The following is a 56,221-nucleotide window of genomic DNA, read 5'->3' as shown; positions in this document are numbered from 1 at the left end:
CAAGCCGATACGGCGGGTGCCCAAACTCGGCTGGCTGGTGGCCGACCCGGAACTGGCACGCCAGATCCACAGCGACACCGAGCATTTCAGCATTATCGGCGTCGGCGCATCCGGGCACTGGTGGGGACAGATGCTCGGCGATTGGGTTTTCGAACTGTTCGAGGGCCGGCCGCATGTCGAATTCCGAGCGCAGGTTCGCGATCTGTTCACCCCCGAACGGTCCAGGGTGATTACCGAGCGGTCGGTGGGGCCGATGCTGCGCCAACTCACCGCAGACCTGTCCGCTGGGAAAACCGTTGATATGGCGCAGTTCTCGCGCGAGTTCACCGGACGCACCATGGCGGAACTGGTCGGCTTGCCGGTCGACGATTCACCCGCCGCGTATGAGGAACTCTTCGGCCTGGTCGAGGCCATGGCCAACCTCGGCAAGGGTAATTACGACACCACGGTTGTCTCGGAACGCAACGCCCGCAAGGGACGCGCTGTAGCCGACCGCATCGCCGCCTCCGTGCCCGCCGTCTACGAAACCGCCGATCCGAGCACCACCATCGGACGCAGCCGCGAACTCGGCCTCGGACCCGAAATCACCCGCCGCATGGCGGCCTTCCTGGTCGTCGCCGGAACCGCGACGCTGGCAAGCACTTTGGGCCGAATGATCGCTTTGCTGCACGATAGCGGGGCTCAGCACGAACTGATCGAGGACCGGAGCCTGATTCCGGACGCAGTGCGCGAGGCGCTGCGGGTAACCAGCTCGATGCCGATCGTCGGGCGCGGTGTCGTCTCGGATATCGAGTTGGCGGGCAGACGATTACGCGCGGGCGACCGCGTGAAGATCATGACCTGGTCGATCAACAATGCGGCAGGCGGCTACGACCTGCGGCTGGGCAAGGTGCACGAACTCCGGCAGCTGTGGTTCGGCGGCGGCCGCCATATCTGCCTCGGCGCGAGTCTGACCCATGTGGAGCTGGCCGCGGTGTTGGAGGCGATGACCGCGCCCGGCCGTCCGTGGACCATCACAAAGCGCCGCTACCGCACCAATGTGTTCGTCCCGCTCTACCAGCGCTTGGATATCGCCCTGACCTGATATCGGTCCGCTTGCCGCACAGTCGGATCTGGGAGAATGCTTGACAACTTAACTACGGTCCACAGTCCAAGGTGTGCTGCACAGAGCGTTGTAGTGACTCACGGTTGCGCACCAACGGTGATGCACGTTACTGTACCCACTCGATGATGGGAACGGGGTAGTTCCTCATTGCCGGGAGGGTTTGGCAAGCATGATCCGACGTCGACGTCCGATTAAGGCAGTGGCTGCTGCGATAGCCACCTTCACCGTGTTTGCCGGAGCCGTGGTCGCCGCCGCGCCGACCCAGGCCACGCTCGGCCTCGATGCGCAATTCACCGCGACTCATGCAGGGCCGCAACAGTATCCGAACGTCTACATCGACTGGGACATCCCGATCACCATGAGTGACGGCACGGTGCTGAAGGCGAATGTGTACCACCCGGCCGACGCCTCCGGCCAGCCGATCGTCGAGCCGACGCCGACCATCGTGAACCTCACGCCCTACACCAAGCTGATGGCGAATATCGCCGACTCCGTGCTGGCCATCCCCGGCCTGGCCGAGCCGCTGATGCAGGCGCTGCACGGCTTCGATCTCTCGGCCTACGGCCTGAGCGGGATCAGCGATCTGGCACAGGCATTGGCGGGCGGCACCGCGCGCACCTTCGCGGTGGATCGCAAACTGGTGCAGAGCGGCTACACCCAGGTGGTCGTCGACGTGCGCGGCACCGGCTTCTCCCAGGGCACCTGGCAGGTGTTCGGCGATCGCGAGCAGCAGGACGGCGTCGAGGTCGTCGATTGGGCGGCTGCGCAGCCGTGGTCCAACGGCAAGATCGGCATGAGCGGCATCTCCTATTCGGCCATCAACCAGCTGCAGACCGCGGAGCGCAGACCCGCTGCGCTGCAGGCGATCTTCCCGATCGTGCCGGGCAGCGATCTGATCCGTGACGTCGCCGCACCCGGTGGCGCACTCGGCATCGGGTTCATTCCGGAATGGCTGCTCGCCGTCGACGGCACGAAACTGATTCCCGACGTGGTGTCCATGTTCGCGGGCAAGTTCGACTGGACCTGGCTGGCGGACCGAGTCCGTGACCCGTTCACCTTCTTCAATATGATCATCATGGCGCTGGGCACCCAGAGCATGGATCAGATTCCGCCCGAAATGTATTCGGTGCTCGACGATCAAAGTCCGTTGCGCACCGCCTGGATCGGACATCCCGATCGCATCGATGTGCCGACCTTCGTCTACGGCGGCTGGCAGGACATCTTCGCCTACTCCTCGCCGCGGGTCTACAACGCGATCAATGTGCCCGACAGTCAGAAGAAGCTGGTGATGGACAACAACTATCACGTAACCACCGGCTCGGGCATGGGTGACACCGACGGACCGGCGGCCCTGGATGTATTGCAGCGCGCGTGGTTCGACAAGTGGCTCAAGGGCATCGACAACGGCATCGATGACTACGACCAGGTCACCCTGTGGCAGCAGGGCGGCGGCTGGACGCACACCTCGGCGTTTCCGCGGCCCGATATGGATTACCGACGTATGTATTTGAACGCGGCCGCCTCGGGCACCGCGCCGGGCAGCGCCTACGACGGCAGCCTCACCGGCGTGCCGGGCGGACCCGCACGGGTTTCGATCGCGCCCGGCCTGACCACGCTCTGCTCACGCGACGGTGCGCAGGGGACGGCGGGCATCCTGCCGCTCCCGGACATCTGCACGAAGGATTCTCGCATCGCGGAGACCAATGGACTGACCTTCACCAGTGCGGCGGTCGCCGTGCCGACGCAGATCTCCGGCCCGATCGCGATACACCTCAATACCGTCCTGGACGCCACCGACGGCTACTGGACGGTGACCCTGAACGACGTTGCGCCGGACGGACGTTCGACCCAGTGGACGCACGGCCAGCGCACCGCGTCCCTGCGCGCCGTCGACGAGAGCAAGGCCACCCGCTCGGCCAGCGGCGACTACACCGACCCCTACCCCTATCTGACCCTGGACACCCGCGAACCGATCGTGCCCGGCCAGCCGACGGTCATCGATATCGGCATGTTCGCCACCGACGGTGTGCTGCAACCGGGACACCGGCTGCGCGTCGACATCTTCGCCGGAAACTTCCCGAGCAGTCTTCCGTTGCGTCCCTTGCTGAATGAGAGCGGGTTGAAGCCCCAGCACATCGAGCTGGACCCGAATCAGCCGAGCTGGGTGAACATTCCGGTCGACCGCGAGCCGGGCTGGTGAATCAGGCCGGGCCGGAGCCGAGTAAGACCAGTGCGGCGCGAGTCAGTGTGGGCGCCAAGGCCGGTAGCTCCTGCGGCCCGGACTCGATCAGGGTGGCCCGGACTCGATCGTCGATGCCGCCGAGCAGCACATCGATCAGTCCGGGATCGGGTTCGGCGCGAACTTCGCCCGCCCGCACGCCGATTCGCGCCGCGGCCACCATCCGATAGCCGAACATGCGGTGCGTGCGGGCCCGGCGGGCGATGAGTCCCGGTCCGGCGGCGAGGGTTTCGATATGCAGCGCACGTGCTGCTGCCGGCTCGGCGGCCAGGAACTCCAGATACGTTTTCAGTGTCGTGCGCACCAGCTCGACGAAGGTGTCCGCACCCGATTCCGCGACGACCCGGTCGAGTTCACGGGTAATGACGTCGACCGCGAAATCGAAAGCGGCGGTGAAGCATTCCTCTTTGCTCTCGAACAGCCCGTAGAACGTGCGCCGGGCAACCCGGGCCCGACCGACGATATCGGTGATCGTGGTCGGGCCGTAGCCGAGTTCGGCGACCGCCTCCAATGCGGCGATATATAGCCGCTCGCGCTGTGACGTCACGACTTCGTCCCGGGTCAAGCGATGCGGCCCTCGGGGCAATCGGTCCGGAGAAGCGCTGGTCAAGACGGTCATAATGCCGACGATTCTGCCACACCTGGAACTTTCGCCCGGAAATTCTGTCCGGCCCACAAAGACTCAGTGCAGAGCGCTGCCCTGAACCCACTCGTCCCACGGCACGCCCCAGTCCCCGTTCTGCCAGACCTCGAGCGGTGCGCCGCCGGTATTGCGGACCTCGACCACATCGCCCGGAATCGCAAAATTGTAGAACCACTGGGCATTCGCGAGGCTCAGGTTCAGACAGCCGTGTGAGAGGTTCTGGCTGCCCTGCGCCCATACGGTGGAATCGAGCTGGTGCAGGTAAATGCCGTCGGTGCTGATGCGGGTGGCCCAGCCGATGGCCTCCTTGTAGCCGAGCCGGGAATTGACCGGCAGGCCGTAGGTGGAGGAGTCCATGATCACCGGATTGCCCTTGTCCATCACGGTGTAGATGCCCGGCTGGGTCCAGAAGCTCAGCGTCTTACCCGCGATGACCTCGCTCCCACCTCTACCCATCGAGGTGGGCATGGTGCGGATCAGATTGCCGTTCTCGAAGACCTGCACCTGTTTGGTGTTGTCATCGGCAATGGAGACGTGCGATGGGCCGATGGTGAAGGTGGTCTTGGTGTCCTCCTGGCCGTAGAGGCCGCCGCCGAGGTCCGCGCCGTAGATGTTGGCCGCGGCGGTCACCTTGGTGCCCGGTGCGAAGTACTGCTGCGGTCGCCAGTGCGCGTTGCGCTTGTCGAGCCAATACCAGGAACCCTCGACCGGCGGGTTGGTCGTCACCGAGAGCCGCTTCTCCGCAACGGCCTTATCCGGGACGTCCTCATCGAAATGCGCGACCACGACGGTGCCGACACCGAAGGTGCCGCCGTCCGCCAGCGGTGTGCCGCCGGTGGTGGTCATATAGACCTTGGTCTGGTTGTTCGGCGCCAGCGTGCTGAAGGTCGAGGTGGTCGGCCCGACACGGCCGGTGATGGTGAGGCTTTCGGCGCTGATCGTGTAGGTGTGCCCGTAGCCGAGCGGATCGACGGGCTTCCACGCGGTCTTGTCCGGGGTGTAGATGCCCTCGATCGAGCGGCCCGCCTCATTCGTCAGGTTTACCGAGGTGAGCATGCCGTCGTTCGCGGTCACCACGACCGGCGCGAGCGGATCGACATTGTTGCCACCGCCCGGAGTGATGACGATCGGGGGCGGTGGCGGTCCGGCCTGGGTGGTCGGCGCTTCCGACTTCGATGAACATCCGGCGACGAGCAACATCATCACCAATGCAAAACCCGCAGCGGCTCTCCACCGGAAGCGGCGACTCGACATGACTCTCCTGTGTTTCGCCGTGCGTTCCCTGCGGCGCACCTACGACGTACTGGCCCGTGCCGTAGTTTACCGGCCATTTCGGACGTGGTTTGCCGCCGCGGGTGTGACCTGCGCGTATATCCGGCGTCAGTTGACGCAGGGCACGCTGCTGCCGATCGTGGTCGCGACCGGCTTGCCCGCATCGGGTGCGGGTGCGGCGGTGGTGGTGGTCGCGGTCGCACTGGTGGTCGGCACGAGTTCGGCGGGCATGGTGAAATCGCTGCCGACGACCACGGTGATGTGACCGGGTTCGACATTCGGCGACGCGGTCGCGGTGAGGCCGAGGATGTCGCCCAGCTGCGCGGCATCGGCATCGGCGCCGGTGCCATAGGTGATGGTGGAGGTTGCGCCGGTGCGGGTGCTGGTGGCCACGGTGCCCGCCGTATAGCCGCGTTTGGTGAGTGCGGTCGACAGCTGAGCGGCCCGACCGGTGTATCCGCTCGCATTGTTGACATCGACGATGCTGGTCGGGGTGCGCACCGAGGTGGTCGGCGTGGTCTCGATGCCGAAGGCGGCGCGCACTTCCTTCTTGATGGCCGCCGGATCGACGATATTGACGTCCTGACCGTCGATAACGTCGTAGCGCAGCACCGGCAGCGTCCGGAATTCGACCGAGATCGAGCCAGCCGAACCTAGGTCGCGGGCGAAGTCGAGCAGGTTCCAGCCGTCGGACAGCACGATATCGCGGTGTGCCACGTCCATGAGCCCGGAGAGCTTGCTCAAGTTGGTCAGCGTCCCGGTGTCCTTCAGCGATTTGGCGACCGAGGTCAGGAAGGCCTGTTGGCGGTGGGTGCGGTCGAGGTCGCCGTTCTCCAATCCGTGGCGTTGGCGCACGAAGGACAGCGCATTGGCGGCATCGAGATGCTGCGGACCCGCGGGGAAGACCGCGCCGGAGTAGTAGCTGTCGTCGACCGCGTGGTTGAGGCAGACATCGACGCCGCCGAGCTTATCGGCCAGATCGTAGAAGCCGACGAGCGAGATTTCGGCGAAGCGGTCGATGGGGACGCCGACCAGATTGCGCACCGTCTGCACGATCGATGCCCGCCCCGCCTCGCGGCCCGCGCGTTCCAGGGCCACCTTGTCCTTCATGCCCGAGTTTTCCAGCTTGGTCTCGGTGGCGGCCTTCTTCAGCCCGTAGGCCTCCTTGATCTTGGCGTGGTCGTAGCCCGGAATGCCGGAGACCGCGACATAGTCGTCGCGCGGAATGGAGAACGCGACGATCTTGTGCATATCCGCAGGAATATGCAGCAGGATCAGCGAATTCGCGTTGTAGCCGCCGTTGTCGCCGTCGCCGGCGTGCAACTGGTCCAGGATCGCCTTCGGCAAGTCGTTGCCGTCGAGGTCCTTGCGGGTATCCAGGCCGATCAGCAGGATATTCAGATCGCCGCCGAGTGAGCGCGGTGCGTCCTTGCCGATCGCGTCGGTGTGGGTGAAGCCGTTATCGAATTCGGTCTTGGCCGACCAGGCGAAGCCGGTGCCGGACAGAACGGCGAGAGCGGCGATCGATGTCAGGACGCGCATTGCGATCTTTGCCGCTTTGCGGGCGCGATGGGGTTTCGGTTCCGCTCGTCGGTGCGCTGCTCGCCGGTGTCCGGTGCGGGGAGTCTCGGTGATTTTGGGAAGCTCGACGGTGTCGTCATCCATGGCGGCGGCCTAGGTCCCGGATCATTCTCGCCGCCTCAGCTTTCGTCTCGGGTCACGACACAGCGCATGTACGGGTCATACCCGCTAACGACTAGTCGCACCCGCTAGTGAATGCTCGCAGGTCACTCGAAACCGCCTGCTCAACCGTCCCAGTGTTACCGACAGCGCTCGGGGCAGGCAAGAATCGGACATTGTGATCTGCACAGATTGACGATCTAGTCTCGTATACATGGCTGCTCCTGTGTTGCTCGTCCTCGGTGCCGGTCCCGGCGTCGGGCTGTCCGTCGGCCGCCTTTTCGCACGCGACGGGTATGTAGTGGTGCTGGCCTGCCGGCTCGGCGCGGAGGCCGAGCCGTTGGCGAAGGAATTGCTGGGCGAAGGTTTCGATGCCGAAGGTGTCGGTGTGGATCTGGCCGATCCCGACGATGTCACTCGTATTGTGACCGAGGTGGGCGAGCGGCACGGGCGCATCGACGTGCTGCACTTCAACCCGAGCATCTTCCGGCAGTCGGATCCGCTGCGGTTGACGGTCGGGGAGTTGATCGAGGACTTCACGATCGGCGCGGCGGCGCTGCTGCCCGCGGTACAGGCCGCGCGGCCGTTCTTCGCCCCCGGTGCGCGCGTGCTCGTCACGGGGAGTGCGGCGGCGGATAAGCCGTGGCATGAGGCGGCATCGCTCGGTGTGCAGAAGGCGGCGGTGCGCAATCTCGTCACCAGCCTGGACACCACCCTGGCGCCTGACGGTTTCCGCGCCGTCGCGGTGCAGATCAATGGCGTGCTCGGCGAAGGCGCGTTTACCCGGGAGCGGGTCGCCGCGGCATTGCATGCCGCCGCCGTCCGCCCCCTCGACGACTGGACACCCCATGTGTCCTATAACGGCTGATCCGACAAGACATTCCGACCAACGACGCGCCAGCGCCGGATTCTCCTTCGACCCGAACGGGACCCGCGTGGGTGTCACCGTGCGCACCGAAGGACCGGCCGAGCGGGTCGCGACGAAGGAGGATGGATGCGGCGGTTCAAGGTAACGACGGCTTTGGTCGCCGCACTGGTGATTTCGGTGCTGCCGAATCTCGCGGCGTCCTCGGCCCAACCGGCCACAGTGCACCCCCAAGTGCTGCAAGCCAGGCTGGATGACCTGGTCCGTTCGGCTTTCGTGCCAGGGGCGCAGCTGGTCGTAACCGCCGACGGCGACGCGACTCAGATCAATAGCGGCGTCGGCGATCTCGCGACGGGCGCTCCGTTCCCGGATGACGCACAGGTTCGGATCGCCAGCAATACCAAGACATTCGTGGCGACCGTGGTGCTGCAGTTGGTCGGGGAGGGGCGAATCGAGCTCGATGCTCCGATCGAGCGTTATCTGCCCGGTGTGGTGCGTGGCCCCGGTGGCGATGGGAATCTGATCACCGTCCGAAATCTGTTGCAGCACACCAGCGGTATTCCGGACTATCTCCTTCGATTGGACTGGGGGTCCGTCGAGGCATTGCAGCGGTACCAAACCCCGGATCAGCTGATCCGACTCGGATTGGATATGCCCGCGCTGTTCGCGCCCGGTTCGCGTTTCAGCTACTCCAATACCAATTACCTGCTGGCCGGAAAGCTGATCGAGCAGGTCACGGGACGGCCGCTAGGCGCCGAGGTGACGAACCGGATCCTGATCCCGCTGGATCTCCGCGACACCTATTGGCCCGCATTCCCGCAGGAGAACGTGATTCGCGGTCCACACCCGCGCGCATATCAGATCTTCAACGGTGCCCAGGTCGACATCACCGATATCGACCCGGGCTGGGGCCTGGCCGATGGCGCGCTCGTCTCCACCGATGCCGACTTGAACCGCTTCTTCTCTGCCCTACTCTCCGGAAAACTGCTTCGACCAACCGAACTCGCCGAAATGCAGCACACCATCCACGGCGGCGACCCAGCTCTCCCCGACGATGTCGGCCTCGGCCTGTTCCACCGCACCAACGCCTGCGGCATCGATATCTGGAGCCACGGCGGCGCCATGGACGGGTTCTTCGTCTTCGGCGGCTACACCCCCGCCCGCGGGATAACCGTCAGCCTCAACCAAGTCCCACCCCTGTTCGGCCTCGGCTACAAGGGCGCCATGGACAACCTGGTAGACGCCGCCTTCTGCGGGTGACGGAGTCAGTTCTGCGGCACGGCCGGCCGAGCTCGACCGGATGGCCGGAGGTGGAACTACTTCGGTGCGGGCGGCGCGGGTTGGGTCGTCGTCTTGTCCGCGAACCGGGTGGTGCCGTCCGGAGACATCATCGTGTTGACGTAATCCACCCCGGAGGCGATCAGGACCGGTCCGCCGACGACGATCGTGCCGATGATCCCGCCGAGGGCGGCGCCGGTGGACAAGCCGAGGATGCAGCCGGCGGCAATGGTGGCGACACATCCGACGACCGCGCCGATGGCGGTGCCGACGAAGCCGCCGATCGCCGTGGCCAGTCCGAACTGCATGGCGAATTCATCGCGGGCACGGTTGTTTTCGGTCATCGATGCGACCGGCTTGACGGCCAGTGGCTGCGAGATGTCGAGTCCGGCGGGCTTCTGCGCCGCCAGTTCCAGTACCGTGCCGTCCTTTTCGACCACCGGCTTGACCGGTATGTCGGTATCGGCGGCCCGGAACCGCAGCGGCAGCGTAAGGACGACGCGACCGTCGGTGTCGGCCAGATCGACGACATCGACCACATCGGCGATATCGGCGTCCTTGCCGTCTTTATCGACCAGCGTGCCGTCCTTGTCGACCAGCCGCCCGTCGCCGCCGGTCGCGAGCTCGCTTTCCGCCGCCTTGGACAGGGTGAAGGTGCCGTTACGCACGCTGGCCACCACCGTCTTGTCGACTAGCTTGACCGAGTACGTGATGTCCTGCCGCGGGGGCGCGGCGTCCGGCTCGGCATGCGAAACTCCGGCGCCCAAGGTCACGGCACCGATGACAAGGATCGCCGCCGCAGTGCTATCGCAAAGCTTCATTCGGGTGTTCCGTTCCGTCATCAGATGATTCGCTCTTCGCAACGCCCCGTGCAGGCTCGACTCTCCTGCTCGAGAAACTCCCCGTGCAATGTACTCGTATGCGCGGCAAGGAGGTCGAGGGGAGCGTAGCCGAGCCTGCGGCGCGAAGCGACCGGATTCGGGACGAAAGATCGATGCCAGCTATGACACGGTTACTTCCTCCGGCGTGTCGACCTGCGGCGTGGGCCGTGTCCGCAGCAGTGCCAACCCGAGTAATGCGGCGGCGATGCTGAAGCCCGCACTGATCCAGGCGCCGGTCGACATGGCATCGGTGAACGCTTCCTTGGCCGGTTCGACATATCCGAGTTGGAATGCGGCGCCGATGGATTCACGTGCGGCGGCGGGTGCGTCATCGGGCATATGCGACGTGAACACACCGGCCAGTACGCTACCCAGGATCGCGATGCTGATCGCCATGCCGACCTGCTGCAACGTGTCGTTCATGGCCGAGCCGACGCCCGCATGCTCGAGCGGAATGGCGCTCATGATCGCGGCGTACGCGGCCGGACCTGCCAGACCGCCGCCGATCCCCATGACCAGCATGCTGGCCAGCACCGCGAAATATCCGGTACCGACGGCCAGGATCGCGAACGCCCCGCCCATGACGAGCAAACCGGCGACGATGAGCGTCTTATTGCTCAACTTCTTGCCCAGTGTCGCGCCGAGACCGTTGCACACCGCGGCGGCCACCGCATACGGCAGCAGGGCCAGACCCGCCTTCATCGGCCCGTAGCCGAGTACGAACTGCAGGTACTGGGTGAGCATCAGCATGATCGCGCCCATACCGAACACCATCAGCAGCAGCGTGCAGCAGGTGCCCGTGAAATCGCGATTGCGGAACACCGCCAGCGGCAGCATCGGATGCGCCGACCGGCTCTCCCAGACCACGAATGCCAGCCCCGTGACGACGGCGAGTCCGATCATCGGGAGATTCCACTCGCGCTCGATGATCACGTAGACCGTCGAGGTGAGCGCGACGATGGACAGCAGCACGCCGATCAGGTCGACCGGTCGCTGCTCACCGGTGGATTCCGGCATCAGAACCAAGGCGGCGACAATCGCGAGCACCGCGACCGGGATATTGAGCAGGAATACCGACCCCCACCAATAGTGCTGCAGCAGAAGGCCGCCCAGCGTCGGCCCGAGGACGATGCCGACCATCGACACGGTGGACCAGGCGGCCATCGCCTTGCGCCGCTCGTCCTCGGCGAAGGTGGTCATCAGAATGGACAGGGTCGACGGCATGAGCAGCGAACCGCCGACGCCCATCAGGGCGCGCGCACCGACCACCTGCCACGGCTCGGTCGCCAACACTGCCGCGAGCGATGCCGCGCCGAACAGTGCCAGCCCGAGCACCAGCATGCGCCGCCGCCCGAACCGGTCGGACAGGCTGCCCGCGGTGAGCAACAGTCCAGCGAAGACGAGGACGTAGGCATCGAGGATCCACTGGACGTCCGACGGCGTCGCGTCGAGTTCCCGGATCAACGACGGAATGGCGATATTGAGCACAGTGCCATCGATCATCAGCACCAGCAGAGACAGACAGAGGACCCCCAGAATCCACCAACGGCGAGGATCTCGTACAACGTTCGATTCCACTCGAACACCGTACGATAGAATCGCACAATGTGCGAGAGAATTATGCTGACCCTGTGACTGAGCGCAGCGAGGGAACCGAAGACACAGCACATCTTGTCGCAGCGGAGCCGAGCGCTAGCGAGGCGGAGCTGTGACAAAGCAGCAGTTCTCCTCGGTGTGGACCCGCGAGCCGCGCCAACCGAAGGCGGCCGGACTGCGCCGCGACCAGATCGTCGCCGCCGCAATCGAGGTATTGGACGCCGAAGGGCTCGGCGCGCTGAGCATGCGAAAGCTCGGCGCGAAGCTCGATGCGGGCGCGACCAGCCTCTACTGGCATGTCGCGAATAAGGATGAACTGCTCGAACTCGTCCTCGACGAGATCTGGGGGCTGGTGCGGATTCCGGATCCGGACCAGGCCTCGTGGCGTGAGGTCGTCACGACCTACGCCTACAACTTCCGGCTCACCATGCTCGACCACACCTGGGTGACCACCTTGATCGGCTCCCTGCCGAGCGTCGGCCCGAAGGCCTTCGAACTCAGTGATCGACTGCGCCGCAGCTTCATCAGCGCCGGATTCACCGGCGTCGATATCTACCTCGCGAGTGGCACCGTGACGAGTTATGTACTCGGGCAGGTCATCCCGGAGATCACCGCGGCGAAAGCATTCGGCGACAAGGGGCTCGACAAGGACATGGTGCTCGACGTCATGGATGAGCTCGCGTCCGACTATCCGGAGATGCTCGCCGACTACCGGAAGATGCAACCCGCCGATTATCAGACCGCCCGCGCGATGGCCTTCGATTTCGGTCTGCTCTGCGTCATGGACGGTCTGGAGTCGCGGCTGCGCAAGTGACCCCTCGGGAATAGATGGCGATACCGCCCTGTTGGTTGCCATATCCACCAAATAGGTGTCAGACTTTCCGAGAGGAGGCGTGGTGCAGTTCGGAATTTTCACGGTGGGCGATGTGACGGTCGACCCGACGACGGGTCGGGCACCGACCGAGCACGAGCGCATCAAGGCGATGGTCACGATCGCGCGCAAGGCCGAAGAGGTCGGCCTGGACGTATTCGCCACCGGCGAGCATCACAACCCGCCGTTCGTGCCGTCGTCGCCGACCACGATGCTCGGCTATATCGCGGCGCAGACCGAGCGGTTGCAGCTGTCCACGGCGACCACACTCATCACCACCAATGATCCGGTGAAAATCGCCGAGGACTTCGCCATGCTGCAGCATCTGGCCGACGGTCGCGTCGATCTGATGCTCGGACGCGGCAATACCGGTCCGGTCTACCCGTGGTTCGGCAAGGACATTCGCGAAGGCATCCCGCTGGCGATCGAGAACTACCATCTGCTGCACCGGCTGTGGCGCGAGGATGTGGTCGACTGGGAAGGCCGATTCCGTACTCCGTTGCAGGCGTTCACCGCAACGCCGCGACCGCTGGACGGCGTACCGCCGTTCGTCTGGCACGGGTCGATCCGCAGTCCGGAAATCGCCGAGCAGGCCGCCTATTACGGCGACGGCTTCTTCGCGAACAATATCTTCTGGCCGAAGGACCACTTCCAGCGCCTGATCGAGCTGTATCGGCGCCGCTTCGAGCACTACGGCCACGGCTCCGCCGACCAGGCCATTGTCGGCCTCGGCGGACAAGTGTTCATGCGCAGGAACTCTCAGGACGCGGTGCGCGAATTCCGGCCCTACTTCGACAACGCGCCGGTCTACGGCCACGGCCCCTCGCTCGAGGATTTCACCGAGCAGACGCCGTTGACCGTCGGCAGTCCACAGCAGGTAATCGAAAAGACCATGACGTTCCGGGAAAGCTTCGGCGACTATCAGCGACAGCTGTTCCTGATGGACCACGCGGGTCTACCGTTGAAAACGGTGCTGGAGCAACTCGATCTGCTCGGTGCGGAGGTAGTTCCGGTGCTGCGCAAGGAGTTCGACGCACTGCGTCCGGCCCGTGTCCCGGATGCGCCGACTCATGCGTCATTGGTCGCGGCTCGTGCCCAGGACCACGCCATGAAGGTCGCGCAGTGACTGTGATCTCGGAATTCGCCGATCCGACCTGATCCCCCGGTGCAACGGCGCACCGGTCTTGTAGTGCCAGAACTGAATACTCGTTCGATATAAAAGTAATTGAAAAATCAACCACATGAGGAGACCAACAATGTCGACCACCACCGCCAAGGATCTGACCGCAGGCACCTGGGTCATCGATCCCGCCCACTCCACCCTCGGCTTCACCGTGCGTCACCTGATGGTCAGCAAGGTCCGCGGTCGCTTCGCCGACTTCTCCGGCAAGCTGGTCATCAATGAAGACGGCACCGCCTCGGCCGAGGCCGAGATCCTGGTCGAGTCGGTGACCACCGACAACGAGCAGCGCGACGCGCACCTGCGCACCGCCGACTTCTTCCACGCCGCCGACTTCCCGGTGGCCACCTTCAAGTCGACCGGATTCCGCATCAATGGTGAGGATTTCGTCGTCGACGGTGAGTTCACCATCCGCGGCACCACCCGCCCGGTCTCCCTCGATGTCGAATTCCTGGGCGTCAACCCCGGTATGGGCCAGGGCCCGGTCGCCGGTTTCGAGGCCAAGACCGTCATCAACCGTCGCGACTTCGGCATCACCATCGATATGCCGCTGCCCGACGGCGGCGCGGTGATCGGCGACAAGATCACCCTCACCCTGGAGATCGAGCTCGGCCTCCAGGCCTGATCAGGACCGACGTAGTGTTTTCGCCGCCGCCCGGGGTCACCGACCGGGCGGCGGCGCTTACTCTGAATTCCATGTCCGGATTCGACGCACCCGCTATCGAGCGGTTGGGCGGGCTGCTGGCTGGGCGGCGGGTCGCGGTGCTCACGGGGGCCGGGGTGTCGACCGACAGTGGGATTCCGGACTATCGAGGGCCGGGGTCGCCGGTGCGGACTCCGATGACGTACCAGCAGTTCGTAGGGGATGCGGCGTTTCGGCAGCGGTATTGGGCGCGCAACCATATCGGGTGGCGGGCCATGGACGGGTCACGGCCGAATGCGGCGCACCGGGCTCTGGCGCGGTTGGAGCGGGCCGGCGTCGTCACCGGGTTGATTACGCAGAACGTCGATCTGCTGCATACGAAGGCGGGTCATCGGCGGGTCATCGATCTGCACGGGACCTATGCGCGGGTGCGGTGTCTCGGCTGCGAGGCGCTGATTTCGCGGATGACCTTGGCCGAGCGGTTGGAGGCGGCGAATCCGGGTTTCGCGGCCTCGGCGACGGCCACCGGGGTGGAGGTGGCCCCCGATGCCGATGCGGTGGTCGCCGATACCGCGAATTTTCGGATGGTGGACTGCGCGCGCTGCGGCGGCATGCTCAAGCCGGACATCGTGTACTTCGGCGAGAACGTCCCCAAGGAGCGCGTCGCCACCGCGTTCGAAATGGTCGAGGCGGCGGACGCGCTGCTGGTGGCGGGATCGTCGTTGACGGTGATGTCCGGGCTGCGGTTCGTGCGATATGCGGCGAAACAGGGCAAGCCGGTCGCCATCGTGAACCGCGGCCGGACCCGAGGTGATGAACTCGCCACGCTCACCGTCGATGCCGGGTGCGCGGATGTGCTGACCGCGCTGGCAGATTCCCTGGGTGCCGAGCGCGTTCCCGTCTGACCGGCTCAGCCGAAGTGGCAGACGTAATGCAGCGTCGTGAGCACCTCGATCTCGAATGAGCTGTCGCCCGGCACCGAGAACGATTCGCCGCCGCGGTAGGTCACGGCCTCGGTCTCGCCGGCCAGGGTGACCTTGCACTCGCCCTGGATCAGCTCCATGATCTCCGGCTCGACCGTATTGAACGTCAGGGTGGACGGCAGGATGACGCCGACCGACTTCGCGGTGCCATCGGCCAGCTCGATGCTGTGGCTGATGCATTTGCCGTCGAAGTACACATTGGCCTTCTTGGCCACACTGACGTTCTCGAACCGCGTCATGATCTCTTTCCCGAGGTGCTGGAGGTGGAGCCGTCAGCGTACGCGACGTGCGTTAGCGTCCCTGTCATGCGGCTTCACGTGGGATGTGCGATGTGGACGCACGCGGCATGGCAGGAATATCAACCGCTTCCGGCCGAGCGGTTGCGGCATTACGCCTCGTGGTGCACCGCGGTGGAAGGCAATACGACTTTCTACGCGACGCCGACACGCAACACGGTGGAGTCGTGGGCGAAGCAGACCGATCCCGACTTCCGCTTCGTCGTCAAACTGCCGAAGCCGATCACGCACGAGCGCAGGCTGCACGGTGCGGAGGCCGAACTGCGCGCCTTCCTGGATGCGATGGCACCGCTCGGCCCGCGCATCCATGCGCTGTGGGTGCAGTTGCCGGGATCGTTCGGTCCGACCGATCTCGGGACGCTGGCCGGATTCCTGCGCGCGCTGCCCGACTCGTACCGGCCCGCCGTCGAGGTCCGGCATCCCGCATTCTTCGAAAATGACAGTGCCGCACGTCAATTGGAGCAGGTGCTCGCGCGCGTCGGTGCCGAATGGGTGCCCTTCGACACCACTTTGCTTTTCGAAGGATCCGCCGAGAGCGCCGCGGAGGCCGAGGCGCGGTCGAAGAAACCGCGTGTGCCGCGCCGCACGCGAGCGCTCACCGAATTCCCGATCGTCCGCTATCACGGCCGCGATTCGGCCGATCGCACGGTTGCCGGCTGGCAGCCGTGGCTCGACATCGTCATCGCATGGCTGCGCGAGGGTCGCTCACCAACGGTTTTCATCCATACCCCGGACAATGCCTCCTCCCTGCACCTCGCTCGCCGCTTTCATGACGAGGTGCGTGCCCGCCTGCCCGAACTCGAGTCGCTGCCCGAACCCATTCCGACCGAGCCGATGACTTTATTCTGAAATATCTCGAATAAGTAACAATCCCGAATGTGCGCTCGGCTAGAATGGAGGTGTTGCCACACCAGTGCCGAGCACGATGGAGGAAACCGATGAGCCAGGCTACTGCGCAGTCCGCATCCTTCACCTTGCGCGGCGGGGCCGGCACCCTGGCCGCCTGGGAATCCGTGCCGCCGCCTGACGTCGAGATGCGCGGCACGGTGCTGTTGGTCCCCGGCTTCACCGGCTCCAAAGAGGACTTCGAGGCCATGCAGCCGATTCTGTCGGCAGCCGGATTCCGTTGTGTCGCTTACGATCAGCGCGGGCAGTGGCAGTCCGACGGTCCCGATGAGGCGTCGGGGTACACGATGGCCGATTTCGCCGACGATCTGCTTCTCGTCGCCGACCAGATCTCGGACGACACACCGATTCACCTGGTGGGCCACTCATTCGGCGGCTACGTCGCTCGCGCAGCGCTAGCCGCCCATCCGGACGGCTTTCGCAGCCTCACCCTGCTCGCCTCCGGCCCGTCCTCGACCTCCGATATCAATTTCGCGCCACCGCAATTGGTCGCCCAACTCATCGAAAGCGGTGGCCAGCAGGCACTGTGGGAGCAGATGAGTCAGGCCGTGGCGGCCCTGGTTCCGCCCGCGAAACTCGAATTCCTGCGCAACCGCATCTTCACGACCAAGAAGGCGAATCTGATCGGCATCATGCGGGCCATGGAAGGCCCGACCGAGTGCACCGCCGCCCTGCGCGCCACCGGCCTCCCGATCCTCATCGCCTACGGCAACTCCGGCGATCTCTGGCCGCCGAGCGTCCACGAACGCTATGCCGAGGAATTGGGCGCGTGTACCGCGGTTTACGACGGCGTCGGCCACCTACCGAACGAGGAGCGTCCGGCGCGCGTGTGCGCCGATCTGATCACCTTCTGGACCGGCATCAGTCCGGCCCGGTGAGACGTAGGCGATACCTGTCTGAGAAGGCGCCTGCTAGCGTGCAGGCATGCACGACAGCGTGACGGTTCGAATGGCAGCACCCGCCGACAAGATCTGGGGTTTGGTCAGCGATATCACGAATACCGGCAAGTTCTCACCGGAGACCTTCGACACCGAATGGCTCGGTGGGGCAACGGCACCCGCCGTCGGCGTCAAATTCCGCGGGCACGTCAACCGCAATGGCTGGGGGCTGAAGTATTGGACGGTCTGCCGGATCGTCGCGTGCGAGCCCGGACGTGAGTTCGCATTCACCGTGCTCGGTCCGGGCGGAATGTCCGTCAATACCTGGCGCTACCGTTTCGATCCCGTCGAAGGCGGCACCGACGTAACCGAATCCTTCCAACTGAACGAACAAAACCTCCCCCTGCGCCTCTACTGGCTCCTGGCCGGCCGCTCCCGCGGCAAAACCAACCGCAACGGCATGCGCGAAACCCTCGAACGCATCAAGGCCTACATCGAGGAGTAACCAAGATCAGGTGGAATCCATGGCGGCATCGGCCGAGAAGCCGCCGCCACCAGTGCCGCCTGATCTTGAATTCCGCTCAGTGGCCGCGGGCGATCCAGGTGGTGAGGGCGGGTTTTTCGGTGGCGATGGTGGTGCTGTCGCCGTGGCCGGTGTGGACTGTGGTTTCGGCTGGGAGGGTTAGTAGGCGGTTTCGGATGGAATCGATGATGGTGTCGAAGTCGGAGAAGGAGCGGCCGGTGGCGCCGGGGCCGCCGTTGAATAGGGTGTCGCCGGTGAAGAGGGCGGTGGCTTCGGGGAGGTGTAGGGAGACCGAGCCGGGGGAGTGGCCGGGGGTGTGCAGGACTTCGATATCGGTGCCTGCCACGGTGATTCGCTGTGTATCGGCCAGTGATTCGTAGTCGACGTCGGGGTGGGTCATGCGCCAGAGCGGATCGTCGCCCGGATGCAGCAGGATCGGGGTGTCGAGGCGTTTCGCGAGTTCCGGTGCGACGGTGACGTGGTCGTTGTGACCATGGGTACAGACGACTGCTCGGACATTGCGGTTGCCGACGGCTTCGATGATCGCGTCCGCATCATGCGCCGCGTCGACGATCACCACCTCGGCATCGTCGCCGATCAACCACACATTGTTGTCGACATCCCAGGTGCCGCCGTCGAGTGAGAAGGTGCCGGAGGTGACGACCCGATCGATGCGCAGGCTCACCAGACCACCACCGAACGCAGCACTTCACCCGCATGCATTGCGGAGAAGGCCTTTTCGACCTGGTCCAGGGCGATGCGCTCGGTGACGAAGCGCTCCAACGGAAGTCGGCCCTGCAGGTACAGGTCGACAAGCATCGGGAAATCGCGTTCGGGCAGGCTGTCGCCGTACCAGGAGGATTTCAGTGCGCCGCCGTGCGAGAACAGGTCGATCAGCGGCATATCGATGGTCATATCCGGGGTCGGGACGCCGACCAGCACGACGGTGCCCGCCAGGTCGCGTCCGTAGAAGGCCTGCTTCCAGGTTTCCGGGCGTCCGACCGCGTCGATGACCACATCCGCGCCGAAACCGTCGGTGTATTCCTGGATCTGCTCGACGACATCGGTTTTTGTCGCATCTATCGTGTGGGTTGCACCGAATTCCGTTGCCCAGCTGAGCTTCTGGGGATCGCGGTCGATCGCGATAATGGTCCGCGCGCCGGCCAGTCGCGCACCCGCGATGGCGGCATCGCCGACACCGCCGCAACCGATGACCGCGACCGTATCGCCGCGCGATACATTGCCGGTATTCATCGCCGCGCCGATACCCGCCATGACGCCGCAGCCGAGCAGTCCGGCGACGGCCGGGTCGGCATCGGGGGCGACCTTGGTGCACTGACCTTCGTGCACCAGCGTCTTATCCGCGAATGCGCCGATGCCGAGGGCGGGGCTGAGTTCGGTGCCGTCGGTGAGGGTCATCTTCTTGCTCGCATTGTGGCTGGCGAAGCAGTACCACGGGCGGCCGCGCTTACACGCGCGACATTCACCGCATACCGCGCGCCAGTTCAGGATGACGAAATCGCCCGCGGCGACATGCGTGACCGCATCCCCGACGGCCTCCACGATGCCCGCGGCCTCGTGCCCGAGCAGGAACGGGAATTCGTCGTTGATACCGCCCTCGCGGTAGTGCAGGTCGGTATGGCACACCCCGCAGGACTGGATGCGCACCACCACATCGTGCGGCCCGGGGTCCGGGATCACGATATCGACGAGTTCGACCGGTGCGCCCTTGCTACGGGCAACCACGCCACGAACGGTTTCGGACACGATTCCTCCTAGATGTCGCCGAGTGCTCGAGCCGCCACACATGCCGTTCCACTCATACCAAAGCCTAGGAGAGTGACCGTGGACTATTTCGACTTCGGGAAATACTCGCGTCCGGCCGTGACACGGAAGATCCATAACGCTCGGCATCTGTTGCGCGAATCCGAGCACAGCGGGCTCAGGTGCCCAGTCCGTTGGCGAGCACCGGCCAGGAGTCCTTCAGTGCGCGTTCCCAGTAACCCCAGGAGTGGGTGCCTGCGGGTTCGAGGTCGTAGGTGGCCGGAATGCCGAGCTGATTCAGCCTGCTCCGTAGGTTGCGGGTGCACCAGGCGGTCGACCCTTCGATCGCACCGCCCATCGTCACCTGCAGGGGCAGTCCACCCTCTGCCCAGCTCTGGGTATGCGGATCGGTGGGATTGTCGTACGGCCCGGGTAGTCCACTCCCCGCCGACAGGTACAAATTCAACCCGCGCAAGCCTTCGGCGTTGACATACGGATCATGCGCCGTCCACATCGGATCCTGTGGCGGCCCATACATATTCACCGGATCGCCGCCACCCTTGCGCACCGACAGCCCCACGAACGCCTGCCCAACCGGATCACTGATCTGCGCGCAACCACTGAATGCGCCGACGGACCGGTACAACCCCGGACTCGAGATCGCCAGCGAAAGCACCGACGTGCCGGAGGTGGAGATCCCCGCAATGGCATTGCGCTCATTGGTGCCCAGCGCGGCATCGATCAGCGGCGGCAATTCCCGAGTCAAATACGTCTGCCACTTGTTGACCCCCAACACCGGATCCGCCGCCCGCCAATCGGCGTAATAGCTGTACGCCCCACCGAGTGGCTGCACCACATTGACGTTCTTATCCCCGAAAAACCCCATGACATCGGTCTTCGAGCCCCACGTTGCCCCGTCCACCCCACCATCGACCCCCGCCAACAGATACAACGTCGGCCGCGGCACTCCGACATCCACGGGCCGCTGTACCTCCACCGAAAGCTCCCGCCCCATCGCCTCCGAATACACCGTCAATGTGAGATGCCGATCATCCCGAACCTGAATCCCGGTAATCCTCGATCCATCCGTGCTCACCACCGATCCCGGATCGTCCGGTGCCCCGTGCGAACGAGCTCCGGCCATAACGGATCCACTCCCGAGCACAATGGCGGCCGCGACAATCGAGGCAAATCGAAGACCACCAACACCCATCAGCTACCAACCTCTCGCGGCTCGGCCTTTCCGAAGTCTCACGCCCATCTGCGACAGTAGCCGGGTGGCGGTAGGGCGAGTGACGCGTCAGCCGGTGAACTACAACCCGGAGAAATCGCGCAGGACAACATGGTTGCGGTCGGCGCAGCTGCCGAGGGCGTGGTCCGGATGCAGGCCGAGGTATTGGCGGCGGGTGCGGGTGCTCCAACGGCGGGCCGACTCGGTGCGGGTCTTGTAGAAGTTGACCGTGTAGCCGCCCTCGTAGACTCGCAGCAGACTGTAGCCACCCGGATATTCCTTGGTGGCAGCGACTTCCAGGAATTCCACATCGACACCGGAGTCCGGGCGGTTGCGCCGGTTGCGATGGGTGTGGCCGCAGTGGTGCAGGAATACGCCGGGGGCGTCGCGATAGAGCGCGCCCAGCGCGGCGGCATTCGTGCGATCGAGAACGAACCCCGGGCCGCCCGGATTGCTCACCGCCGCATGGGAAGTCACTGGATGGTGCCCGAAAACAAGGGTCGGCCGATCCGGATCGGCCGCCAGTAGTTCGCGCAGATGCGCCAATTGCGGTGCCACGATGGTGCCACCGGATCCACGCAGTCGGGTGGTGTCGAGGCCGATCATGCGCAGCTCGCCGACGCGATATTCGACCAGGCGCTGACGGGCGTGAAATACCGTGCCCCAGTGGTCGATTCGGTGCTCGTCGGGCTTGTCGTGGTTACCGCGGCAGACGAAGTAATCGCGGCCGAGTACGCCCCACTCGTCCAATCGAGCCCGCACACCCAGGCATTGTTCGAGGGTGCCGGTATCGGTGAGATCGCCCGCGACGATCAGTTGATCCGCCGCGCGGTCCGGTCGGCGCAGATCATCGAGCAATGCGGTCAGCATGAAGTCCGGATAGTGCTCGGTCTCGTGACGCAGCCCGGTGGGAAGTCCGGCCACGATCAGTCCGCTGGTGTGCTCGCCGAAGTGCACGTCATTGGCGAGTGCGATGGTGTGCAGCAGTCGTCCCGGCGGTGGATCGGCGGTCGTGAATGTGCCGGTGGATTCCGGTGTTCCGCAGCGGCGGGTCACCAGGGTGCGGGCGGGGACGGCGCGGTGGCCGTCCGAGTAGGCCTCGAATCGGTACGTACGGCCGGGTTCGAGGCCGTCGAGCTCCGCATAGTGGTAGGCGGTCGGCCTGGAGTCCAGGTAGCGCGGCCGCGCCGCCGACCGACCGTCGACCGGTGCGATCCGGACCTCGGTATCGGCCGGGACCGGACGGGTGCGGCCATAGCGGTCGCGGTCGCGCGTGGTCCAGGTCAGGATTGCCGAGCGGTCGGTCACCGTGACGACCTCGAGGTCCGTGGCCAGCATCGAATCCCGTTGCGCACGAACGGAATGGGTGGTTCTGGGTCGAACGTAGAGTGGGGTTCGCACGGTCACGGCGGCGGCGGCCACATTCGCCAGCCATAGGGTTCGAAGTCGCGGCTCCAGCATGGGAATCTCCGTTCGCCTCTGCCTCGAACGGTACGGTTGCCGGTTGAACGCTCGGGTCCCCGCACATGACGTGTCGGCTGTCCGGTGTCGAACATTCGTATCGCCGGGCCTGGGAATTTGACTGCGGCGTGGATGCGGGTCGAGAGTTCGCGGATGGATGGAACGCCCGAGGTGTCCCGCGCGACGTTGCGCAAGGTCACGATTCGACTGGTGCCCTATCTCGGGCTGCTGTATTTCATCAACTACCTGGACCGGGTCAATATCGGATTCGCCGGGCCCAGCGGTATGAAAACGGAGCTGGGACTGACCGAGACGGCCTTCGGTTTCGCCTCCGGCATCTTCTTCATCGGCTATCTCGTACTCGAGGTGCCGAGCAATCTGGCGCTGCACCGGTTCGGTGCGCGCCGCTGGATAGCCAGAATCATGGTGAGTTGGGGTGTGGTCGCCACCGCCATGGCATTCGTGCCGAACGAAACCTGGCTCTATATCCTGCGATTCACCCTCGGCGTGGTGGAGGCCGGATTCTTTCCCGGCATCCTGCTGTATCTCACCTACTGGTTCCCACAGACCCAGCGCGCGAAGATCGTCGCACTGTTCATGACGGCGGTGCCGATTTCAACCGCCTTGGGCTCGACGGTGTCGAGTCTGATCATCCAGTACGGCGACGGTGCCTTCGGTCTCAGCGGTTGGCGATTCATGTTCCTGGTCGAGGGCGTGCCCGCGATCGCGCTCGCGGTGGTCACCTGGTTCTTCCTCACCGACCGGCCCTCCCAGGCGAAGTGGCTGACCGAGACCGAAAGAGATCGGCTCACCTCGGAGCTCGACAAAGAGCAGGCCGCGCGGGTCGAACACTGGACGGTGCGCAAGGCGCTCACCCATCCACGTGTGCTCGGCCTCGCCTTCATCTACGGCGGCATCGTCTATGGCCTGTATGCGCTCGGATTCTTCCTGCCCACGATCATCAACGGCTTCCAGCAGCAGTACGGCACCCACTATTCGGTGGTGCAGCGCGGGCTCATCAATGCGGTGCCGTATGTGATCGGCGCCGTCGTGATGGTGCTGTGGAGCAGGCACGGTGACCGAACCGGAGAGCGGACCTGGCATGTGGCACTGCCCGCGCTGGTCGGTGGACTCGCGATTCCGGTGGCGCTGTATCTGGGCAATCCGTTCGCCGCCATGGTCGCGGTCACCGTCTGCGCCGTCGGAGTACTCGCCGCGCTGCCCACCTTCTGGGCGCTGCCGAGCACCTTCCTCTCCGGCGCGGCCGCGGCGGGTGGCATCGCCCTGATCAACTCCATCGGCAATGTCAGCGGATTTGTCGCACCGTATGTCACCGGCGCACTGAAGGACCTCACCGGCACCCAGCGAGCCGGACTTTGGGTCGTCGGCCTGGCGATGATCGGCTCGGCCGCAGGCGTTCTCGCACTGCGATCCCGAATCCGCAACTGACGGGTCAGCCTTCGCGCTCGGCCCTGCCCCGCTCGATGCAGAACTCATTGCCCTCGGGGTCCACCAGCGTGACCCAGCCGAGCCCGTCGTCGGTGCGATGGTCCTCGTACAACTTCGCGCCCAGCTCGATGATCCGCCGCACCTCCTCGTCCCGGCTGCGCTCGGTTGGCATCCAGTCGAAGTGGATCCGGTTCTTCGTCTGCTTGCCCTCGGGCACCCGGATGAACAGCAATCCGGGCGTTCCGGGCGGCGCCTCGACCAGCGCGTCGTCGGTCCCCGGTCCGTCCAGCTCGGCCACCGGCCACCCGGTGACGGCGCTCCAGAACGTCGCCTGCGCATACGGATCGGCGCAATCGACCGTCACATGGCGAAGGATCATCCGACCGAGCGTAGCCGCCGGACCTCGTGCCGGAGGGCTGTGCGGCAGATCACCGGCCCTTCCCTCTGGTCGATATAGAACGATCCCTCTAATATGAAAATATGAGCAACCGCGACGTGGTCGAAAAGTTCTACAAAGCAACGCAATTCGGGGACGCCGCCGGCATCCTCGATGCGTTACATCCGCGCTTCCAGGGCTGGGTGGCGCCCGGCATGCCCAGCGTGACCGTTACCCAGGCGCACAGTCCGGAAGCGGCGCTCGCGGGCATCTGGCAGCCGGTGTTCCGCGAATACGAGATCGCCCCCTTCGCCGAGGAGTGGTTCGACGCCCATCCGGACACCGTCATCGTGACCGGCCACTACCGCGGCACCGCCCGTGCGACCGGCAAGCATGTGGCCGCCGAATTCGCCCACATCTGGCACATCGCCGACGAAAAGCTGTTCGCACTGCACCAATACACCGACACCTGGCACTGGCACGAGGCGCTGTCGGACGCGGCCTGAACGGACCCGACGGCGGCCGTCCAGGGGGATGATGGCTGCATGTCAACGGATCTCGCCGCATTCGTTCGTGGCCTGCCCAAGGCCGAATTGCATCTGCATCTGGAGGGGACGCTGGAGCCGGAGTTGAAGTTCCGGCTGGCGCAACGCAATGGGATCGAACTGCCCGAGCGGACCGTCGAGGAGGTGAAGCAGACCTATAAGTTCCACGATCTGACCTCGTTCCTGCGGGTGTACTACCCGGCCATGCGGGTGCTGCAGCAGTCGCAGGACTTCGACGATCTGGCCTTCGCCTATTTGACCCGGGCGCACGCCGATGGCATCCGACATGTGGAGATGTTCTTCGACCCGCAGGCGCATACCGGGCGCGGTGTCGAGTTCGGCGCCGTGATCAGCGGGTATCGCTCGGCGATCGTGCGGGCCCGCCGGGAGTTCGGCATCTCCGCCGAGTTGATCCTGTGTTTCCTGCGCGACTATTCGGCCGAGTACGCGATGGCGACGTTGCTCGAGGCGCTGCCGTACAAGGATTGGATCATCGGCGTCGGACTGGATTCGGACGAACGAGGCAATCCGCCAAGTAAATTCGCGACCGTCTTCGAGCGGGCCCGCCGCGAGGGCTTCCTGCTCACCATGCACTGCGATATCGATCAGGAAGGCTCCATCGAACACATCAGGCAGGCGCTGGAGGATATCGGCGTCGACCGCATCGACCACGGCACCAATATCGTCGAGGACGAGCGCCTGGTCGAACTCGCCAAAACCAAGGGCATCGGATTCACCTGCTGTCCGGTCTCGAATTCCTTTGTGACCGAACAGATGAAGTCGACCGAGATCCGCACACTGCTCGATCGCGGCCTCGCGGTCACGGTCAACAGTGACGATCCGGCCTACTTCGGCGCCTATGCGGCCGACAACTATCTATCCCTCGCCGCCAACGCGAACCTCGATCTCGACCGGATCGTCGAACTCGCCAAGAACTCGTTCCGTGCCTCCTGGCTGACGCCGGGACGTCTGGAAGGATTCCTGCGCGAGATCGATGACTACGTCGCGGCACATCGGCCGAGCGGATCCGAAATCGCCTGACCTATCGACCAGTTGGGGGCGACACGCCCGAATGTGTCGACACCCCTTGAATGAACCGACTGGTTGGCTGTTTGCTGATGGCGAGCAGTCGTGCCGCAGCGAATCCGAGCCGGTGAACCGGATGTTCATTGCGCGGCGGGTGGGGTTCCTGAGTGCTGAATCGTCGTAAAATCGAGACTTCGGATGCGTGTGTCGCGCGCGGCACGCCGCAGGACGACCCACTGGCGGCAAATTGACAGTTTCGCTGGCAACGGTGAATCGACTATGAATGTCTGGTGCCGTTCCCACGCGTGATCACTTGTCTGCCGTCGAATCTCTCCCGCTGGGAGTCGAATTGACCATCGAGCATCATCCCATCGAGGACGAGGTCGGACAGCTCGCGAGAAGGGTCGAGCGGGCTCGGGGCCGACTGGCCTACCAGTTCGATCCCGCGCTGACCGAGGCGCTCTCCGAGGACGAACTGGTCGCCGAGCGTGAGCTCGCGGAGAAGATCCGCGGCGAGGATCGCGCACAGCGATGGAAACAGGTCCAGGCCGCGGCCGCCGCGGCCGACCGCGCCAGGCAGACCACGGAAGCGATCGAGAAGGCCGACATCAGAGATCTATTGGTAGCCCGCAAGGCGATTGCGGCACAGCGACGGGAGTCCAGCCCACACGCCAAGCTGGCGTCGCTGTACCGGCACCGGGGATGGTCACTGCGCGCGCTGGCGGGCGTGGTGGCGGCGGGCATGCTGTGGTCCGCGGTCAATGTGCAGCACAACATCGCGCCGGGCGGGCCGGGCGATCCGCTGTACTGGTTCAGCTACCTCATCGAGGCGATGATCAGCGTCTGCTTGATCATCATCATGGTCGGCACCAACAAGGTCGCCGAATGGGGCGTGATCGACAACCGCCGACAGGTCGCCGCGGCCGAAATCGCCCTGCTGTCACTGACTGTCACCCTCAACACCTACCCCTATCTGCGCGATGGAGAGTGGTACGAAACCGGTGTGCACGCGGTCGCGCCGGTGATGATCGGTGTGGCCCTGCTCATTCACGACGCGGCCAGCGCGCGCTACGGCCTGGCCATCTACCGGGCGACCGAGCAGGTTCGCGAGCTGCCCGATCCGGCCGAACAACTCAAGCGGACGATGCCATCGATCGCGTCCTATCGCGCGAACACCCAGGCGGCCCTGGTGGCGCCGGGGGCGGAGAAGGAGTCCGGGGAGCCCGACGCTCTGGCGAGTGCCGAAGGTGCGGAACAGGACGCCGAGCTGGAAGTCGACGCGATCGTAGAGGCCGAAGAGGTCGAGGTCGAGGAGTCGCCCGACGGGGAAAGTGCTGCCGCGCAAGAGGGTTCGGAAGCACCCGAGAAGCGTCGCGCGCCGACCAACGGCCAGGCGCCGGACAATGCGGAGCCCCGGGCAGCCGAGCAGCGGCCCGCTCCCGCGAAGGCCGAGAACCGCCCCGCGGTCATCAAGGAGCCGACCGCGCCGGTCGCGAAGCCGGTAGTCGCGAAGAACAACCCCTTCGCGCCGGCCACACCCGAGCCGGTCGCTACGGCCGAGACCAAGCCCGTCGCGAAGGTCGAGACCCCGCCGCCCCCGGCCAAGGCGCCCGCACGGAAGGCCGCCCCGGCCGGCCAGGAGAAGCCCGCCGCGGAGAGCAAGCCGTCGGTCGTGTCTGCGCTGCGCAGGGGCAACGGTTCGGCTGCGGCGACGGCACGCAAGCCCAGTTCGCTCGAGGGCAGGAAGGACAGCAGGACAACCGAGAACGCGCGCGGCAAGGGCAGCGCACCCGCCGAGCCGGATTCGCACCTGCAGGTGGTTCGCACGCCCGATATCCACGACACCGGGCAGTTCCGCATCGCCGAGATGCTCGAACAAGAACTTGCCGAACTACAGGCGGAGCGCAGGCGGGCCAGGGCCAGCAGGCAACGATGATCCCGCGGCTTGCTTGCCCCGGCACTTCGGGGCATGATGCAGGCGCGGGTCATTAGGTACGTTAAAAACTGGCTATCGCCGTAGTAGTGCAGCAGGTGCGGGACGAAGGGATGGATCGCTCGTCGTGATGAGGTCTTATCACCCAACAGGATCCTGTCCTTCGAATCCTGCGACGGTGTTGCCTCGGTCATAGCGGATCGGTGCGAGACACCCGGAAGCTGGAGTTTCCGCGTACGGGACCAGCGATATACCTGCTCGCCGGGAGCGCCCTGCTGTCGGTGATCCTGCTCTTCACCACCATCGATCCCTTCCTGGACAAGGGCGGATTCCTGGTCGGTGGCCTCGACGTGCACATCTATCGGGACGGTGCGTGGCGCATCGTGCACGATCTGCCGCTGTACACCGAGCCGACCATGCGCGGCCTGCTCTACACCTACACGCCGTTCTCCACCATCGCGTTCGTGCCGATCTACATGGTGCCGTGGGGGTACGTGACGAACACCTGGCTGGCGGTCAACCTCTCTGTACTCGTCGCCTGTGTACTGCTCAGCTGGCGGCTGCTGGGTTATCGGATCACGACTCGACTGGTGGTGGTCAGCGTGCTGCTCGCGGTCACCTGCGTATTCATCGAGCCGGTCCGTCAAACGCTCTACTTCGGGCAGATCAACCTGGTGCTGATGCTGCTGGCGCTGTTGGATGCGCTGCGCGAGGACCGAAGCAAACTGCGTGGCCTCGGCGTCGGACTCGCGGCGGGCATCAAACTCACCCCGATCTACTTCGTCGCTTATTTCGTGGCTCTGCGGCAGTGGCGCGCGGCGTTTACCGCATTCGTCGTCTTCGTCGCCTCGATCGCCTTCGCATGGGTCGTCCTGCCCACCGATTCCCGGCAGTACTGGACCTCGACGTTCTTCCAATCCAACCGGATCGCGCCGGACAGCCACCCGTCCAACCAATCCATCCGCGGCGTCATCGCGCATCTGCTCGACGGGCCCGCGCCGGTGTGGTTGTGGTTGCTCATCGCAGGCTCGGTCACGATCGCCAGCATGATGATCACGACGGCGCTGTATCAGCGAGGTGAGCGGCTGCTGTCGATCACCCTGGCCGGTCTCACCGCCTGCGCGGTGTCGCCGTTCTCCTGGGGACACCACTGGGTGTGGTTCGTGCCGCTGTTCGTCTTCCTCGTGCACAAGGGGCTGGACAACTGGCGCTGGTGGGTGTCGGCGGCGGTGCTGTTCACGGTGACCGCCTCGTGGACCTACCACTGGAGCAAGACCTGGGTGTCGATCGGAGTGTTCCTGCTGCCGCCGTGGTGGCCGATCACCAAGGTCTTGATCAACGGCTACGTCATCGAATTCCTGATCGTGCTGATCGCGGCGTGGATACACCTGCGCAGGGACGGCCGGTCGGCCCTCAGCGAGCATTCGGCCGAGCGCTCGATCCGACTCCCGCTCCCGCGCCGCCGCGATCCGGAGTCCCCTTCGTGCCCAACCCCTTCTCCCTGACGGTCCTCGGAACCCGTTGGAGCAGGCCAGGTTTGCGGGCGAACGCGCGCACTCGAAGGGCTGCTGTCCGCACTCTTCGCCGATCAGCGTGAGCCGGGCGTCGACGAGGTACCCGACAGCGCCGTAGGCCTGCTGGTCGACCTGCACGCCTACGGGAATTACGTGATCACACCGACGATGGCCGCGCCCGATGACACCGCGCGACTGCGGAATCCGGCCGCGAAGGTCGCACCCACCGGATTCGCATCGGGCACCTCGGTCGATACCGTCGGCTATCCAACCTCGGGAACCAGCATGGATCAGGCCTTGGCGCACTGGGTGTGGCGGCGCTGGTGATGGAGATCGGGCCGCGCGATGCGGACTGCGCCGGATTCTTCCCGGAATACTTGTGTGTCGACCGGTTGCTGTGGCCACAGATCAGGCAGGCGTTCAGTGCGGAGGCATGGGCGGCCGCCGCGCCGTATCGGCAATAGGCCCAGACCCTTTGCGATCTCTTTACCTGCGGATTCCCTTCGGTTTCCGCCCGAAAATGGTCTCTTGCCGGGCCCGTCAACCGGAGTTACGGTTGCTTCTTGCGTCGCGAAGCAATCGGTCACCGCCAGGTTGCTGGACCTCCCGTGCGACGGGGGGTATTACTTCGATGTCGCACGAATATTTCGCTCGACCGGGCCGGAGGTTTCCCGCAATGACGAAGAAGAAGGCTCAGCCCAACCCGATGTTCGCGGTGACCATGGTCAATGCCATCCATCAGGATGTCGATGGCTACGGAGACAGATGGGTTGCGACAGTCGACCACGGAAACATGCGCGCCGACTGGATCGCCCAAGCGGTTGCCAAGGACGCGCGCACAGTCCGGATCTGGTGCGACGATTGCGGAAACAGCGTCCACCTGTGCCCAGAAATCCGCGATTACCTCCCCGCGGACGTCCGCAAGTCGCTGGCCGACGCCTGGGAGCACTACCACCCGACACACCACGCGTCGTAGTCGACGAGTTCCCGACCGCGCTCTCGGTTGATCACGAGGCGCCGACCGGCACCAGGGCCATGAGCGCCCCGCCCCTGTTATGGGGTCGGGGCGCGGTCGGTATCTCAGGACACCGGAGCATCCACGGTGTCCGTGGGATAGATCATCCGCTCCGGCGGGTTGCTCGTGCGACGTGCGAGCGGATAGTAGATGGCCGCTGTGAAGACGATGCCGACGATCCATGAGATATCCGCGCCGCCGAGCACATCGGTGATCGGGCCGGTGTAGAGCTTCTGTGCGAGGAACGGGATCTGGGCGAGAATGCCGAGGGTGTAGCAGGTCAGGGCGGCGAGGTTCCAGCGTCCGTAGCGGCCGTTCGGATCGTAGAGCGCCGGGATATCGATGCGCTCGCGCGAGATCAGGTAGTAGTCGATCAGGTTGATCGCACTCCACGGGGTGAACACCATGAGCAGGACGAGCACGAAATTCTTGAAGTTATTGAGGAAGTCGGCGCTGGCCCCGATGGCGATCAGCATCGACACCACAGTGAAGCCGATGATATAGGCCGCCCGCGCGGCCTGGGTGGTGCGCGACCGACCGTTGAACGCGGTCACCGATGTCAGGATGGACATGAACCCGCCATAGGCGTTGAGACAGTTCACCGTCAGCTTGCCGATCACGATGACCAGGTAGATCAGTAGTGCGATCGCGGACGGGCCGGCGAGGTCGCCGATGAAGCCGACTTGATTGCCCAGGAACGCTTTTCCGGCGACCGCGGCCACCAGCGCGCCGAGCGTCATCGCCCACTGCGAGCCGAGCACGCTGCCCGCGAAAGTGGACCAGAAGGTGATGCGCGCACTGGTCGTGCGGGGCAGATAGCGCGAATAGTCCGCGACGTACGGTCCGAAGGTCAGCTGCCATCCCGCACCGAGGGAGATCGCGAGGACGAAGGTCACGATGTCGAAGGATTTGGTACCGACGTAGGCGCTGACGTCGTATTCGGCGAACAGGCGGATGGTCAGGTAGGTGAAGCCGATGATGCCGACCACGGTAGCGATTCGCCCGATGACGTGGATCAGCCGATAACCGGTCACCGCGACTACGGCCGTGAGCGCACCGAAGACGAGTATGCCGACGGTCGAATTGTCCACGTGCAGAATCTTGTTCACCGCCTGACCGGCCAATACCGTGCCGGTCGCGGCGAAACCGAGATACATCACGATCACGAGCAACAGCGGCATTACCGCACCGAGGACGCCGAATTGCGCTCTGCTGGAAATCATTTGCGGCAATCCGAGCCGCGGACCCTGCGCCGAATGCAGCGCCATCACAATGCCACCGAGAATATTGCCGAGCAGCAATCCGACGATCGCCCATAGCGCGTCGGCACCGAATACCACCGCTAACGCACCGTCGACGATCGCGGTGATCTGCATATTCGCGCCGAACCAGAGGGTGAATTGATTGCGCGGCGTGCCATGGCGTTCGGCATCCGGAATTACTTCGATGGTGCGGCGCTCGATCTGCAGTCCGGCGTCGATTTCGTCGTTGTGCGGCATGGATCCGCCTTCCATCAGGAGAAGGGGGGCAGCTGGGACAGCCTGCCCAGATGCATAGTCCTGTATATACAAGTGACTGTCAACCGGAACGGCTAAGGTTGCGGCCAGGCGACGTGAGAGGTGGTGGCGATGGCCCGCCCGGTGGGCGATGCAGACCTGGCGGTCTTGTTCGCGGCGTCCGGACCCGATACGGCACCGGCATATGAGCGGATCAAGACCCTGATCCGCACGCAGATCGGCGCCGGACGCTGGGTCGCGGGGGATCAGCTGCCTTCGGAGAATCAGCTGGTCGACGCGCTCGGAATCTCCCGCATGACGGTCAACCGTGCGCTGCGTGAGTTGGCCGCGGCCGGGGTGGTCGTACGGATGATGGGGGTCGGCACCTTCGTCGCACCCGCGAAGGTGGCCTCGCCGCTGTTCGAGGTGCGCAATATCGCCGACGAGATCCAGCAGCGCGGTCACCGGCACCGCACCGAGGTCATCTTCCTGCGCAGCGAACCCCTCGATACCGAAAACCCACTGCTGGGCGATTGGCCGAGCGATTCGGTATTCCATTCGCTGCTGGTGCATTTCGACGACGAGGTGCCGATCCAGGTGGAGGACCGCTACGTCAACCCCGCGGCCGCACCCGGCTATCTCGACCAGAATTTCGCCGAGATCACCCCGAACCGGTACCTCAGCGAGGTGGCCCCGCTGGTGCGCGGCGAGCATGTCGTCGAGGCGGTGCAGGGCGGCCAGGAGGACTGCAGGCTACTGCGCATCCGCCGCACCGAACCATGTCTCCAGATCCGCCGCCGCACCTGGTCCGCCAGCGCCTTGGTCAGCGTGGCCCGGCTGGTCCACCCAGGCTCCCGCAGCCGACTCGAAGGCGCTTTCGGCGCCTGATCCGCCTGGGCGGGAACGTCTCCCGCGCGATCCGCGCGCCACACACATTCCGCCCACGATTTCGTGTGCACCACCGCGAAACGCGCGTGCTGTCGTGGGAGGTGCGTGGCGTCGTGGGAGGTGCGCGGTATCGCGGTCAGGTGCCGAAGTGGAGGGCGTGGGTGACGATCGCGTCGAGACGCGCGTGATGGGCACCCTTCCAATAGGTTCGGCCGCAGTCGACGCACTGTGCGAATGCGTCGTAGGTGCGTTCGGTCTCGTCCGGAAGTTGTCCGCGCAGGGTCTGTTTGTCGGTTATGCGCAGCGGGCCGTTGCAGGCCGTGCAGCGGGTCCATGGCGCAAGGGGCGGTGCGAAACGCGATAGCACGTCGTCGAGTTGTTCGACGGGACGGTGACTGTAAATGTATGCGCCGGCGAAGATTTCGCGTCGACGCAGCAGTCCGCGATCGCGGGAGAGCAGGATGCGATGTTCGGTTGCCGAGCGCGTGGCGAGTGCGGCGTCGCCGATATCCGGATTCTCGTAGGCGGTGTCGACGCCGAGTAGTCGCAGCCGTCGCGCCAGGGTGCCGAGATGGATATCCAGCAGGAAACGCAGCGGTTCGTCGAATCGCTGCGGGCGCACCACAGCGCGCACCGACACCGACTCGCCGTCGGTGGGCAGATACGACGGGTCCACGGACCGATCATCGACCAGCAGTTCGCCCACCTCGGTGAGCGGCACGCCGAGGGATTCCACGATGTGTCCGAGCGTCGACACAGTGTCGATCCGCACGGACGAGCGACCGTCCCGCTGTGCGGCCGCGACGAACAGCCGCAATTCGGGCGCGAAATCAATCGTGATCTGCGCGGTGCTCACGCGGCCAGCATGCCAGGGCATGCGGTCCGGCGACCACCCGGTTTTACAAAGCCCAGGGCTCGGCGCGGCGTCGGACCGGAGGCTCCGCGTTGGCCATGGCCTCGAGGTCTTCGAGGAATTTGTCGATACTGTCGGCTGCCACGTGCGTGGAGCCGATCTCGTAGCGGACCTTTTCCTCGGTGCTGTCCATGACCGTGGTGATGAGCTCGTCCTTCAGATCGCGGATGAGCTGGGTGCGCATCTGGGCGATCTGGTCGCGGCCCTGGCTGCGGACCCGGGCGACCTCGGCATCGGCGAATTCGCGCATCTTGGCGATGATGCGTTCGGCGTCGGCGCGCGCGTCCTCGCGGATGTGCTCGAGTTCGGCCTGAGCGTCGGTGACCGCGTTGTCGTAGGCGCGTTTGGCCTCGACGAGGCGGTCGGCCGCCTGCTGGTTCTCCTCGAGCTGTTTCTGAATATTGTTCTGCGCCTTCGCCATCAGTCGTCCGACCGGCGGTGCCACATATTTGACGATGATGAAGATGATGACGGCGAAACCGAAGAGCTGGCTGAAGAAGATCGGCCAGTCGAAGGTGATGTGGAAGATGCCCGAGTCCTCGGACTCGGCTGCGTGGATGGCCCCTTCGGCAAGGATGCCGCTGTTGAGGTTCATTGGCTACGCTCGTCCTGACTGATGGCCGGCGCTGGAGCCGGCGTGCCGATCCTTTATGCCGAGCACTCGATCGGCCAATGTCTCGGCGAGCGGTTCGACAGCCTCACGCAGCTCCGCGGCAACTTGGTCCGCCTGGGCCCGCAGTTCCGTCGCGGATTCCGCGACGATCCTGTCGGCCTCGTCCTGCGCCTCACTTCGCAACTGCTCGAGGATAATTCGGCCCTCGTGCCTTGCCTGGTTCCTGATCTCGACGGCTTCACTGCGCGCCTGCGCGACGGCCGCCTGATATTTCGCTTCGGCGTCGGCGAACAAGGATTTGGCTTCCTTGTTGTCGACCGCGGTTTCGGCGACTCTCGCCTCGCGTTCCGCCAATACCTTGCGTATCGGCGGAACGACGAACAGCCACATGACCCCGAGCACGATCAGGAAGATCAACAGCTCGGCGAAGAATGTGCCGTTGGGGATCAGGAAGTTCCCCTCGGCAACAACATCCGTTCGCGGAGTCATACTGAATTACTTACCTGGAGTAGCGAATACGAAAAGCGCCATGAACGCTAGATTGATGAAGTACGCCGCCTCGACCAGACCGACGGTCAGGAAGAAGTTACCGCGGAGGCGACCCTCGGCTTCCGGCTGACGGGCAACGCCGTTGATCAACGCGGCGCCGGCGAGTCCGTCACCGATACCCGCGCCGATGGCGCCACCGCCCATAATGATGCCGCCGCCGATGAGCGCGCCCTGGACGATGGCTGCCGTGGTTGCGTCTGCCATTTTTCACTTCCTGTTCTTTACTGAGCTCGATCGGCGGCGCCGATCTGTAGTTGTTTCGAGCGATCCGAAAGTGGTCGCAGGGGCTAGTGCTCGTGCTCCAGCGACATCGACTGGCTGAAGTAGAGGACGGTCAGCAGCGAGAAGATGAATGCCTGGATGGCTCCGACGAAGAGATCGAAGAGTTTCCAGATGGCATTCGGTCCCCAGCTGATCCAGAACGGGAACAGTGCGATCACCGAGACCATCACGCCGCCCGCGAACATGTTGCCGAACAATCGCAGCGACAGCGAGAGCGGTTTGGCGACTTCTTCGATGACATTGATGAAAACCATTGGGCCCCATCCGGTGTGGCCCTTCAGCAACTGCTTGGCATGCCCGCCGGGGCCGCGCCGATATATACCCGCGCCCTGGTACATGACGAAGACGAACAGGGCCAGCGCGTAGACGAAATTGACATCCGACGCGGGCGGCGCGATCAATTCGCCGTGTCCGTATTGCACCGGCAGCACGGACAGCCAGTTCGACAACAGGATGTAGATGAACAGCGTGACGGCCAATGGCAGCGCGAACGGCGCGACCTTCATGCCGATGGCGCTTTCCACCTGGTTGCGCATCTGGACCGTGACGGTCTCGAAGAACAACTGCACGCCGTTGGGTACGCCCGAAGTCAGCTTCGCCCGCAGGTAGAACGCCAAACCGAGCACGATCGCCGCCGCGAGGGCGGTCGAGATGATCGTGTCGACATTGAAGTCCATACCCCACAGATGCGCGACCGCGTGTTCGCCGACCTTGATTTTCGGCTCTTCGGCGGGCGCTTCCTCGGCAAGGACCGGAAGCGCTGACTGGGCGAGGAAGGCGAGTTGATTCGTCATGATTGCTGGCGAAGCTCCTTCACTTCAGGCAAGACGGTGACCAACACCAGAATCACTTGAAAGGCGGCCAGGCCGAAGAAGATTCCGATGCCATGCGGCCTTGCCAGGAAACCCACTGCGAGCGAACCACCGGTTATCGCGATCAGTCGAGTCGCCGAGGAGAGGTACAACCCCTGTTTCCGTGGTTTCTCGGCGTCGGCGACTCGGTTGACCGTCAATCGGGTGAGTTGTGCATTCACCCAACCGAGTCCGAGTCCGATGCAGATGAACAGTCCGAGCAACAGTCGATCGAGCGGCCCGGTCGCTGCCAGGGTCAGCACGCCGATGCCGATTGCGAAGACAGTTGCACGGCGCATTCGGAGTGCGTTGACATCCATTGCGACACCGCCTTCGCCGGTCATCCCACCTCGTAGTGGGGTCTTAATTGATCGATAGCATACACATTAACAACCCTTTTGGAAGGCAACGTTTTTGATCTTTCTCCGACGAAATTTCGGACGATGTCCGTTGGGCGACAGTGTCACACGGGGGACGACAAGATCAACTACCGATCTCGGTCCGTGTCGGGGAAATCGGACAAAACGGTCAACGTACTGCTTTCTGCTAATCCTTGGCTTATTCAATCATTGTGCCTAATTTCGGTCATGTTTTTGTAAAGAGATTCCAAAGCGGTGACCGATACGCTGAGTTGGAGTCGGCTCGTGGCATCGGATCGTGCGATCGCCGCGATAATCCGATACCGCATCCCGGCGGCCGCGGTTGATAGCTGGCACGCTGCCGCTCGGGTCGCGACTTGCGGGTGCCGGGCCGGTCGCCGGACGCGGACACGCCGGGTTGTTGACCGGGTGCCTTCGGGGCAGTGGCTCGGGTGACATCGTGGGAGAGAGTGGTGGGTCGAGTCGGCAAGCAGGGGCGGGTTGATCATCGAACAGTTGATCCGCCTGTGGATTCGGGGGCTCCGACCCAGGTGGTGAGTGCTTCGGTCAAGCCGGCGGAGGAGGGTTCGCCGGTAGCCCATGCGACGTAGCCGTCGGGGCGCAGCAGGACGGCGGCGGGAGCTTGGATCGCGCCGAAACCGGGGATGGTCCAGTGCTCGCCGTGGCCGACCGCGCTGATGATCTCGACGCGGTCCTGCCATTCCGGGATGGCCGGAACTTCGCTTCCATTGAGTACCAGCAGGACTGGACGACTCACGCGCAGCAGCTCGTGGACCCGGGTATCGCCGTCCGCGGTTGCGAGGTCGGCATCCGGGACGCGACGGCCGATGAGCGGGTGCTCGCCCTTGATGTCGTAGCGGATATCGAGTGCGGTGATCATCAGGCCGAGGCGGTGGCGCACCTGGTCCATATCGATCAGATCGCTCATGATGTCGCGCAGTGCGTCGGTGTGCGGGCCGGGGCGTCCGAGCGCGGTCTGGGCGCGGGTGTTGTGCAGGACGCGGGCGGCGATGGGGTGGCGTTCGGACTCATAGGTGTCGAGGAGTTCGTCGGATGCGTTGCCGCGCAAGGTGGCGGCGAGCTTCCAACCGAGATTCATCGCGTCCTGCAACCCCAGGTTCTGGCCCTGACCGCCCGCCGGGTAGTGGATGTGCGCCGCATCCCCGGCGAGGAAGACGCGACCGACGCGGTAGCGGTCGGCCTGGCGGGCGGCATCGCTGTAGTGCGAGATCCAGCGCGGGCTGTGCATGCCGAAGTCGGTGCCGGCGAGTTCGGTGAAGTTGGCGCGGAAGTCCTCGAAGCTGAGTTCGGCGCCGCGCTCCAGGACGAGGTCGTGGCGCTGCACGAGCAGTCGGTGCCAGCCGGGTTCGAATTGGACCACGGAGAAGTCGCCCGCACCGGCGCGGTGTGCGAAGACGGTCTGTGCGGGCGGATCGGCCAGTTCGACATCGGCCAGCATGCCCGTCGCGGTCGCGTCGGTGCCGACGTAGTCGATGCCCGCCAGTTTGCGCACCGTGCTGCGGCCGCCATCGCAGCCGACCAGGTAGGCCGCGCGAATCCGGCGTGGATTCGGGCCGCCGATTTCCACCTCGACGCCCGCCGCGTCCTGCCGGAAACCGACAACGGGCGAACCCCACCGCACGACCGCGCCGAGTTCGGTTGCGTGCCGGTCGAGTTCGCGCTCGATCACCGACTGCAGGACGGCCAGGGTGAAGGGGTAGCGGGTATTGAAATCGCTGAAGTCCAGGCGCAGGCCGCCGAAGTGCCCGGCCTGCATGACGCGGCCGAGCGGGAGCAGGTCGTCGAGTAGGCCGCGCTGATCGAGGATTTCCATGGTACGGGCGTGGATCCCGCCCGCCCGCGATTCGCCGGTGCGCGCCGGAAGTCCATCGACGAGCGCGACATCCACGCCGGCCAGACGCAGTTCGTAGGCCAGCATCAGCCCGGTCGGCCCGGCACCGGCGATCACCACATCAGTCGTTTCCATGTCGGTCTCCTTAACGTTGTTAAGCGATTTAACGTTGTTAAGGAGACCAGAACATTGTTAAGCTGTCAAGGGTCGGACAGTAGGAGATGACAGTGAAGATCGATGCGAAGGTGATCGCCGAGGCGGCGTTGGGCTTGCTCGACGAGGTCGGTCTCGACGGATTGACCATGCGGAAGGTGGCCGGGGCCCTGGACGTGCAGGCACCCGCCCTGTATTGGCATGTCAAGAACAAGCGCGAACTACTCGATGCGATGGCGCGGCGGGTATTCGTCTCCGCTGTCGACGGGATCGAGGCGCCGCGGCAGGGTGAGGACTGGCAGGACTGGGTGGTGGGGGTGGCCGGGCGGTTGCGCCGGTCGATGCTGCGCTATCGGGATGGGGCGAAGGTGCTGGCCGGAACCTATGTCAGCGATGAAGCCATGTGGCGCACCACGGAACTGACCCTGCGCACGCTCGAGGACGCGGGTTTCTCGGTGGAGCATGCCGAGCGAGTGTTTCCGATCCTGCTGCACTACACGGTCGGGTTCGTCATCGAGGAACAAGCGCAATCCGGCGCGGAGTACGCGGACGACAATCCCTACGATCCCGCGCGGATGGCGCAGACCGTCGATGCCGAGCGTTATCCGCGGACCGCCCGGATGGTGGCCGAGCTGTTCGACGCCGATACCGATGTGGAATTCGAACGCGGCCTGCGGGTCATCCTGGCTGGAATCCTCGCCACGCGATCCGCGTAAGCGCTCAGCGGCCGAAGCCCGCCAGACCGTCGGCGAGAGTGCTGATATCCAGTGCGTCGAGCACCTGTTGCCGGACGTCCGGACACTGGGTGGTGGTGATGCGATCGACGATGGCGCGGTCCGTCAGGACAGTGTCGTTGAGGCCGCCGTTGCGGGCCGCCCAATCGTGCACCGTGCCGTTGAAGCCGAGCTTGCCGAGCTGCGCGCCCTCGGTGCGCCAACGGTCGACCTCGGGTTTCAGCATGTCGCACAGCTGTTTTGCCGCCGTCGGGGTGATCTCGTCCGGATTGGGCACCTGTGCGGAGCTGCCCGGGGACGAGAAGGTGATGGTGATGTCGGGATGGGAGGTCGGGGTGGCGGGCACCGGGCCGAGGGGGCCGTTGCTGCCGCAGCCGGCGAGCAAGGCCGCCGCCACGGTCGCCGCTGCCAGCGTGGCGATGGATCCGATCGAGGGCATCGGTACTCCTTATTATTCTTTTGTTTCCGGTGTCAGCTCGTAAACGACGTAAGCGGTGCGCACCACCGGTTGAGCCACATTGCGTACCCGGATGCCGCCCGGGGTGGTGCCGCGTTCGGTGCCCGCGTGCGCGTGCCCGTGGATCGCGAGGTCGGCGCGCTGGTCATCGATGGTTTCGCCGAGTAGATAGGAACCGAGGAACGGGTAGATCTCGCGTGGCTCGCCGTGCAGGGTGTCGCTGATCGGGGAGTAGTGGGTCAGCGCGATCGTGATATCGGTGTGCAGGCCCGCCAGCGCGTCGCGCAGCATCTCCGCGAGGTCGACGGTGTGCGAGGCGAATTCACGCATCACGCGTTCACCGAAGACGCTCGCGCATTTACCCGCGAAACCGCCGCCGAAGCCCTTCGTCCCCGCGATGCCGAGAGTATGTCCGTCGACCGCGAATTCCGTTGCGGTGCCCTCCAACACGGTGATGCCGTGATCGGTGAGCTCGGCCGTGATCTCGTGCTGCGCGTCGCTGTGGTGGTCGTGATTGCCGAGCACCGCGACGACCGGAACGCCGAGATCGGCGAATTCCGCCGCGACGACGCGGCCTTCCTCGACCGTGCCGTGCCGGGTGAGATCACCGGCCAGCAGCAGTACATCGGCGCGGTCGTGCAGTTCCGCGAGTGCCGGGCGGAGTTCGCCGCCCGACTCGGCGCCGAGGTGGATGTCACCGATTGCCGCGATCCGCATGCCACACTCCTTCCGGTCTCAGTCCGCCAGCGCCTCGGCGGGTCCCGGTGCGCAGGGTGGCGTGACGTGCACGTCGTTGTGGATGTGGGCGCGCGGAAGCTGTTCGCGCACTACCTTTTCCATCTGCAGCTTGCGTTCGATACTGCTCACCTCGCCGCCGAGGACGACGACGTCGCCGCGGATCGTCACCTGCACCCCGAGTTCGGCGGTGCGCGGATCCTCGGCCAGCGCCCGGCGCAGATGCGCGACCAGATATTGCGGTCGATCCATTCACACCACCCGCTTCGGCTCGATTACTCCGAGATCGTCCAGCAGTCCGAGGAAGGCTCTGGCATAGGGCGAAATGTCGGTTTCCTTGCGCACCCGCTCCCAATCCACTTGTTCGCGCAGATCGCGTGCGATCGTCAGCAGTGGGCTCAGGTCCAGTCGGTGCGCGTCGAAGACCAGTAATTTGTCGATCATCAGGTCGCTCGCGCTGATCACCGGCGCCATCGTCGGGCCGACACGCATCATGTCGGCGCGGTCGAGCAATTCGTCGGTGACGGCACGGTTGTTCGGCCGGTAGATCAGGTCGATGAGGACGCCGCCTTCATAGGCCTTGGTCAGCCAGTCCTCGGGCGGCTCGGCGATCCGCAATCCGCCGCGGGCCAGCGCACTGCGCGCCTGCGACAGGTCGGCGGGTTTGATGAAGATGTCGACGTCGTGCTCCGAGGCGGGCCCGCCGCGCGCGTACACCGCGCAACCACCCGCGACCGCGAAGCGGATACCGGCATCCGCCAGCGTATTCACCGCCCGGGTGAGCGCGTGGAGCAGTTGGTCGATCGTCGGGACCATATGTGCGCCATACCCGCGGTTCGGTCGGCTAATCGCCTCTTTCTCGGGTTCGCACGCAGCCCGACCAACCCACCCGGACCGCCCTAATGCCGACGCAACCCGCTGGCCAATGTCTCGAGCCCTCGGCTCAACCACGCCTGTGTACTGTGCCGATGCGCACGATCATCGAACTCGCCGTGCGCGCCGAAGTCGTATCCACCGGCCCGATCGACCGGCTCCCAGAGATTGTCGGCCCGCGCATCGGCGTCGGCATCGGTCTGCTGCGAGTCGTAGCCGGTGCGGGCGAGATATCGGTCGAGCAGGCTGGGCGCGAGCCGTTGTGCGAGCAGCGTCCCCGTAGTGCTCGCGCCGACCCAATATTCCTTGCGCTCAGGATGTTTCGCGGCGAAGGCGATCGAGCGCGCGATGATCTCGGGTTGGTAGATCGGCGCCACCGGCTGTGGCCGCTTCGGCAATCACGACAGCACCCAGGAGAATTGGGGCGTATTGACCGCCGGTGCCTGCACCAGCGTGATGTGCACATTGCTGCCTTCGTGCATCAGTTCGACCCGCACCGACTCGGTGAATCCGTTGACCGCGTGCTTGGCGGCGCAATACGCCGACTGCAGCGGAATCGAGCGGGCCCCCAGCGCCGAGCCGACTTGTACGACAGCGCCGCGGTCACGTGTCCGCATGCGGGACAGCGCGGCCATGGTGCCGTGCACGGTGCCGAGATAGGTGACTTCCGTGACCCGCCGGAACTCTGCGGCGGCAATCTGCTCGAACGGCGCGAATACCGAGGTGAAGGCCGAGTTCACCCAGGCATCGATGGGGCCGAGCACCTTCTCGGCCCGTGTCGCCGCCGCCTCGACCGCCGCGTAATCCGCGACATCGACCGGAATCGTCAGCGGCTCACCGCCCGCCGCGCGCACATCATCGGCCGCGGCCGCTAGTCCGGCATCGCCGCGGGCGAGCAGCGCGACTCTGCAGCCGCTCGAAGCGAATTCGCGTGCGGCCGCGCGACCGATGCCCGCACTCGCCCCGGTGATCACCACTACGCGGGGTTCGAAACTCATCACAACCCCTTACTCATCGCCGAATCGGGTGAGCTGGACCGAGGATTCGAACAGCATCGCGTGCGCAAAGGCCTGCGGCATATTGCCGCGCAACTGACGCTGCCGGACATCGAATTCCTCGGCGAACAATCCGGGCGTACCGCATGCCGCGCGATTGCGCTCGAAATAGCGTGCCGCCGAAACCTGGTGTCCGAGTTGGGTTATTCTCGGCCGTCACATCGGTCGTGTACCACCGCACACCGTTCGCAACCTTTTCAAGTCTGCGACGAATCCGGCGTAAGCCTCGTCGCGATCGGGCGCGCGCAGTACCGCACGAGGCCCGCCGCAACTCGGCGAGGCTCGCGTGCGGCGGCACGAACTCCGCGGCGCCCGGCCCGGCCATATCCGCCTCAGTCCTTGCCCAGGGCCCGCGCGAGCTGCCGCTTGTTCATCTTCGAGCGGCCCTTGATATTGCGTTGCCTGGCCTCGTTGTACAGCTGGTCGCGGGTCGGGCCCTTCGGACCGCTGCGGCCCGAGCGCTGCCCACCGCGCTGCTGTGGTGACTTGTCCTTTATCGAGGAACGGCTCGCGGTCTTCGACTGCCCGGCTTGGGCGCGATTCTTATTGACCGTCCGCGCGGCGATTTCCTTCGCCCGCTTCTGGCTCGCGCCCCGGTCTTCTGCCGAGTCCCTGATGTGCTCGTACTGCCGTTCCTGTTTATTGCTCCATTCCTTTGGCATGTCACACCTCCTGTCCGCCGAGTACCCCGGCTCGTTTCGTGAAACCAGGGCGTGGGCTCGATCGGGGGAAAGATCAGCGCCGATATGCTGGCCGGGTGAAGGTGGTTCCTGGCGCGTTGGTGACCGTCACCGATGATCTGGACGCGGTGACGACGGTCGGGCACGAGGACGATCCGGCCGCTGCCGGGTTGACGAACGACGACGTCGCGGCGCTGTGGGCGTCGGTGCAGGCGTGGTACCGGATGGGGACGACGCCCGCGATTCAGACCTGTCTGCGGCGCAACGGAAAGATAGTGCTGAACCGGGCGATCGGGCACGGCTGGGGGAACGCGCCGAAAGACGGTCCGGATGCGGAGAAGGTGCTCGCGACACCGGAGACACTCTTCTGCGGGTTCTCCACGGCCAAGGGCGTGTCCGCGACGCTGATGTTCATGCTGATCGAACAGGGTGCGTTCGCGCTGAATGATCCAGTGTGCAAGTACATTCCGGAGTTCGCGGCGCACGGCAAGGATGCGATCAGCATCGGCGATGTGCTGTCGCATTCGGCGGGTGTGCCGTTCATTACGCCGCCCTACAAGGGCGTCGAGCTGGTGCTCGACGAGGAGTTGGCCGTACAGGGGTTGGCCGATCTGGTGCCGAGTTGGCGGCCGGGGCGGTTCCGGGTCTATCACGCGTTGACCAGCGGTTTGATTCAACGGCTGCTGGTGCAGCGGGCCACCGGGAAGCGGATGCGCGAACATCTCGCCGAACAGGTGCTCGACCCATTGGGCTTCCGCTGGAACAACTTCGGGGTCCGGCCCGAGGATGTCGACAAGGTCGTGCCCAGCGTGAAGACCGGCCCGCCACCGTCGCGCATGTCGATACTTTTGGCGCGCAAGGCCCTCGGCGGCCGGATGGACGGTGCGACCGCCAGATCTGCGAATCGGGATTTCCTGACCGCCGAACTGCCGTCGGGCAATATCGTCACGACCGCCTACGAGCTGTCCCGTTTCTACGAAATCCTCACTCGCGGTGGCGAACTCGATGGCGTCCGGATCATCGAGCCGGGCACGCTCCGCGAAGCGATCCGCCCGGCACGCCGCATACCCGGCCTGGCCGGACGAGTCAGCAGCGCGGGCTTCGAACTCGGCGCTCGTCGCTCGAAGTTCGGGCGGAACACCCAGTCGCACTTCGGCCGCAGCGGCCTGACAACCCAATACGGCTGGGCCGATCCCACCCGCGGGCTCTCCGGCGCGATCCTCACCAGCGGTAAGGCCACCACCGATACCCAACGCCCATGGGCTCTGGTCGCCCAGATCTCGAACACCATCAGCCAACTCGCGCCCGCCGATCGGCTGTTCGACACCGACTGATTCCCTCCTGTCTCGGCACAGTGCGGCTACCCACTCCGGTGCGCGGCACACCCGCTGATTGCCTGCCCGTTCGCTGGGTATCACCGGTCTGACCAACCCGGATACCAACAGGAGATCCTCATGAAGCAACAGGTTGGTGACTATGTCCTGCAGCGACTACGCGAGTGGGGCGTTGACCAAGTCTTCGGATACCCCGGCGACGGCATCAACGGTCTGGTCGCCGCTTTCGGTCGGGCGGATAACAAACCACAGTTCGTGCAGGCCAGGCATGAGGAAATGGCGGCCTTCGAAGCCACCGGATTCGCCAAATTCAGTGGAAAGGTCGGCGTCTGTACCGCCACCTCGGGACCCGGTGCGATCCATCTGCTGAACGGACTCTACGACGCCAAACTCGACCATGTCCCGGTCGTAGCGATCGTCGGTCAGACCGCGCGCAGCGCCATGGGCGGCAGCTATCAGCAGGAAGTCGACCTGCAGAGCCTGTTCAAGGATGTTGCCAGTGATTATCTGGTCGAGGTCAACGTCTCGAGCCAATTGCCGAACGCGCTGGACCGGGCGTTCCGAACGGCGATGACCCGGCATGCGCCCACCGCGGTGATCATCCCCGCCGATTTGCAGGAAGAGCCCTACGAGCCGCCCGAACACGAATTCAAGCAGGTGCCGTCCAGCCCACCGCATGCGTTGTCTGCGACGGTGGTCGCGCCGTACACCGAGATCGAACGCGCCGCCGAGATCATCGATGCCGGATCCAAGGTCGCGGTGCTCGTCGGTCAGGGCGCCCGCTCGGCCGCGCGTGAGGTGGTCGAACTCGCCGAACTGACCGGGGCGGGCGTGGCGAAGGCGCTGCTCGGCAAGGATGTGCTGCCCGATGACCTGCCGTTCGTCACCGGGTCGATCGGGTTGCTCGGCACCAGGCCGAGCTATGAGATGATGCGCGACTGCGACACCCTGGTCATCGTCGGGTCGAACTTCCCGTACACCCAGTTCATGCCGGAGTTCGGTCAGGCGCGCGCCGTGCAGATCGATATCGACGGCACCATGATCGGCATGCGCTATCCGACCGAGGTGAATCTGGTCGGTGACGCGAAAGCCACACTGGCCGAACTCATTCCGCTACTTCGCCGCAAGGAGGATCGATCCTGGCGGGAGAAGATCGAGCAGAATGTGGTCCGCTGGTGGGAGACGGTCGAGCGGCAGGCGATGTTGCAGGCCAAGCCGGTCAACCCGATGCGGGTGGTTTGGGAACTGTCGCAACAGCTTCCGGATAATGCGATCGTCACCGCCGACTCCGGATCGTCCACCAACTGGTATGCCCGCTGCCTGCGATTCCGCATCGGTACGCGCGGCTCGCTCTCGGGCACCCTGGCGACCATGGGACCCGGCGTCCCCTATGCCATCGGTGCCAAGTTCGCGCATCCGGAACGACCGGCCATCGCCTTGGTCGGCGATGGCGCCATGCAGATGAACGGAATGGCCGAACTGCTCACCATCGCGCGCTATTACCGGCAGTGGAGTGATCCGCGGCTGGTCGTATGTGTCTTCCACAATAACGATCTGAATCAGGTCACCTGGGAGTTGCGCTCGATGGGCGGGGCACCGAAATTCGAAGAGTCGCAGATACTTCCGGAGACCTCCTATGCGGATCTGGCGCGCTGTATGGGTCTGCCGTCGGTCGCGATCGACGATCCGGACCAGCTCGCCGACGCATGGAGCCAGGCGCTGAGCGCGGATCGCCCGGTGCTGCTCGATGTGCGCTGCGATCCCGAGGTGCCACCGATTCCGCCGCATGCGACCTTCGAGCAGATGAAGGACACCGCGGAGGCGGTTATGCGCGGCGATCCGGATGGCTGGCATCTGATGTGGCAGGGCGCCAAGCTCAAAGCGCAGGAATTCGTGCCGCATCGGAGTTCGTCGTCATGACCTCGCCATCGACCGAGGACGTCGTCGATCTGCTGACGGCACAGCACAAGCAGATCGAAGAGCTTTAGGCAGTGTCAGGTGATGGAGCTGGTAACAGCGGTACTCGCGCGCGGGGCCGAGGGCGGCGGAGCCGCACTCGACCAGGTCGCGGTGCTGACCGGCACCGCGATCGCCATCGCGGCCGTGCTGGCCGTGGTCGGGTATCTGCACCGCACCCGCCGCATCACGTGGCTGCAAACCGCCGCCGATCGACTCGGCGGGCTGAGTAACCGGCCCGGCTGGGTCGCGCTGCCGCTCGCGCTGTTCATCGCCACCATTCTGACCGCGTTGTTCGGCTTCATCTGGGATGTGAGCCTGCATATCGGTAAGGGCCGCGACGAGGGCCCGCTGGCGAATCCGGCGCACTACTTCATCATGATCGGCCTGTTCTTCCTGTTCATGGCCGGAATGCTGGCCATCATCCTGCCGCTGGACGAGAAACCGGGTCCGGCCGCGATTCGGATCACCCGCGACTGGTACGCCCCGGTCGGTGGCGTGCTGATGGCGGGTGCCGGCCTGTACGCCCTCATCGGCTTCCCGCTCGACGACATCTGGCACCGACTGTTCGGCCAGGACGTCACCCTGTGGGGGCCGACGCATCTGATGCTGATCGGCGGCGCCGGATTGTCGCTGGTCGCGGTGCTGCTGCTGGAATTCGAAGGCCGCCTGGACCGCCCCGATCCGGATCGCACCGACGGTCCGCTGCTGTGGCTGGTCCGCACCTTCGCCTTCGGTGGTCTGCTGATCGGCCTGTCGGTGTATCAGGTCGAATTCGACTTCGGCGTCGAACAGTTCCGCCTCGTGTTCCAGCCGCTGCTGATCGCGGCCGCGAGTACGATCGCGCTGATTTCAGCGCGCTACACGCTCGGCCGGGGCGGCGCGTTGGCCGCGGTGGTATTCGCGATCTTCGTCCGCACCGTCATGGCGGTCCTGGTAGGTCCGCTGCTCGATGCGCCACACAATGTCTTCCCGCTGTATCTCGGAATCGCGCTGATCGTGGAACTGATGGCGCTGCTGCCCATGTCCGAACCCGTATGGTGGGGCGCGCTGACCGGACTGGTCGCGGCCACTCTCGGACTCTGGCTCGAATCACTCTGGGTGGCAAGGATGTTCGTGGACTCCTGGCCGACCGGTATGTGGCCGGAGCTATTGGTCATGGCGGTGCCGGTGGGTGTCGTGGGCGGTGCGGTCGGCGTACTGCTCGGCATGGTCCTGCGGGGCGAAGAGCTCCCGCATATCGCGATTCGCCGTGGCATCGTCATCGCGGCGGTGCTGATCACCGCAGCCGCCACCGCGAACGGCTTGCGCGTCGATGTTCCCGAAAATGCCTCCGCGACAGTCCAGTTGCGTGATGCGACACCGGTAAGCGGCGGCCGGATGGTCAACGCCGTTATCACACTGGCCCCTGAGGATTTGGTGGGCGCTGATCCCGAGTGGGTGCAGATTCTGGCCTGGCAAGGTGGCACCGGTTCCTCGAACCCCGGTCGCGGACTGGTGATCGATCAGCTGCGCCGGGTCGGTGATGGCCACTATGTGAGCACGAAACCAGTTCCGGCATACGGTAATTGGAAGACAATCCTGCGACTGCACGACGGCCGAATGCTCACCGCTCTGCCCATCTATATGCCTCATGACCCCGGTATCGACGCCGCCGAAGTACCGGCGCTGGACCAGTTCACGCGCCCCTTCGTCCCCGAAATCACTGTGCTCCAACGTGAACGCTCATTCGACCGGCCCTCCTGGCTGATCGATGCGGCATCGCTGGTCGTACTCATTTGCTCCTTGGTTCTCATCTGGTCGCTGTCCTGGGGTGCGGTTCGAATCAACCTCGCCTATCGACGCGACCTGCGCGCGGAATCCTCAGTCGCGCCGGGGCGCTGAACTAGTCGCGGGAAGGCCCCTTAAAACCCAGGCCGACCCGAGCTAGCCTCGGGATATGTGCCGAAATATCACTGCCCTGCGTGGGCTGGAGCCCGCCGCCACCCCGGAAGAAGTGCATGCTGCGGCATTGCAGTACGTCCGCAAGGTTGGCGGGCTGTCCAGCATTTCCGCAGCTACGCGCCCTGCGGTCGACGCTGCGGTCGCAGAAATCGCGGCCGCGACCATGCGGCTGCTCGAACAATTGCCCGATCGGAAGGTTCCGCCGAAGACCGTGCCGCCGCTGCGGCGGCCCGAGGTGCAGGCGCGCATCCACGCGCATTCGCACGACTGACGCTGCTCTGAGCAGATCTGCTGTGGGCAGCGTGGCGAGATTTTTCGCATAGGCGCGCGGCACGGTGGAGTCATGGCTCACGATGACAAGACACCGTTGTTCAGTTGGCGCGCCAGGGAGCAGCTGCTCAGCAGGCGGATTCTGGTGCTGGACGGCCCGCTCGACGACGATAACGGGACGTTGCTGATGACGCAGTTGCTCACCTTGGCGGCCGAGGATGCCGATTCGGGGATCTCATTGTGGATCCATTCCCCGGGTGGTTCGGTTCCGGCAATGCTCGCCATTCGCGATGTGATGCGGCTGGTGCCGTGCGAGGTCTCTACCCTGGCACTCGGATTGGCTTGCAGCGCAGGGCAATTCCTTTTGTCCGCGGGTACTCCGGGGCGTCGGTTCGCGCTGCCGCACGCCAGGGTGCTGATGCACCAGGGCTCGGCCGGAATCGGCGGCAGCGCCGTCGACGTCGAAGTGCAGGCCGATGACCTGCGCTACACCGTGGAGACGGTGCTCGGCATTATCGCGGGGGATACCGGTCAACCGTACGACCGCATCTACGAGGATTCGCTGCACGACCGCTGGTTCAGCGCGGCCCAGGCCAAGGAGTACGGCTTCATCGACCATATTGTCGGCTCGTTCGGGGAAATCGTGCCCCAGCGCCAGCGGATCGGAATTTCGGCATGACCTACACCATTCCCAATGTGATCGCCCAGCATCCGCGCGGTGGCGAGCGAATCACCGATATCTACTCGCACCTGCTCGCCGAGCGGATCGTCTACCTCGGCACTCCGATCGACTCCGGCGTCGCCAACGCGCTCATCGCCCAGCTGCTGCACCTGGAGTCGGAGAGTCCGGAGCAGGAGATCAATCTGTACATCAACTGCGAGGGCGGCGATCTGTCCGCAATGCTCGCGGTGTACGACACCATGCAATTCATCAAGGCCCCGGTGGCGACCACCTGCGTCGGCCAAGCCATCGCGGTCGGCGCGGTACTGCTGGCCGGTGGCGAACCCGGTCGCCGTTCCTTGCTGCCGCACGCCCGGGTCGTCCTACATCAGCCCGCCGCCCGCGGTCAGGGCGCGATTCCCGATCTGATCCTGCAAGCCGACGAGTTGGTGCGGATGCGCGCGGAAATCGAGTCGATCCTGTCGCGGCACACCGGGCAACCAGCCGAGCGGCTACGTCACGACACCGATCGTGATCGCGTCTTCACCGCACCGGCGGCCGTCGAATACGGCCTGGTCGACAACGTGCTGGGTGTCCGCGCCGCGTGATCCTAGGCGGCGAGTGCCATGAGGGTCGGTCCGGCGCTTGCCCGCGGCGCGGCCTGCCGGGCGAAGGTGAGCCGACGATGAGCGCGCAATTCGTCGGCCACCTGCTCGGTGAGACCGAACAGTGTGGTGCCGAGCGCACCGGCCAGCGCCGCGATCATCTCGCTCGACGGTTCCTTGCGGCCGCGCTCCACCTCGGACAGGTATTGCGGCGAAATACCCGCGCGACCGGCGGTTTCGACGAGGGTCTCGCGTTGCTCCTGCCGCAGCGTGCGCAGCCGTTCGCCGAGTACCTCGCGCCACAGCGGTTCCTCGGTGCGTCGAGGTCGGTCGTCGCGTCCGCCTTGGATCGAGTGCAGCTCGGTCATAGGGCGAGCCTACGACCGCGGCCGCTGATCCGGCCGGGCATTACGCTGTGGGCGGACAAACCGACGAAGGCCCCATGTCCAACGGACACAGGGCCTTTCGCATCGAGTCGAGATCAGGGCAGCGGAATCCACTGGCCGAAGAACCAGAAGCCGTGGCCCTGGGGCTGCTGATCATGCCGCTGCTGGTCCTGACGCTGATCCCCGCGCTGCTGATCGTGGCCCTGCTGTTGCTGCTCGACACCCGGACGCTGATCCTGCCCGGGATCGGCGCTCGCCACACCCGCACCAACGCCCAGCACGCCGACCAGCACACCGCCCGCGATCGCACCCTTCGCCAGCTTCGACTTGATCTTCATGCACGTTCCTCCTGTTGTCGGGTCTCCGTCCGAGACCGCCGACCCGTCCGATCCGGACCGACAAGACAATCTTGGAATCGCAAAATTTGCGCACCCTAGCCTGTGGCTGTGAGTTAGCTGGGACCATCCGTAGCTGAGTCGATGACCGGTGAAGCCTCGATGTGGGAACTGCTCGCACCGCTGGGTTTCGTACGATTGGTCTACCTGCACGGCCCGGCTGCGGTCCGCGCCGAAGGAAGGAGATAGCAAATGGCCATCCGCAAGGTGACCGTCCTCGGAACCGGAGTGCTGGGATCGCAGATCGCATTCCAGACCGCATTCCACGGATTCGATGTCACCGCCTACGACATCAGCGAAGAGGCCATTGTCGCTGCTCGCGGCCGTTTCACCAAGCTCGCGGCGACCTATCGCATCGAAGTGCCGGGCGGTGATAGCAAGGCCGACCAGACCGAGGCGGCCATCGTCCTGACGACGGATCTGGCCGCGGCGGTGCAGGACGCCGACCTCGTGATCGAGGCGGTGCCGGAGGTGCTCACCGTCAAGGAGCAGACCTACCGGCAGCTGGGCGAACTCGCGCCGGCGAAGACGATCTTCGCCACCAATTCGTCCACCCTGCTGCCCAGCGATATCAAGGACTACACCGGCCGCCCGGACAAATTCCTCGCGTTGCACTTCGCGAATCAGGTGTGGCGGTACAACACCGCCGAGGTGATGGGCACGCCCGAGACCGATCCGCAGATCTTTCGAGCGGTCGTCGAGTTCGCCGCCGCGATCGGCATGGAGCCGATCGAATTGCACAGGGAGAAGGCGGGTTACGTCCTCAATTCGCTGCTCGTGCCGCTGCTCAATGCGGCCATGGCGCTCACCGCGGGCGGATTCGCCGAACCGGAGGCGGTCGACAAAACCTGGCGGATCGGCACCGGCGCACCGGTCGGCCCATTCCAGATGCTCGACGTCATCGGGCTGACCACGCCCTACAACATCCTGGTCAACAGTGCGGAGGGGCAGGAACTCGCGACCTGGCTCAAGACCAACTACATCGATAAGGGCAAGCTCGGCATCGCCACCGGGGAGGGTTTCTACAAGTACTCCGAATAGCTCCGGATGCATTTCGAGGTCGACACCGAGGCGGGTGAGCATTTCGCGGAATTCGCTCGCCGGGTAGCGCTCGTTGTCGATCACCAGACCGAGAACGGCGCCGCTCCCGTAGTCAATCGCTCTGCGACAGCTATTCCGGCGCGGGCTCGGGTTCGGGGGATTCGTCGGGTGGTGCGGTGACGACGTCGATCTGCTCGCCGAGGTAGCGGGCCAGCACCGCGATGACGGCCGCTACCGGTACCGCGAGGAAGGCGCCGACGACGCCGTAGAGGGAGGCGCCCGCGGTGATCGAGACCAGGACCACCACGGCATGCAATTTCATGCTGCGGGCCTGCAAAACCGGTTGCAGCACATTGCCTTCCAATTGCTGGACGGCGATGATGATGCCGAGCACGATCAGCGCGGTGGTGACGCCATTGCCGACCAGTGCCACGAGCACCGCCAGCGCCCCGGCGACGAATGCGCCGACCATCGGCACGAAACCGCCGATAAAGGTGATCACCGCGAGCACGAGTGCCAGGGGGACGTGCAGGATCACCAGTCCGGCGCCGATGAACACCGCGTCGATCAGACTTACCAGCGCCTGGACGCGGATGAATCCGCCGAGGGTGGACCAGATCCGATTCAGCACCTCCTCGAGGTGCCTGCCGCCGCGACTGCCGAGTACGGCATGCAGCCACGGCAGCAGCCGTGGACCGTCCTTGATGAAGAAAAACGCTAGTACCAGCACCAGGAACAGCGTCACCAGCGTGGAGGTCGCGGTGGTCACGCCGGTGAAGACGCCGGAGGCGATCTGTTCCGAACTGGACTTCAGCCGCTGCGTGATCCCGTCCACCGCGGCTTGCAACTGCTCGTCGCGTATGCGCAGCGGCGGACCGCGCAGCCAATCCCGCACCTTGTTGACACCCGCGGTGGCTTTGTCGGCGAGCTCCGGGGCTTGGTCCACGACCGACGGAACGATCAGGGCGATGACACCTGCGAGGACTCCGATGAATCCGAGCAGGCTGACCGTTGCCGCAGCGGCCGGCCGAAAGCCGTGCGCGGTGAGCCAGCGGGTCGGCGGCCACAATACGGTCGCGACGATCAGCGCCAGCGCGATCGGCAGCAGTACCACCCACAGGGCGGCGACGACGGTGCCGAGCACCCACGCGCCCGCAGCGATCGCCACAATGCACAGCGACCATTTGGCCAGCCAGATGAGTCCGGTGCCGATCGCGTCGCCGCGGTCGCGGGTCGGTGGGCGGTTCTTCTCGGTGCCGTCCTGCTCACTCACGCCGTCAGTCTGGCACGGGAGACAGCCGGGCGGTGCCATCATCGGCACGCTGCGCAGGACTCGGTGGGTCAACCTTTGCCGAGTCATTTGCGGCGAACCAGGTCCGGTAGAAGGTGAACGCCAGTGCGGCGAAGACACCCAGAATCGCGACGCCGAACGGGAGCGGGTAGTTCGCCATCGGCAGTGCGAGGAAGCGCACGCACAGCAGCACCCCTGCGAAGGTCGCGATACCGAAGGCCACAACCCGGGCGCGACCGCTGTCCCAACCCCGGTCCGGATCGCGCAGGACGGATTCGACGGTCAGGCACAGCGCCGCGCCCGCGACGAGGTCGACGCCGTAATGCGCCCCGAGGCCCAGCGTCGCGACGAGGGTGCAGACCAGCCAGAACGCACCACCCCAGCGCAACCAGAGCGGCCCGCGCCGAGAGTGGATGAACAGCGACAGCGCCCACGCCGTATGCAGTGACGGCATGCAGTTACGCGGTGTGATGCCGTCGAAGGGCATCGAATCGACCGAGGACGGCAGCGCCGGAACGATATTCGGCCAGACATCGGCGAGTTCGAAACCCTGCCCCTCCGGGCCGAACGCGAGCACCGGCCCGACCACCGGGAAGACCACATAGAACAGTGGTCCGACCACACCGAGGGTCAGGAATGTGCGCACCAGATAGTGCCGCGGCCACATACCCGCGGTGACGCCGCGCAGTTGCCACGCCGCGACCACAATGGCCGCGACCGGCAGTTCGAAATACACCCAACGCACCACACCCAGCGGCACCGGTCCTACCGCGTCGAGTACCTGTCCGACGAGCCACGACGGATTGCCGAGCGCGTGATCGGCCAGTTCCGCATAGGGATCCAGCACAGTCGGGCAGGCCCATGCGGTGATGTCCAGCCAGATCTCGCCGACCTTCGTCGCCAGAATCAGCAGCGCACCGAGAGCGATTGTGCGCAGCGCGGTTTCGCGCCGCGCACCGGTCCAGCGCATGGCGGCGATCACCGCCAGCGCGGTGAGCACAATGGTCGGACCGTTCCCGACCGTGAACAACCGCCCCTCGATCGCGCGAATGATCACGAAAACCACATCGATGCCGACCGCGGCCGCCAGCGCGCGCACCCGCACATTCCAGGAGACACCGATCAGCGCCAGTAGAAACCCGGCCCACGGCGTGGTCGCCGATTTGGGCCGCCCGACATAATCCCAAGAAAGACTGGTCAGCGGCCCGAGCGCGTTGATATGCACAGCCATCAACTGCCCCGCGATCAACACCACGACCGCGCCCGCGATACTGCCCCAGATCAACCGAGTTCGCCACGGACGCGCAGTCCCCACTTCCCCCGCAGGTGCACCCGATCTCTCCTGCGCGTCCTGAATCAACATTCCGACATCGTAAACAGGATGTGAACACCACCGTGCGTCCCGATTAACGCAACCTGGGAACTCGCTGCGTGCGCTTGCGGACCGGTCGGTGCCGGAGCGTACTGAAGCGCTACCCGGGCGGGCCGGATATCAGGGTCGGGCGATGATGAGGGGACAGTCGGTGGCGTGTAGGACAGCCTGGCTGACCGAGCCGAGGGTCATGCCCGCGAAGCCGCCACGGCCGCGGCTGCCCAGAACGATCAGTTGGGCGTATTCCGCTTCGGCGAGTAGGCATCTGGCCGGTCGATCCTCGACGACCACGCGCTCGACCTCCACGTCCGGATACTTTTCCGCATAGCCCGCCAGGCTCTCGGAGAGCAACGCCTCGGCCTCTTTCTGCATCTCCTCGCGGGAGATATAGCGGTTGAATTCGGACCAGGTGAGTACCGCGCGCAGTCCGACCGTGCGATGGGCGGCCTGATCGAAGGCGACCTCGATGGCGCGGGCGGCGCTGGGGGAGCCGTCGACACCCACGAGCACCGGTCCGAGCAGCCGATCGGCTTTGTAGTCTTCGGATGCGGGAATGACGGCGACCGGACAGTGTGCGTGCCTTGCGACAGCGGTGCTCACCGAGCCGAGCAGGCCACGGCGGAAGGCGCCCAGACCGCGGGTGCCGACGACGAGCATGCGCGCATCCTTGGAGCGGTCGAGTAGAACCGGGATCGGTGGCGCGTCGACCACGAAGGTGGTGATTTCCAGTTCGCCGACGGGTCCGGCCGCCGCGGTCGCGTAGGCGTGGGCAGCGGTGACGGCGGCGGCACCGGCCGCTCGATAGGCGTCGTAATCGATTTGGTCGAAGGCTATTCCGGGGCCGAAGTCCATCGGGGCGCCGATGCCGTACACGATATGCAGGCGCGCGCGGTGGTGGACGGCGTCGACCGCGGCCCAGCGCACCGCATCGGCGGCGGCGTCGGAGCCGTCGATGCCGACGAGCACGGGGGGATTTATGGTGGTGGACATGGGATTTCGTAGCCCGTCAGCGTGACCGCGCTACTGCGGGCGGACGACCATGACCGGGCAGTGCGCGGTCTGGACCAGCGCGTCGCCGGTGGAGCCGAGCAGCAGTCCGCGGAATCCACCGCGCCCCCGGCTGCCGACCACCAGCAGCTGCGCCGACCGCGACCATTCACACAGCGCCTGCCGCGGACCCGACAGGTACACCTTGCGGATGACCTGCACGTCCGGGTACTTCTCCTGCCAGCCAGTGAGCTGCTCGGCCAGGATCGCCTGTCCGGCGGTCTCGGCGTCGTGATCGCAGACGGCGTAGGGGAGGCCGGCGATGCGGTCGAAATACAGGTCGCTCCAAGCGTGGACAGCGACGAGCCGGGTTCTGCGTTCGCTGGCTTCGGCGAACGCGGCCCCGACGGCGGCCGTGCCGGCTGGTCCGCCGTCGATACCGAGCACAACCGGGCCGACGCGTCGGGTCTGCTGTTCGGTGCCGGTGTCACGCACGACCACGATCGCACCGCGGCCATGGCTGGCGACCGCGAGCAGCGTCGATCCGAGATAGCTCAGGGTGCCGCCGGAACCCGCTGTGCCGATCGCGACCAGATGCGCCGCTTCGGACAGCTCGATCAACAGATGTGCCGGATTGGCTTCGGAGAGTTCGGTTTCCACGGTCAGGCCCGGGTCGACCTGATGGGCGAGTCGGCGTGCCGTGCGCAGCACGTCCGTGCCCTTGCGGCGGATCGCATCGATCACCGGCGGCATGATCACGTCGTACATCCCGTAGACCGACCCCGCCGCCGCGAGGTCGAGACCGTGCACGATGCGCAGGCGCCGACCCCGCTGGGAGGCGGTCTCGGCGGCCCAGCGAACGGCGAGATCGGCCGCCTCGGAGCCGTCGGTTCCGACCACTACTTCGGCCGACGCCAGCCGGTGTGGTTCATCGCGGTGCTGGGCGGTCATGGATGTCCCTTCGGGTTCCGAGATATCAGCTACCCGTAGGTTAGGAATCCGAGGGGGTCGCGCACGCCTGGCATTGGTCACGAACCACAGGGCCTAAAGACCGCTCATACCATGCTCAGGCAAGACAGTTCAGGGCAGCGGTGCCGACCAGCGCAGCACCGTCCCGCCGTTCGCGCCCTTCGAAATGCTGAAACTGCCGCCGGCCTGTTCGGCGCGTGTCGCCAGATTCGCCAGTCCGCTCATGCGCTCGAAGTCGTCGGGGACGCCGACACCGTCGTCGGTCACCTCGATGGTGACATCGTCGCGCACCCGGAGCTGGACCGATACCATCGTCGCCGACGCGTGCCGCACCACGTTGCTCACT

At 65.1% G+C, this 56,221-nt stretch carries 59 protein-coding genes and 2 pseudogenes (1 of these 61 cut by a window edge); 28 read left to right on the top strand and 33 right to left on the bottom strand.

Translation table 11 applies throughout. From position 1 onward, the window contains the following. Positions 1-1,084, top strand: the 3' portion of a protein-coding gene (locus ON44_RS07665; protein ID WP_051181694.1) for a cytochrome P450. 86 nt of this gene lie to the left of the window's left edge; the window shows 1,084 of its 1,170 coding nt (coding positions 87-1,170); its start codon lies off the left edge, out of view; it ends in the stop codon at positions 1,082-1,084. A gap of 190 nt (positions 1,085-1,274) precedes the next feature. After that, positions 1,275-3,305, top strand: coding sequence for a CocE/NonD family hydrolase (locus ON44_RS07660; RefSeq protein ID WP_040687398.1), 2,031 nt, complete (start codon positions 1,275-1,277; stop codon positions 3,303-3,305). Position 3,306: 1 nt separating this feature from the next. On the opposite strand, the gene ON44_RS07655 is transcribed toward ON44_RS07660, so the two are convergent. From ON44_RS07655 to ON44_RS07645, 3 genes are all read right to left on the bottom strand, one after another. After that, entirely contained in the window at positions 3,307-3,891 is a 585-nt protein-coding gene (locus ON44_RS07655; RefSeq protein ID WP_245567044.1) for a TetR/AcrR family transcriptional regulator, read from the bottom strand. Positions 3,892-4,026: 135 nt separating this feature from the next. Then, positions 4,027-5,241 carry a L,D-transpeptidase gene (locus tag ON44_RS07650; RefSeq protein WP_040687394.1) on the bottom strand — a complete coding sequence of 405 codons (1,215 nt, stop codon included), beginning with the start codon at positions 5,239-5,241 and terminating at the stop codon, positions 4,027-4,029. Between the two features lie 126 nt (positions 5,242-5,367). Further along, positions 5,368-6,801: an LCP family protein gene (locus tag ON44_RS07645; protein ID WP_373283136.1), complete on the bottom strand. Its 1,434-nt coding sequence runs from the start codon at positions 6,799-6,801 to the stop codon at positions 5,368-5,370. Positions 6,802-7,153: 352 nt separating this feature from the next. Between ON44_RS07645 and ON44_RS07640 the strand changes: the two genes are divergently transcribed. Both ON44_RS07640 and ON44_RS07635 read left to right on the top strand, forming a co-directional pair. Beyond that, positions 7,154-7,807, top strand: coding sequence for an SDR family NAD(P)-dependent oxidoreductase (locus ON44_RS07640; protein WP_040687392.1), 654 nt, complete (start codon positions 7,154-7,156; stop codon positions 7,805-7,807). A 126-nt stretch (positions 7,808-7,933) separates the two neighbouring features. Beyond that, positions 7,934-9,064, top strand: a complete 1,131-nt coding sequence (locus tag ON44_RS07635) for a serine hydrolase domain-containing protein (protein ID WP_051181690.1) — start codon at positions 7,934-7,936, stop codon at positions 9,062-9,064. A 56-nt stretch (positions 9,065-9,120) separates the two neighbouring features. Here the strand turns inward: ON44_RS07635 and ON44_RS07630 are convergent, their stop codons facing one another. Both ON44_RS07630 and ON44_RS07625 read right to left on the bottom strand, forming a co-directional pair. Continuing rightward, positions 9,121-9,903 carry a DUF8020 domain-containing protein gene (locus ON44_RS07630; RefSeq protein ID WP_040687446.1) on the bottom strand — a complete coding sequence of 261 codons (783 nt, stop codon included), beginning with the start codon at positions 9,901-9,903 and terminating at the stop codon, positions 9,121-9,123. 180 nt (positions 9,904-10,083) lie between these two features. After that, positions 10,084-11,541, bottom strand: a complete 1,458-nt coding sequence (locus ON44_RS07625) for an MFS transporter (protein WP_040687390.1) — start codon at positions 11,539-11,541, stop codon at positions 10,084-10,086. A 130-nt stretch (positions 11,542-11,671) separates the two neighbouring features. On the opposite strand from ON44_RS07625, the gene ON44_RS07620 reads away from it, so the two are divergent. The 4 genes from ON44_RS07620 (at position 11,672) to ON44_RS07605 (ending at position 15,158) form a co-directional block, all read left to right on the top strand. Then, on the top strand, positions 11,672-12,373 hold the full coding sequence (locus ON44_RS07620) for a TetR/AcrR family transcriptional regulator C-terminal domain-containing protein (RefSeq protein ID WP_040687388.1): 702 nt from the start codon (positions 11,672-11,674) through the stop codon (positions 12,371-12,373). An 82-nt stretch (positions 12,374-12,455) separates the two neighbouring features. Continuing rightward, entirely contained in the window at positions 12,456-13,556 is a 1,101-nt protein-coding gene (locus ON44_RS07615; RefSeq protein ID WP_040687445.1) for an LLM class flavin-dependent oxidoreductase, read from the top strand. A gap of 130 nt (positions 13,557-13,686) precedes the next feature. Further along, positions 13,687-14,235: a YceI family protein gene (locus tag ON44_RS07610; RefSeq protein WP_040687386.1), complete on the top strand. Its 549-nt coding sequence runs from the start codon at positions 13,687-13,689 to the stop codon at positions 14,233-14,235. Between the two features lie 71 nt (positions 14,236-14,306). Next, positions 14,307-15,158, top strand: a complete 852-nt coding sequence (locus ON44_RS07605; protein WP_040687444.1) for an NAD-dependent protein deacetylase — start codon at positions 14,307-14,309, stop codon at positions 15,156-15,158. A gap of 5 nt (positions 15,159-15,163) precedes the next feature. Here the strand turns inward: ON44_RS07605 and ppnP are convergent, their stop codons facing one another. Further along, the gene (gene ppnP / locus ON44_RS07600) at positions 15,164-15,475 is read right to left on the bottom strand and encodes a pyrimidine/purine nucleoside phosphorylase (RefSeq protein ID WP_040687385.1); all 312 of its coding nucleotides are present in this window, start codon (positions 15,473-15,475) and stop codon (positions 15,164-15,166) included. 66 nt (positions 15,476-15,541) lie between these two features. Between ppnP and ON44_RS07595 the strand changes: the two genes are divergently transcribed. The 3 genes from ON44_RS07595 to ON44_RS07585 all read left to right on the top strand — a co-directional run bounded on the left by ON44_RS07595 (position 15,542) and on the right by ON44_RS07585 (position 17,821). Beyond that, on the top strand, positions 15,542-16,381 hold the full coding sequence (locus tag ON44_RS07595; RefSeq protein ID WP_245567042.1) for a DUF72 domain-containing protein: 840 nt from the start codon (positions 15,542-15,544) through the stop codon (positions 16,379-16,381). 89 nt (positions 16,382-16,470) lie between these two features. Further along, positions 16,471-17,316: an alpha/beta fold hydrolase gene (locus tag ON44_RS07590; RefSeq protein ID WP_051181689.1), complete on the top strand. Its 846-nt coding sequence runs from the start codon at positions 16,471-16,473 to the stop codon at positions 17,314-17,316. Between the two features lie 46 nt (positions 17,317-17,362). Continuing rightward, positions 17,363-17,821 carry an SRPBCC family protein gene (locus tag ON44_RS07585; protein ID WP_040687383.1) on the top strand — a complete coding sequence of 153 codons (459 nt, stop codon included), beginning with the start codon at positions 17,363-17,365 and terminating at the stop codon, positions 17,819-17,821. A gap of 76 nt (positions 17,822-17,897) precedes the next feature. On the opposite strand, the gene ON44_RS07580 is transcribed toward ON44_RS07585, so the two are convergent. From ON44_RS07580 to ON44_RS07565, 4 genes are all read right to left on the bottom strand, one after another. Then, entirely contained in the window at positions 17,898-18,524 is a 627-nt protein-coding gene (locus ON44_RS07580) for an MBL fold metallo-hydrolase (protein WP_040687382.1), read from the bottom strand. Continuing rightward, positions 18,521-19,606, bottom strand: a complete 1,086-nt coding sequence (locus tag ON44_RS07575) for an S-(hydroxymethyl)mycothiol dehydrogenase (RefSeq protein ID WP_040687381.1) — start codon at positions 19,604-19,606, stop codon at positions 18,521-18,523. Before ON44_RS07575 ends, ON44_RS07580 begins: the two co-directional genes overlap by 4 nt. A 175-nt stretch (positions 19,607-19,781) precedes the next feature. Next, positions 19,782-20,816 (bottom strand): alpha/beta hydrolase, encoded by a 1,035-nt coding sequence (locus tag ON44_RS07570; RefSeq protein WP_040687379.1) that lies wholly within the window; start codon positions 20,814-20,816, stop codon positions 19,782-19,784. A 99-nt stretch (positions 20,817-20,915) separates the two neighbouring features. After that, positions 20,916-22,172, bottom strand: coding sequence for a metallophosphoesterase (locus tag ON44_RS07565; protein ID WP_245567040.1), 1,257 nt, complete (start codon positions 22,170-22,172; stop codon positions 20,916-20,918). Between the two features lie 276 nt (positions 22,173-22,448). Between ON44_RS07565 and ON44_RS07560 the strand changes: the two genes are divergently transcribed. Continuing rightward, positions 22,449-23,744 carry an MFS transporter gene (locus tag ON44_RS07560; protein WP_040687442.1) on the top strand — a complete coding sequence of 432 codons (1,296 nt, stop codon included), beginning with the start codon at positions 22,449-22,451 and terminating at the stop codon, positions 23,742-23,744. A gap of 4 nt (positions 23,745-23,748) precedes the next feature. On the opposite strand, the gene ON44_RS07555 is transcribed toward ON44_RS07560, so the two are convergent. Further along, positions 23,749-24,123, bottom strand: a complete 375-nt coding sequence (locus ON44_RS07555; protein WP_040687375.1) for a VOC family protein — start codon at positions 24,121-24,123, stop codon at positions 23,749-23,751. Positions 24,124-24,224: 101 nt separating this feature from the next. Between ON44_RS07555 and ON44_RS07550 the strand changes: the two genes are divergently transcribed. The 7 genes from ON44_RS07550 (at position 24,225) to ON44_RS07530 (ending at position 30,114) form a co-directional block, all read left to right on the top strand. Beyond that, a complete protein-coding gene (locus tag ON44_RS07550) occupies positions 24,225-24,626 on the top strand; it encodes a nuclear transport factor 2 family protein (protein WP_040687373.1) in 402 nt (133 codons plus the stop codon). 39 nt (positions 24,627-24,665) lie between these two features. Next, positions 24,666-25,706, top strand: a complete 1,041-nt coding sequence (add, locus tag ON44_RS07545) for an adenosine deaminase (protein WP_040687372.1) — start codon at positions 24,666-24,668, stop codon at positions 25,704-25,706. Positions 25,707-26,040: 334 nt separating this feature from the next. Further along, the gene (locus ON44_RS07540; RefSeq protein WP_040687440.1) at positions 26,041-27,627 is read left to right on the top strand and encodes a hypothetical protein; all 1,587 of its coding nucleotides are present in this window, start codon (positions 26,041-26,043) and stop codon (positions 27,625-27,627) included. A gap of 200 nt (positions 27,628-27,827) precedes the next feature. Next, positions 27,828-29,129 (top strand): glycosyltransferase 87 family protein, encoded by a 1,302-nt coding sequence (locus ON44_RS07535; protein ID WP_245567039.1) that lies wholly within the window; start codon positions 27,828-27,830, stop codon positions 29,127-29,129. Positions 29,130-29,291: 162 nt separating this feature from the next. Then, complete coding sequence (locus tag ON44_RS50015; RefSeq protein ID WP_157187071.1) at positions 29,292-29,465, top strand: hypothetical protein; 174 nt, start codon at positions 29,292-29,294, stop codon at positions 29,463-29,465. Continuing rightward, positions 29,462-29,602 carry a hypothetical protein gene (locus ON44_RS50010; protein WP_169338043.1) on the top strand — a complete coding sequence of 47 codons (141 nt, stop codon included), beginning with the start codon at positions 29,462-29,464 and terminating at the stop codon, positions 29,600-29,602. Before ON44_RS50015 ends, ON44_RS50010 begins: the two co-directional genes overlap by 4 nt. Positions 29,603-29,814: 212 nt before the next feature. Then, positions 29,815-30,114, top strand: a complete 300-nt coding sequence (locus ON44_RS07530; protein WP_040687370.1) for a hypothetical protein — start codon at positions 29,815-29,817, stop codon at positions 30,112-30,114. A gap of 104 nt (positions 30,115-30,218) precedes the next feature. On the opposite strand, the gene ON44_RS07525 is transcribed toward ON44_RS07530, so the two are convergent. Beyond that, positions 30,219-31,652 (bottom strand): purine-cytosine permease family protein, encoded by a 1,434-nt coding sequence (locus ON44_RS07525; RefSeq protein WP_040687435.1) that lies wholly within the window; start codon positions 31,650-31,652, stop codon positions 30,219-30,221. Positions 31,653-31,781: 129 nt separating this feature from the next. Here ON44_RS07525 and hutC point away from each other — a divergent pair, with 129 nt between their 5' ends. Then, positions 31,782-32,537: a histidine utilization transcriptional repressor HutC gene (gene hutC, locus ON44_RS07520; protein WP_040687433.1), complete on the top strand. Its 756-nt coding sequence runs from the start codon at positions 31,782-31,784 to the stop codon at positions 32,535-32,537. Between the two features lie 136 nt (positions 32,538-32,673). Here hutC and ON44_RS07515 read toward each other — a convergent pair whose 3' ends face one another. The 7 genes from ON44_RS07515 to ON44_RS07485 form a co-directional block, all read right to left on the bottom strand. Continuing rightward, positions 32,674-33,393 (bottom strand): Mut7-C RNAse domain-containing protein, encoded by a 720-nt coding sequence (locus tag ON44_RS07515; RefSeq protein ID WP_040687369.1) that lies wholly within the window; start codon positions 33,391-33,393, stop codon positions 32,674-32,676. Between the two features lie 43 nt (positions 33,394-33,436). Next, on the bottom strand, positions 33,437-34,045 hold the full coding sequence (locus ON44_RS07510) for a F0F1 ATP synthase subunit B family protein (protein WP_051181687.1): 609 nt from the start codon (positions 34,043-34,045) through the stop codon (positions 33,437-33,439). Between the two features lie 3 nt (positions 34,046-34,048). After that, positions 34,049-34,552, bottom strand: coding sequence for a F0F1 ATP synthase subunit B (locus ON44_RS07505; protein ID WP_040687368.1), 504 nt, complete (start codon positions 34,550-34,552; stop codon positions 34,049-34,051). A 6-nt stretch (positions 34,553-34,558) separates the two neighbouring features. Further along, positions 34,559-34,816 carry a F0F1 ATP synthase subunit C gene (locus ON44_RS07500; RefSeq protein ID WP_040687366.1) on the bottom strand — a complete coding sequence of 86 codons (258 nt, stop codon included), beginning with the start codon at positions 34,814-34,816 and terminating at the stop codon, positions 34,559-34,561. An 83-nt stretch (positions 34,817-34,899) separates the two neighbouring features. Beyond that, positions 34,900-35,571, bottom strand: coding sequence for a F0F1 ATP synthase subunit A (gene atpB / locus ON44_RS07495; RefSeq protein ID WP_245567048.1), 672 nt, complete (start codon positions 35,569-35,571; stop codon positions 34,900-34,902). Between the two features lie 113 nt (positions 35,572-35,684). Beyond that, positions 35,685-36,089, bottom strand: coding sequence for a hypothetical protein (locus tag ON44_RS07490; RefSeq protein WP_245567038.1), 405 nt, complete (start codon positions 36,087-36,089; stop codon positions 35,685-35,687). Between the two features lie 520 nt (positions 36,090-36,609). After that, on the bottom strand, positions 36,610-38,112 hold the full coding sequence (locus tag ON44_RS07485; protein ID WP_040687364.1) for an FAD-dependent monooxygenase: 1,503 nt from the start codon (positions 38,110-38,112) through the stop codon (positions 36,610-36,612). A gap of 92 nt (positions 38,113-38,204) precedes the next feature. On the opposite strand from ON44_RS07485, the gene ON44_RS07480 reads away from it, so the two are divergent. Next, complete coding sequence (locus tag ON44_RS07480; protein ID WP_040687426.1) at positions 38,205-38,846, top strand: TetR/AcrR family transcriptional regulator C-terminal domain-containing protein; 642 nt, start codon at positions 38,205-38,207, stop codon at positions 38,844-38,846. A gap of 4 nt (positions 38,847-38,850) precedes the next feature. Here ON44_RS07480 and ON44_RS07475 read toward each other — a convergent pair whose 3' ends face one another. The 7 genes and pseudogenes from ON44_RS07475 to ON44_RS07450 all read right to left on the bottom strand — a co-directional run bounded on the left by ON44_RS07475 (position 38,851) and on the right by ON44_RS07450 (position 42,646). Continuing rightward, positions 38,851-39,303, bottom strand: a complete 453-nt coding sequence (locus ON44_RS07475) for a hypothetical protein (RefSeq protein WP_040687361.1) — start codon at positions 39,301-39,303, stop codon at positions 38,851-38,853. Positions 39,304-39,315: 12 nt separating this feature from the next. Further along, positions 39,316-40,038 carry a metallophosphoesterase family protein gene (locus ON44_RS07470; protein WP_040687359.1) on the bottom strand — a complete coding sequence of 241 codons (723 nt, stop codon included), beginning with the start codon at positions 40,036-40,038 and terminating at the stop codon, positions 39,316-39,318. An 18-nt stretch (positions 40,039-40,056) separates the two neighbouring features. Beyond that, entirely contained in the window at positions 40,057-40,308 is a 252-nt protein-coding gene (locus ON44_RS50005; RefSeq protein WP_040687356.1) for a BON domain-containing protein, read from the bottom strand. Then, the gene (locus ON44_RS07460; protein WP_040687354.1) at positions 40,309-40,872 is read right to left on the bottom strand and encodes a nucleotidyltransferase family protein; all 564 of its coding nucleotides are present in this window, start codon (positions 40,870-40,872) and stop codon (positions 40,309-40,311) included. Between the two features lie 83 nt (positions 40,873-40,955). Beyond that, positions 40,956-41,927 (bottom strand): annotated as a pseudogene (locus ON44_RS07455) (SDR family oxidoreductase). 9 nt (positions 41,928-41,936) lie between these two features. Then, positions 41,937-42,125: pseudogene (locus ON44_RS48045) on the bottom strand (glycoside hydrolase family 15 protein); the annotation flags it as partial. A 191-nt stretch (positions 42,126-42,316) separates the two neighbouring features. Beyond that, positions 42,317-42,646 (bottom strand): hypothetical protein, encoded by a 330-nt coding sequence (locus tag ON44_RS07450; protein ID WP_040687352.1) that lies wholly within the window; start codon positions 42,644-42,646, stop codon positions 42,317-42,319. A 95-nt stretch (positions 42,647-42,741) separates the two neighbouring features. Here ON44_RS07450 and ON44_RS07445 point away from each other — a divergent pair, with 95 nt between their 5' ends. The 6 genes from ON44_RS07445 (at position 42,742) to ON44_RS07420 (ending at position 49,437) form a co-directional block, all read left to right on the top strand. After that, positions 42,742-43,998, top strand: a complete 1,257-nt coding sequence (locus ON44_RS07445) for a serine hydrolase domain-containing protein (RefSeq protein WP_085998494.1) — start codon at positions 42,742-42,744, stop codon at positions 43,996-43,998. Between the two features lie 120 nt (positions 43,999-44,118). Beyond that, positions 44,119-45,918 carry a thiamine pyrophosphate-requiring protein gene (locus ON44_RS07440; RefSeq protein ID WP_040687350.1) on the top strand — a complete coding sequence of 600 codons (1,800 nt, stop codon included), beginning with the start codon at positions 44,119-44,121 and terminating at the stop codon, positions 45,916-45,918. An 81-nt stretch (positions 45,919-45,999) separates the two neighbouring features. Continuing rightward, entirely contained in the window at positions 46,000-47,838 is a 1,839-nt protein-coding gene (locus tag ON44_RS07435; RefSeq protein WP_040687348.1) for a hypothetical protein, read from the top strand. A gap of 55 nt (positions 47,839-47,893) precedes the next feature. Further along, the gene (locus ON44_RS07430) at positions 47,894-48,169 is read left to right on the top strand and encodes a DUF2277 domain-containing protein (RefSeq protein WP_040687346.1); all 276 of its coding nucleotides are present in this window, start codon (positions 47,894-47,896) and stop codon (positions 48,167-48,169) included. Positions 48,170-48,241: 72 nt separating this feature from the next. Next, positions 48,242-48,847, top strand: a complete 606-nt coding sequence (locus ON44_RS07425; protein ID WP_040687344.1) for a ClpP family protease — start codon at positions 48,242-48,244, stop codon at positions 48,845-48,847. Beyond that, positions 48,844-49,437: a ClpP family protease gene (locus tag ON44_RS07420; protein WP_040687342.1), complete on the top strand. Its 594-nt coding sequence runs from the start codon at positions 48,844-48,846 to the stop codon at positions 49,435-49,437. Before ON44_RS07425 ends, ON44_RS07420 begins: the two co-directional genes overlap by 4 nt. A gap of 2 nt (positions 49,438-49,439) precedes the next feature. Here ON44_RS07420 and ON44_RS07415 read toward each other — a convergent pair whose 3' ends face one another. Both ON44_RS07415 and ON44_RS07410 read right to left on the bottom strand, forming a co-directional pair. After that, entirely contained in the window at positions 49,440-49,802 is a 363-nt protein-coding gene (locus ON44_RS07415; protein ID WP_040687340.1) for a helix-turn-helix domain-containing protein, read from the bottom strand. A 113-nt stretch (positions 49,803-49,915) separates the two neighbouring features. Continuing rightward, entirely contained in the window at positions 49,916-50,158 is a 243-nt protein-coding gene (locus tag ON44_RS07410; protein WP_051181685.1) for a hypothetical protein, read from the bottom strand. A gap of 249 nt (positions 50,159-50,407) precedes the next feature. Between ON44_RS07410 and ON44_RS07405 the strand changes: the two genes are divergently transcribed. Continuing rightward, on the top strand, positions 50,408-51,256 hold the full coding sequence (locus tag ON44_RS07405; protein ID WP_040687338.1) for a 3-hydroxyacyl-CoA dehydrogenase: 849 nt from the start codon (positions 50,408-50,410) through the stop codon (positions 51,254-51,256). Positions 51,257-51,386: 130 nt separating this feature from the next. On the opposite strand, the gene ON44_RS07400 is transcribed toward ON44_RS07405, so the two are convergent. The 5 genes from ON44_RS07400 to ON44_RS07380 form a co-directional block, all read right to left on the bottom strand. Next, positions 51,387-52,568: an AI-2E family transporter gene (locus tag ON44_RS07400; protein ID WP_083897706.1), complete on the bottom strand. Its 1,182-nt coding sequence runs from the start codon at positions 52,566-52,568 to the stop codon at positions 51,387-51,389. Continuing rightward, positions 52,534-53,910 carry a phosphatase PAP2 family protein gene (locus tag ON44_RS07395; protein ID WP_083897705.1) on the bottom strand — a complete coding sequence of 459 codons (1,377 nt, stop codon included), beginning with the start codon at positions 53,908-53,910 and terminating at the stop codon, positions 52,534-52,536. Before ON44_RS07395 ends, ON44_RS07400 begins: the two co-directional genes overlap by 35 nt. Positions 53,911-54,039: 129 nt before the next feature. Further along, complete coding sequence (locus ON44_RS07390) at positions 54,040-54,909, bottom strand: universal stress protein (protein WP_040687336.1); 870 nt, start codon at positions 54,907-54,909, stop codon at positions 54,040-54,042. A 30-nt stretch (positions 54,910-54,939) separates the two neighbouring features. Next, complete coding sequence (locus ON44_RS07385; protein ID WP_040687334.1) at positions 54,940-55,857, bottom strand: universal stress protein; 918 nt, start codon at positions 55,855-55,857, stop codon at positions 54,940-54,942. A gap of 129 nt (positions 55,858-55,986) precedes the next feature. Next, positions 55,987-56,221 (bottom strand): sensor histidine kinase (locus ON44_RS07380; RefSeq protein WP_040687332.1); only part of this gene is annotated, 235 nt, incomplete at its 5' end.

The organism is Nocardia vinacea NBRC 16497 (assembly GCF_000308835.1).
Classification (GTDB): domain Bacteria; phylum Actinomycetota; class Actinomycetes; order Mycobacteriales; family Mycobacteriaceae; genus Nocardia; species Nocardia vinacea.
The sequence above is the reverse complement of the archived record's forward strand: the minus strand, read 5'-3'. Positions and strand labels throughout refer to the sequence as shown.

Coding starts and splice junctions, on each gene's coding strand:
- ON44_RS07660 (WP_040687398.1), top strand. CDS start 1,275: ATGATCCGACGTCGACGTCCGATTAAGGCAGTGGCTGCTGCGATAGCC.
- ON44_RS07650 (WP_040687394.1), bottom strand. CDS start 5,241: ATGTCGAGTCGCCGCTTCCGGTGGAGAGCCGCTGCGGGTTTTGCATTG.
- ON44_RS07645 (WP_373283136.1), bottom strand. CDS start 6,801: ATGCGCGTCCTGACATCGATCGCCGCTCTCGCCGTTCTGTCCGGCACC.
- ON44_RS07640 (WP_040687392.1), top strand. CDS start 7,154: ATGGCTGCTCCTGTGTTGCTCGTCCTCGGTGCCGGTCCCGGCGTCGGG.
- ON44_RS07635 (WP_051181690.1), top strand. CDS start 7,934: ATGCGGCGGTTCAAGGTAACGACGGCTTTGGTCGCCGCACTGGTGATT.
- ON44_RS07630 (WP_040687446.1), bottom strand. CDS start 9,903: ATGAAGCTTTGCGATAGCACTGCGGCGGCGATCCTTGTCATCGGTGCC.
- ON44_RS07610 (WP_040687386.1), top strand. CDS start 13,687: ATGTCGACCACCACCGCCAAGGATCTGACCGCAGGCACCTGGGTCATC.
- ON44_RS07605 (WP_040687444.1), top strand. CDS start 14,307: ATGTCCGGATTCGACGCACCCGCTATCGAGCGGTTGGGCGGGCTGCTG.
- ppnP (WP_040687385.1), bottom strand. CDS start 15,475: ATGACGCGGTTCGAGAACGTCAGTGTGGCCAAGAAGGCCAATGTGTAC.
- ON44_RS07595 (WP_245567042.1), top strand. CDS start 15,542: ATGCGGCTTCACGTGGGATGTGCGATGTGGACGCACGCGGCATGGCAG.
- ON44_RS07590 (WP_051181689.1), top strand. CDS start 16,471: ATGAGCCAGGCTACTGCGCAGTCCGCATCCTTCACCTTGCGCGGCGGG.
- ON44_RS07585 (WP_040687383.1), top strand. CDS start 17,363: ATGCACGACAGCGTGACGGTTCGAATGGCAGCACCCGCCGACAAGATC.
- ON44_RS07570 (WP_040687379.1), bottom strand. CDS start 20,816: ATGGGTGTTGGTGGTCTTCGATTTGCCTCGATTGTCGCGGCCGCCATT.
- ON44_RS07565 (WP_245567040.1), bottom strand. CDS start 22,172: ATGCTGGCCACGGACCTCGAGGTCGTCACGGTGACCGACCGCTCGGCA.
- ON44_RS07560 (WP_040687442.1), top strand. CDS start 22,449: ATGGATGGAACGCCCGAGGTGTCCCGCGCGACGTTGCGCAAGGTCACG.
- ON44_RS07555 (WP_040687375.1), bottom strand. CDS start 24,123: ATGATCCTTCGCCATGTGACGGTCGATTGCGCCGATCCGTATGCGCAG.
- ON44_RS07550 (WP_040687373.1), top strand. CDS start 24,225: ATGAGCAACCGCGACGTGGTCGAAAAGTTCTACAAAGCAACGCAATTC.
- add (WP_040687372.1), top strand. CDS start 24,666: ATGTCAACGGATCTCGCCGCATTCGTTCGTGGCCTGCCCAAGGCCGAA.
- ON44_RS07530 (WP_040687370.1), top strand. CDS start 29,815: ATGACGAAGAAGAAGGCTCAGCCCAACCCGATGTTCGCGGTGACCATG.
- ON44_RS07525 (WP_040687435.1), bottom strand. CDS start 31,652: ATGCCGCACAACGACGAAATCGACGCCGGACTGCAGATCGAGCGCCGC.
- hutC (WP_040687433.1), top strand. CDS start 31,782: ATGGCCCGCCCGGTGGGCGATGCAGACCTGGCGGTCTTGTTCGCGGCG.
- ON44_RS07510 (WP_051181687.1), bottom strand. CDS start 34,045: ATGAACCTCAACAGCGGCATCCTTGCCGAAGGGGCCATCCACGCAGCC.
- ON44_RS07505 (WP_040687368.1), bottom strand. CDS start 34,552: ATGACTCCGCGAACGGATGTTGTTGCCGAGGGGAACTTCCTGATCCCC.
- ON44_RS07500 (WP_040687366.1), bottom strand. CDS start 34,816: ATGGCAGACGCAACCACGGCAGCCATCGTCCAGGGCGCGCTCATCGGC.
- atpB (WP_245567048.1), bottom strand. CDS start 35,571: ATGGACTTCAATGTCGACACGATCATCTCGACCGCCCTCGCGGCGGCG.
- ON44_RS07490 (WP_245567038.1), bottom strand. CDS start 36,089: ATGACCGGCGAAGGCGGTGTCGCAATGGATGTCAACGCACTCCGAATG.
- ON44_RS07485 (WP_040687364.1), bottom strand. CDS start 38,112: ATGGAAACGACTGATGTGGTGATCGCCGGTGCCGGGCCGACCGGGCTG.
- ON44_RS07475 (WP_040687361.1), bottom strand. CDS start 39,303: ATGCCCTCGATCGGATCCATCGCCACGCTGGCAGCGGCGACCGTGGCG.
- ON44_RS07470 (WP_040687359.1), bottom strand. CDS start 40,038: ATGCGGATCGCGGCAATCGGTGACATCCACCTCGGCGCCGAGTCGGGC.
- ON44_RS50005 (WP_040687356.1), bottom strand. CDS start 40,308: ATGGATCGACCGCAATATCTGGTCGCGCATCTGCGCCGGGCGCTGGCC.
- ON44_RS07460 (WP_040687354.1), bottom strand. CDS start 40,872: ATGGTCCCGACGATCGACCAACTGCTCCACGCGCTCACCCGGGCGGTG.
- ON44_RS07450 (WP_040687352.1), bottom strand. CDS start 42,646: ATGCCAAAGGAATGGAGCAATAAACAGGAACGGCAGTACGAGCACATC.
- ON44_RS07440 (WP_040687350.1), top strand. CDS start 44,119: ATGAAGCAACAGGTTGGTGACTATGTCCTGCAGCGACTACGCGAGTGG.
- ON44_RS07435 (WP_040687348.1), top strand. CDS start 46,000: ATGGAGCTGGTAACAGCGGTACTCGCGCGCGGGGCCGAGGGCGGCGGA.
- ON44_RS07430 (WP_040687346.1), top strand. CDS start 47,894: ATGTGCCGAAATATCACTGCCCTGCGTGGGCTGGAGCCCGCCGCCACC.
- ON44_RS07425 (WP_040687344.1), top strand. CDS start 48,242: ATGGCTCACGATGACAAGACACCGTTGTTCAGTTGGCGCGCCAGGGAG.
- ON44_RS07420 (WP_040687342.1), top strand. CDS start 48,844: ATGACCTACACCATTCCCAATGTGATCGCCCAGCATCCGCGCGGTGGC.
- ON44_RS07415 (WP_040687340.1), bottom strand. CDS start 49,802: ATGACCGAGCTGCACTCGATCCAAGGCGGACGCGACGACCGACCTCGA.
- ON44_RS07410 (WP_051181685.1), bottom strand. CDS start 50,158: ATGAAGATCAAGTCGAAGCTGGCGAAGGGTGCGATCGCGGGCGGTGTG.
- ON44_RS07405 (WP_040687338.1), top strand. CDS start 50,408: ATGGCCATCCGCAAGGTGACCGTCCTCGGAACCGGAGTGCTGGGATCG.
- ON44_RS07400 (WP_083897706.1), bottom strand. CDS start 52,568: ATGGCACCGCCCGGCTGTCTCCCGTGCCAGACTGACGGCGTGAGTGAG.
- ON44_RS07395 (WP_083897705.1), bottom strand. CDS start 53,910: ATGTTGATTCAGGACGCGCAGGAGAGATCGGGTGCACCTGCGGGGGAA.
- ON44_RS07390 (WP_040687336.1), bottom strand. CDS start 54,909: ATGTCCACCACCATAAATCCCCCCGTGCTCGTCGGCATCGACGGCTCC.
- ON44_RS07385 (WP_040687334.1), bottom strand. CDS start 55,857: ATGACCGCCCAGCACCGCGATGAACCACACCGGCTGGCGTCGGCCGAA.